Genomic DNA, 55711 nt, shown 5'->3' with positions numbered 1-55711 from the left:
GCGGAACGGGTCTCGTCGGCAAGGAGGATCGGCGCAGGCTCATCGAGGAGCGCCTGACGAAACTGCTTCCGGATGTCCTGATCGTCCGTATTCTCGACTGCGATACCCGAAAGCGTCTTCAGCTTGCGCCGATTCACCGCGGACTGCTGCTGCCTGTACCGGCCGGACAGAGGATTATCACGAAGCACGTCTTCGAGCGCCGCCCGGAACGGCAGGAGCAAGCCATCCTCAAGCATCATGCCGAGGCACAGCTCGAAGCGCGGCACGGGCGCCTTCAACAGGACAAACGGCGCTGCGGGACGCAGCGCCTCGATCAGCGTCTGTATATCAGGCAGACTGGCGCCGACGGCGCGGGCAACGAGCAGCGCAACGGCCGCACGGACGGGATTTGGCGGCGGCAGATGCTCGCGAAGAAGCGCAGTGACATAGGGAAAGTCGATATCCAGCGTGCCAGCGCTTCGGCTACCCGCTGTGCTGACCCTTTGGACTTTCCTTCGCCTGCCCTTCGGCTGATCCTCCGATGCGCCCACGGTTCGGCATTCGAACGTCACAACTCCGTCGACCGCATCCTCATCCGGCACGATAAAGGTGATGGGTTCGTCGGCGCGTTGACGAGGAGCGCGGCCCACGCCCATCATCCGCGCGACGGTCGCGCGATCCCGATCGGGATTGCCGGTCAGCAAATGCCAGGCCTGATCGGTCACCTTCCAGATCGTCCCTTTCCGCTCCTCCCCCTCGATGAAGGCGGACGTCAGCAATCCCGCATCGCCCGCCCGCTCATAGAGCGTCAGCACGGCGCGGCGGCGAAGGCGCTTCAGGAGATAGCGCGTCATCCGATCCGTCAGCGTGTCCATCATACAGTCTCCTTCACGAGGGACGCACAGAACAGGCGGTTTCCGGAAAGCCAGTCGCGGATCATGCGGCAGGTCGGGTCACCCTGATTGCAGAGATCGATCAGCCAGACGCGCAACTGCGGCGGCAGGCTATCGAGACGAACGCCCTTGCGGCGGGCAAACCGGATCGAGGCGCGCACGACCGCGGCGACATGTGCAGCGCAGTCCTCAGACAGGGCGCTGTGCTCACCGGCAGATTCGACCGCAGCGGTGAACGCGGCCGCCCGCTCCTGCAAAGACGGCGCCGTCATCACCGGCAGGGTTCGCGTGATCGGGAAGGGAATGACATTGGAAGCGGGTTGCGTCATGGCAGACGTCTCCTCATCGCCTGTCCGAAGGACCAGGCGTCAAAACAGTTTCAGCAAGGGAAGAAGGTGTGGTCCGGGCAGCTACGGGCTGGCGGCCCGCGGCGCGCGCGCAAAGCCTATCGCGACGGGAAGCCGCGGCCGGCCCCGAGTCTCTGTTCCGCAGACGTCGTCGCCATCGCAATGAAGCGTCGACGCTTTCCGGGCATTGCCGGCAGAAGTAACCTGCCGACAGCTGGCCAGCGCCGCCGACCAGTTCTCCTCGACCCGGCGCTGGAAAAGCTCGCGCAGATGCGCCATGGCCTCGCCGGCTCCGGTAACCTCAAGAAGATGATCGAGATGCGAGAGCGGCCAGACACCGCCGTCGATATCGGCGCGCTGGTTTTCCGCATTGAGGACGACCACCCGGACCTCTTTCGCCCGCAGCCTGCGATGCTCTTTATAGAGCAAATCGGGAACGACCAGTGCCGCCGCCAGCATCCTGCTTTTCAGTTCGGCGATGCGAGACAACTCGTACGAGCCGAGGCTTCTCTTCACGTCGACCAGATGCGCGACCTCGGTCCTGCGGTTCAGGATCAGTAGATCAGGCGTGTAAGTCTTGCGCCCGCCGCTATCGGCATCGAGACTGAGCGAGCGGTACAATGCCGGATCGTTCATCTCGACGAGTTCGCTGGCGGCCTTCGTGACCGGCAGGCGCAGGTTCTGCGTCAGCACGACGAGATCGGGATTGCGGCCGGCAACCAAGGCGATGCCGCGCTCCAGCAGCTTGCCCTCGGCGGCCGGCACGGCGCGTAGCACGGCGGTCACCTCGATCATGCCCGCATCGAGCGCCCGACTAAGGGCATCGCGCGACAGACCCGTCGCGACGATCTCGTCGACGAGAGCCTCAAGGGACGGCAGCAGGACCGCGAGATCGGCCGTGTGGGGATAGATTGGCGTCGGCACGCCATTATCTGTGTTCAGGTCCATCATATCTCTCCTGTCGAAGGATCGGGATCACCAGCCCTGCGAACGGCGGACACAGGTCCACGGATGCGGAAACGATTTCCGCATCGGACTTCGCAGAACGGACGATCGGTTGCGATCAGCCGCGGCCGCGCGACATCGACACGGAGCGGCGGTTCTCGACAGGAGAACGGGGAGAAGAAGCTTCCACCCGGGAAGCGAAGCATTTAAGGGTCGACATAGCCGGTAGCCTTTCAACAGAAGGTTTCTGGTCAGGCCCTCGGCGGATGCGCCAACATCCTCGGGGGCCGCTAAGTGTCTTCAGAGGTTTCAGTTTCCACAGACCAGACTGGCATAGCCCGGAGATTCCCTTCCGGCAAGCCGGCGGAACACATCCGGAACAGATAGAGCTCCGGTATGGTTAATGCCGAACGCGGGTCGCCTTCGGAACGCTAGAGCATGCCCCTAGCGCATCCTTCTCGCACCCTCGTGAGAGAAGACCGGCCAGGCGGCGCGACCACACCTCGTCTGCCGACATTCGATCAGACCAGACCAAGAGCCCGATTGAAATAATCACCGATCGCCTGCAAATCCTTCGCCCGCTGAGCCTCCACCTTGCTCGCCGGCCGTTTCTTCGCTTTCGCTGGAGACTTACTGCGAGGTTCGCCATCTTATTCCAATTTTTCTCCGTTTACGCGATACTGCACTCGGAAACTTCAATCCTTTTGGTTCGGAAACCATACGCTGCGACACCAATGGTTCGGCAGGAATTCGAGCCTGTCAATAGCAAAACAATTGTCAACATTGACTTTTTTCGCCTCCCCTTCCAAACGGCCGGCAGTCCAGAAATTAGCGGCACTCTCATACCCTGAAAATAAAGGATTTGGCCTCGCTCCTTCGATATAATATAAAAATAGTCATAATAGGGGTTGTGCTTGGTGATTTTTGCAGTTCTCATTTTCTTATAGCAACAAGTACGGAGTAGCTACGAGATGATACTAAAGACACCAGACTTCCCGGCGCAATTCGAGAAGGCATGCGAGAGCAGCAAGAAGCGGAAGATCGAATATCAGGGCAAGCTCCTCGCTCCGGGCGAGGATGCGGCGATCATTGTCACGCCGGACGCTCTCAGTATCCTTCTCGATGGAAAGCCCGCGCCGGCCGGTCATCCGCTGATGGCGTTGGCGACCAGGCACGAGGAGAAAATCCGAAGCGAAATGGCTGGCGACCTCAGCCTCTTCTGCCGCAAGATCGCCATTGTCGGCCGGTGGAGCGGCGACGGCCAGGACAAGAGTGTGTTCGAGCCCTATCTCCTTAACAGGACCGAGCATGACGGCTCCACGCAAAGCCGTCAGTATGAATATCAGATTTTTCCGCGCGACGACGCTTGGCCGAAGGTCCATTGCGTCGTGAATCTCAACCGGACGATGAGCGGGACGCTCGCACGCCGAACGCTTGTCTCTTTCAGCGAGGCGATCACGACATATCCCCATCTGCACGAGATGCTGATCGGGCTGTTCAACCTGCCGCTCGGTGTCGTGTGGTGTCCGCCGCAAGTTCCCGAGTTTCCGATCCTTGTCGCGGAGTGGAACCGCTTTACGGGCTGGAAGGACAGGAAGGCGCGCAAGCGGGAGCCCGCATGACCAGTCTGCGTGTTCTCGACCCGTTCAGTGGAATTGGCGGTTTCAGTCTCGGGCTGGAGCGCACGGGCGGGTTCAGGACCGTCGCCTTCTGCGGGATCGCAGAATTCCAACGCCGCATTCTATCAAAGCATTGGCCGGAAGCGCCCATCTATCATGACGTTCGAACGCTCAACGCCGACATTCTCAAACACGACGGCATCGCGGTCGACGTCATCTGCGCCGGCTTTCCCTGCCAGGACGTCAGCATCGCCGGTCGCGGCGAAGGCATTGACGGATCAAGGACGGGGCTCTGGCGGGAGGTCATCCGCCTTGCGGAAGAACTCGCTCCACGACTCGTCATTCTGGAAAACATCTCCCAAATTCGCTCTCGCGGACTGGAACGCCTGCTCTCTGCACTCGATGCGATCGGGTATGATGGCCAGAATACGCGCCATCGGCAACGCCGTCGTGCCGTTCATCCCTCAGATGATCGGCAATGCAATCCTTCTCGCGACCGGCTATCCGGCAACAACGAACCCGGACAACCATGGAAGACATGGAATATGATCATCGAGCATCATCATAACGAATATTGCGACGAGGATGTCGTCTACATCTGGATTGACGAGGCCCTGCCGCCCGGTTTCGAGCTTCGTCTTCTCATAGAACTTCTTGCCTTGGCGGGCCCGCGCCGGTTCGGTTCGAGAGATGCTTCAGGGCGAAGGGACGAAAGCGCTTACGCCCTCATAGAGGAGGAGCTGCAAAGGGCGGCATACAAACATGGAGGAGAAATAAGTTCCGATAAGGGCTACAGGCTCGACTATGTGGACGGCTACCGCATCAAAGTGGAATATCTGCCGTTCGGGCGGACCATTCTTGAAGACAGCTGCCACATTCGTCGACGCAATCCCGGAATGCCGCGGGTCTCCTCAGCAGACTTCGAAGGCATGTACGGCGATGGCGCGCTTGCTGGGGTGATAGAGCGGGCGCTTGCGGTTCAATAGATGCTGACACTGGATACACCCGACTTCCCGAACGCATTCGATGACGCGCTGAAGGCCAGGGCGAAAAGCAAGCTTTCCTATCGAGGCAAACTGCTGCTGCCGGGCGAGGATGCCGCAATCGTCGTAACGCCTGATACCCTGCATACCTTCCTGAACGGAGAACCTGTATCGGCGGAACACCCGCTGGCTATGAAGGCGGCGGCTTTCGAGGCGGAGATTCGGCGGTCGGCCGAACGCGATCTCATCCGCCATCGGCAGATCGTCGTCATCGGCCGGTGGCATGCCGGCGACCGCGACCCGAAGGATTTCGAGCCCTATGTCACCCGCAAGATCGGCCGCAACGGCACTATTCGAAGCTATCGATACCGCTACAGGATTTTCCCCTGCGACGGCCTGGGCTCGGGTGAGGGATACACCATGAGCTTCGACAACGGCGCGGATGGCGCATCGGCACACAAGGCCCTCGCCGCGTTCACCAGAAGGATCACCGCTCCTGAGGGCCTCAGCGAACGCGCCATTATCGCACTCGACCTGCCGAGGGGGGTTGTCTGGTGTCCGGCGACCGGCGCGAGTTTCCCGATCCTCGTCAGCGAGTGGACCGCGTCGGCCGCGGCGACGCAAGACGACACATCCGGGAAGCATACTGCTCCCACCGCATAAACCTGCCCCCAAACGCAAAAAGGCCCCGCACGATCGCGGGGGCCTTTGGATTTTGCAGGCGAGCACGGTATCAGGCTGCCCGACGCTCAACCTGTTCAACGGTGGCTTCTTCATCGACGTCTTCGACCTCGCCAGGCAACGGCTCGCCGTGGACGACGAAGCGCAGCAGCGGCACGACTTCATTCTGAAGCCAGGGAACGAAGTCGTCGCGGGCCGGCCAGGACTCGACCCCGCCCATACGGTGAAGCAGCATCTGGACCTCGCGCCAGACGGTCCCTTCCGGAAGCCTGGCCGGCCGCCAGTTGTCGCTTTTGATCATTTGAGGCTGGAGCGGCGCGGCGATGCTGTTGACGAGATCGTGCGCGTGCCGGCAGTCATGAACGATCTTGTCCTGAAGCGCGCCCTTCCGGACGGCGCGCCCGCGAGCAAGCGGCTCCAGCGCCTTCTCAACCTGATCGAGCACCGCCGACATCAGTTGGCCGAACTGAACGGCATCCCGATCGATCTTCCACTCCGCGACCTTGCGAAGACCGGCCGGACCTCCTGCATTGAGGATGGCAGCATCGCTCTTGCGCTTCGGCTTCGTGCCGAGCATCTCCCTGACGTCCTTGACCTTGATGCGCTCGCCGCTCTCCATCTGCGCGATGACCGCCTCGATCTGCGCGGGCTCGCCCTTGGCCAGCTCGAACATCACCGTCGGCAGAATCGCATGCTTCAGCAGAGCGTCCCGATAGTCCCCGAGCCGCTCATGGACCGAGATGTAGTTCCAGGCGGAACGGACGGTGTAGTCCGTGAAGACCTTGAGGCACCTGCCGAAGCCCCGTTCCGGGACGAGCGCCTTGATTTCGGCAAAGCAGGCGCCGAGCTCGAAGGCGTGATGGGTAGAATCCCGGTTCAGCGCAACGATCTTCTCCAACGCGCGCCGGAGCGCGTTGTCTTGTTCGCCGACGGTCGCCGAAGCCGCGGCAACTGGCTTTCCCTTCCCCTTCTTCTGATTGTGACCCTTCAACTTGATGACTGTACTCATATGTGATCCTTTCGGTTATCCAGCACGTTTGCTGTACCTCCATGATCGTTCCATGAGGTCCACCTGTCAAATCGACGACACACATAAGCTATTGATTACAAATATCTTTTACTGATTTTATTGGGTTTTCCGAAGTGCGGATTCGCTTCAAAATGCCAAAACTGCGACAAGTTGACGCACCACAAATGCATCCCCGTCGCACCCCTCAAAATGCAATCATTGATTGATTTTTCAATCGCCAGCAGTCACGATCCGGCAATTATTTCCGCGTCGGACGTCTTTCATCTCAACTGGCGCATCGAGACCCAAATTCGCCCGCAGAGCATCCGCTCCTGCCGCAAGACGATCACGAGTCCGACTTCTTCGACCGCCCGAGGCGTTTCTCGTGATTGACGACCTGCTTGATCAACCTGATTGGATGAGGCAACAGCTTGGCGCTCGGTACGGGAACTACGGACAGTGCCTGCGCCATAACCCTCAATCGTGCAGGATCTGTGTAGCGACCTTCGTTCACGTCATCGTTCGAATGACCGAGGATGTCTTTCCTTATTTCAGGCCGAATATCCCCCTGCTTCATTTCGTTGTTGCACCAATGTCGCAGGGAATGAAACACCTTCCCCTCCTCCTTGGCGTTTGACAGCGCAGCGGCACGCATTTTCTGCCAGTTGTCGTCGAAGACGTCTCCCATCGGCGTTGCACTATTCGCCGCTCGCAATTCCGGAAATAGCAGTTTGTGGCCAGAGCTACGCAGCGCGGCCACATATTCGAGAAAGCCCAATCGAACAAGTTCCGCGTGAATCGGGGTACGGCGCTTTGATTGGGGATTCTTCAACTTGCGAATCCAGTTGTTTTCGATGCGAAAACACGGCAATTCACCATCGTCGTCAATTTCACTAAGCAAAAGCCCGCAATTCTCCTCACGCCGCGCGCCGTTATAAACCGCCATAAGCGGCAACCAATAGGCCGCATCATGAAAAACAGTCTCACCGTTATCCAGTCGTTCGCTCTCGCTTGCCGAGCCGTTCCAGATAGGAAGACTAAATAAAGCCGAGAGTTCATCAGTGCTGAACCGGCCTCGCTCGTCGCGAACGTCTCCCTTCCTCTTCGATCGCAGTCCTGCAACACCTTCATAGTGACCGAAGGGGTAACCTGCATGCTTGCAGACGTCGACAATATTTCCCATCTGCGTCATGTGTCTGTTGATTGTGCTGGTGGAAAATCCTCTTTCATCGGCGGACAAATTCTCCGCGCGCTTCAGGATTTCAGCGACGCTACAATCGAAATCCTTCGGAGATTTCCCGTAGTGCTTCGGCATTTTGTAGAAAATACTCTTGAAATCGGCGATGTGCGACTGCCGCATTCTTCGAGGATCATCATGTCCCATGAATCGGACGAAAAGATTTGCAAGGGCGATATGCTGCTTGCAGGTCTTGTTGTTCCAGTCGCCCGATGCCAGCCACTCACCCGCTGCCCTTGTCACAAGTTCGACAAGGCCACGGCCTTCCGTATCGAACATCTCCTCTTCGAGGTCGGCACCGTCGGTATCATCTCCCTCAACTTCTTGTGTCGCGGCAGGCTGGGCGGCTGTAGTCCCGCCGGGTTGCCAGGCCACCGGACAGGCTATGGCCGGAGTCTGTGCAGCCAGCGGAAATTCCTCGGGGACCGGCCGTGCATAGGGCGCCGTCGCGGCTATCGCGGTCGGTAGCACGACCTGAGCGGACAGCGCGGCCTGCACAAGTGCAAGATCGTCTTCCCGCACCCCAGACCAACGCCGCTCCGTGTTAAGGAGCGCTGCCGCCATACCGCGCATGTAGATTGATTCTGCCTCCCGGAAATGACCGTCGACAAGTGGGATGTTGTACTGCTTCAAGATACCTTCGAGTTTCTGTCTGCCGGGGCGGGCGAAGCCGGATGTCCTGTGGAATTCAAGGCAATTCCTGACCTCGTCGATCATGCTGTTGTCCAGACCGGCCGCGTACAACGCGCGCTCCTCGATCGGACCGATGGCAGCATTCTCCCCTTGGGCCGCATAGAGCCGAATGGCCCATGCCGACACGGTCTCGCTTCTGCGGGATTTCTGGGCGTCACGGCCGGACGTTATGGCGTCGAGATAATGGCTGTGCTTCGTCGCAACCTGAATCAGTATCCTCTTGGCGTCTTCGGGAGAAATCATCTTGCTCTTCAAGGCTGGCAAAAGACAATCACTGGCGAGCGCAACCTCGGGCGCGATTCTCCTTGCCAGCTCCATCTCCTTGGTGTGCAGGCTCAATTCGAGCCGCATCCAAGCACGAGCACCGATTCCATTCGGTAAACGCCGCCGCCACCAGTAGACCGAACCGCGTTTGAAGACGTGTTGAATTGCCGTCATGCTGAACCCTCTCTGAAAGGGTGAGCAGGATCTTGTCCGCCTTCCCGTAAGACAGCTGTGTACGACAGTCGTGTAAGACAATCCTGTACGACAGTGCCCCGAATTCGATTCCCAGCTAACTCGGAAGTGCTGGAGAACCGGGATTTGACTTGAAATAAGGAAGTACTGGCTGGGGCGCCAGGATTCGAACCTGGGAATGCCGGTACCAAAAACCGGTGCCTTACCGCTTGGCGACGCCCCAACACGGCGGGAGCCTGATAGCAAAGCGGGAGGGCGCGGACAATGCTTAAGTTCCGATTTTGCGCGATTATTCTAAAGGGGCGAGCGGCGATTCCGGCGGGTTTGCCGCTTGGCAGGCCGGTGCTGCGGCGATAGGCTCCGGCGGAGAGATCATCCGCCCGGCTGCAAGCCAAAGCCTCTGCCGCCGTCTTCCCGAGGAGCCGCCATGTCCCAGTTCCGCGCCCGCCCGCCGGCCGTGCCCACCGTTCTTCTCGACGACGCGGTGGTGCGCGTCACGCGCTGGGATTTCGAGCCGGGCGCCGATACCGGCCATCATGTGCACGGGCTCGGCTATGTCGTGGTGCCGATGACGGATTGCGACTTCCTCATCGAGGAGGAGACCGGCGAGCGGCGCGTCCACACCAAGACCGGTGCCGTCTATCGCCGCGAGGCGGGCGTGGCGCACAATGTCGTCAATGGCGGCGACAAGCCGATGAGCTTCATCGAGATCGAATACAAGTGACGGGTAAAGCGAGCGACGGGAAGGACGACGCACCGCATTTCGACCTCGCCTTCAAGCCGGCCTATGGCGAGGCGGTGTCGGTCGCACCGCGTGTGCAGCGCCTCACCGTCAACAATCCCAGCCCCTTCACCTTCCATGGCACCAACAGCTATATCGTCGGCGACCGCTCGGTGGCGGTGATCGATCCCGGACCGGAGGACGAGGCGCATTTCCGCGCGCTGATGCAGGCGCTTGCCGGCCGCGAGGTGACGCATATCGCCGTCAGCCACACGCACCGCGACCACTCTCCCCTCGCCCGGCGGCTGAAGGCGGAAACGGGGGCGCTCATCGTCGCCGAAGGGCCGCACCGCGCCGCCCGGCCGCTCCATGCCGGCGAGCGTAATCCCTTCGCCGAAAGCGCGGACACGGATTTTTCGCCGGACATCGCGCTCGGCCACGGCGAGACCGTCGAGGGCGACGGCTGGGCGCTGACGGCGCTGCTGACCCCCGGCCACACGGCCAATCACGCCGCCTTCGCACTCGACGGGCCGGACGGCATCGTCTTTTCCGCCGATCATGTCATGGCCTGGGCGACGACCATCGTCGCCCCGCCGGACGGCGCGATGGCGGACTACATGGCCTCCCTGGAGCGGCTGCTGGAACGGGACGACCGCATCTATTTTCCCGGCCATGGCGGGCCGGTGACGGAGCCGGCCTCCTTCCTTCGCGGGCTGCGCACCCACCGGCGCATGCGCGAGCGGGCGGTGCGCGAACGCATCCGCGCCGGCGACCGACTGATCGCCGACATGGTGAAGGTCATCTACCGCGAGACCGATCCGCGACTGCACGGGGCGGCGGCGCTTTCGGTGCTGGCGCATCTGGAGGATCTCGTCGCGCGCGGCGAGGTGGTGACGGAGGGACCGCCTTCGCTGAAGGGGCTCTATTTCCCCGCTCCCGGCCTTTGAACATGCGTCACAAGGCAGGCGCTAGTCGCCGGCGATGCCCAGCAATTCGGCATCGAGCGCCTTGAGGTAGCCTTCCACCAGATCCGCCCCGATGCCGAGGTCGTGCGGGCCGTAGCGGGAGGCAGCGCGCATGTCGACCAGCGTCGTCTCCGCTTCCTCGCGCAGGCGGATCACCACATCGAAGCGGAAGCCGAAGACGGGCGAGCGCCACTCCCCCTGCAGGAGCACGTCGCCAGCGCCGCCGATATGCGGCTTGATGGGCGTTTCCAGCGGGCGGGCTTCGGGGATGGGCACTTCGCCGAGGGCGTCAGAGCTTTGCGCCGCCTTGCTCGGATCGACCACCAGGTCCTCGAGATCGGCGAGAATATTGTCGAGCCCGTCTTCCGCGGTGATGGTGATGCCATAGGCGGCTGCGACCTTGCGCACGCCCTGATAGACGCGATCGAGCGCGCCTTCGTAGCGCCGGCCGGAAAGGGCGGGATAGGCTTCGAGCTGGATTTCACGGTCACGCGGCGTCACGGCGCCGGCCCGCGGCAGCCAGTCCTGTTCGGCGGACGGCACGGCGAGCCATGGCGGAGGCGCGGCGGTATCGGTCGTCACGTCGAAGAGCGCCGGCTTGTAGAAATAGGAATAGCCGGCCGCGCCCGCGACGCCGAGCGGCAGCAGCGAAAAAAGCAGCGCGACGAGCGATGCCTTGCCGCCCCGCGCGCCGACCTGCCAGAGGCGCGCAAGGCCGAATGCGGCCAGCAGCACGGCGACCGCCGCCATGGCGCAGGCAAAGCCGGCGAGCGCCAGGAAATGCGGCGTGGTGAGCGGGCCGAAGCGATGCGACAGCACGACGGCGACGAAGAGCATGCAGGAAAACAGCGCCAGACGCCGGGCCCAGTGCGCCGCGAGGGAAACGGGCCGTTCATACTGGATCGTGATCGCCATGGCCTCACCGGATGCTCGCGGCGCCGCTGCCGCGCTCTTTTCCTAGCGCAACAGGGCGCGGTTTTCCACCGCTCCGCTGCGGCATCGTGGCTGTGACTTTCCGGCCTCGCGCGGCAAATATCCTTGCGTGCCGCAAATTTGCCACGCTCGTTAACGAGTTTTCACGAACGGGGGAATTTCATTCGATGCAGTTCCGGCGGCAGGACCGCTTCGCTGGAATTGCGCTAGGAGCCTGACGATGTTGCCGACGCAGACAGCCGCCGACACACCTGTCGCCACCAATGCTGGCGAGCCCGCCCTCCCCCTGGAGCTTCTGGAACTGGAACTTTCGCTCGACGGCTTTGCCGGCGATGCGGAAACCTTCACCGAGGCCGTGCGCAGCGCCGCCGGCCAGGTGGGCGGGGATTTCCTCTTCGAGCTGCCCGCCTCCGGCCTTGCGGAGGATTGCCTGCGGATTGCGGCGCTACGCGTGCCGAAGGGAGACGCAGGATCGCTCGAAGTGGTGTTCGCCCTGCTCGATGCGGAAGGCGCCGCGATCCGGGTCGAGAGCCCTGACGATTCGACGCAGGACCTCAAGCGCTTCGCCGACGCCTTCATCGACGTGCTCGAACGCATCTGAGGGCTTGCCGCAGCGCCCGGGCAAGCCTATCTCCATGGGGTCAACAGACCGCCGGAGGCCGCATGTCCACGATGTTTCCAAAGCTCGCCGCCCTTGCGGCCATCGCCGTCGTCATCGCCGGCTGCCAGACGGCGGAGGAAATGCGCGCGGCCGATGAGGATCGCTGCGTCTCCTACGGCTTCCGCCCCCGCACGGATGCCTTTGCGGAATGCCTGCAACGCATCGACCTCGACCGGCGTTATGCGCTGCGGCAGGCGAGCCGCGACGCGCTCTACATGCCGCCGCCCGTCATCATCGTGCGCGACCACCGGCACCGCTAAGGCGAGCGCCTTCGCGCTTCCGCCGTTCAGGCCTTGCTGCCCTTGAACGCTGCCTGCGCCGCCGCCAGCCGCGCGATCGGCACGCGGAAGGGCGAGCAGGAGACGTAATCCAGCCCCGCATCCTCGCAGAAATGGATCGAAGCCGGGTCGCCGCCATGCTCGCCGCAGATGCCGAGCTTGAGGTCGTTGCGCGTGCGCCGGCCGCGCTCGGCGGCGATGCGGATGAGTTCCCCCACGCCGTCGAAATCGAGCTGGACGAACGGGTCCTGCTCGACGATGCCCTTCTGGATATAGGTCGACAGGAACGCCGAGGCGTCGTCGCGCGAGATGCCGAAGGTCGTCTGCGTCAGGTCGTTGGTGCCGAAGGAGAAGAATTCGGCCGATTCGGCGATGACATGGGCGCGAAGGGCCGCGCGCGGCAGCTCGATCATCGTGCCGGTGAGATAGGTGATCGGCACGCCGCTCTCAGTGATCACCGCCTTCGCCACCGCCTCGATGCGGGCCTTCACATAGTCCAGTTCCGCCTTGAGGCCGACGAGCGGCACCATGATCTCCGGCTCGACGGCAGCGCCCGTCTTCTTCGCCGCTTCCGCAGCGGCCTCGAAGATGGCGCGGGCCTGCATCTCGGCGATCTCGGGATAGGAGATGGCAAGACGGCAGCCGCGATGGCCGAGCATGGGGTTGAATTCGTGCAGCGTATCGACGCGTCGGCGCAGCACGGCCTCGTCGATGGCGAGGGCGGCGGCGACCTCGGCGATCTCCTCGTCGCTCTTCGGCAGGAATTCGTGCAGCGGCGGGTCGAGCAGGCGGATCGTCACCGGCAGGCCGTGCATGATCTCGAAGAGCTCGGCGAAGTCCGAGCGCTGCATGGGCAGCAGCTTGGCCAGCGCGGCCCTGCGGCCGGCCTCGTCCTCGGCAAGGATCATCTCGCGCATCACATTGATGCGGCTTCCTTCGAAGAACATGTGCTCGGTGCGGCAAAGGCCGATGCCCTCGGCGCCGAAAGAGCGGGCCGCGCGGGCATCCGCCGGCGTCTCGGCATTGGTGCGCACCTTCATGCGGCGCGTGCGGTCCGCCCATTCCATGATGCGGCCGAAATCGCCGGAAAGCTCCGGCTGCAGCATCGGGATCTCGCCCTTCAGGATCTGGCCGGAGGAGCCGTCGATGGTGATGATGTCGCCCTTCCGAAGCGTCACGCCGTGGGCGATCAGCAGTTCGTTGCGCAGGTCGACGCGCAGCGTGCCCGCGCCGGAAACGCAGGGCGTGCCCATGCCGCGGGCCACCACCGCCGCGTGGCTGGTCATGCCGCCGCGCGTGGTGAGGATACCTTCGGCGGCATGCATGCCGTGAATGTCTTCCGGGCTGGTCTCGATGCGCACGAGAATGACCTTGCGGCCCTCGTCATCCGCCTTCACGGCCTCTTCGGAGGTAAAGACGATCTCGCCTGTCGCCGCGCCCGGCGAGGCCGGCAGGCCGGAGCCGATGACGTCGCGCCGCGCGCGCGGATCGATGGTCGGATGCAGGAGCTGGTCGAGCGAGGCGGGATCGATGCGCGAGACGGCCTCGCCCTCGCTGATCAGCCCTTCCGTCGCCATGTCGACGGCGATCTTCAGCGCGGCCTTGGCCGTGCGCTTGCCCGAACGGGTCTGGAGCATCCAGAGTTTTCCCCGCTCGATGGTGAATTCGAGGTCCTGCATGTCGCGGTAATGCCGCTCCAGCCGCTCGCAGATGCCGCGGAATTCGGCGAAGGCCTCCGGCATCAGCTTTTCGAGCGAGGGCCGGTCGGAGCCGGAGGCAAGGCGCGCCTCCTCGGTGATGTTCTGCGGCGTGCGGATGCCGGCGACGACATCCTCGCCCTGCGCATTGACGAGGAATTCGCCGTAGAGCTTGTTCTCGCCGGTCGAAGGATTGCGCGTGAAGGCGACGCCGGTGGCCGAGGAATTGCCGAGATTGCCGAAGACCATGGCCTGGACGTTGACGGCGGTGCCCCAGACGGCGGGGATGTTGTGCAGCGTGCGGTAGGTGACGGCGCGGGCGTTCATCCAGCTTGCGAAGACGGCGCCGATGGCGCCCCAGAGCTGGACTTCCGGGTCCTGTGGGAATTCCTCGCCGAGTTCCTCCGCGATGATCTCCTTGTAGCGGGCGATGACATGCTGCCACTCGACGGCGGAGAGCTCCGTATCCTGCTCATGACCGAGCCGGCCCTTCTCGTCTTCGAGGATTTCTTCGAAGACCTCGTGGTCGAGGCCCATGACGACATCGCCATACATCTGGATGAAGCGGCGGTAGCTGTCCCAGGCAAAGCGCGCGTCGCCCGCATCGTGGCCGAGCGCCTCGACCGTGCGGTCGTTGAGGCCGAGGTTCAGCACCGTGTCCATCATGCCGGGCATGGAGGCGCGGGCGCCGGAGCGCACGGAAAGCAGCAGCGGCTTCGCCGTGTCGCCGAAGGCGCGGCCGGTGATCGCCTCCATATGGCGAAGCCCCTCGCGGACCTGATCCTTCAGGCTGGCGGGCAGCGAGCGGCCGTTCTCGTAATAATGATTGCAGGCGGCGGTGACGATGGTGAGCCCCGGCGGCACCGGCAGGCCGAGATTGCACATTTCAGCAAGGTTCGCGCCCTTACCGCCCAGCAGATTGCGGTCGCCCGCGCTGCCTTCGGCACGGCCTCCCCCGAAGGTATAGACCCACTTCTCCATCGACGCCTCCCAAATGCGTCCCCGCAATCTACAGGAACTGCATCCCTTTGAAAACGCGGTAGGATGGGAAATTTGCTGCATTGCATCAATTTTGCAACGGCAATGCAACATCACGAGAGGAGGCTATGGCCGTGCCCGTCGGGCACGGCGGCAATCGGCGGCTCAGTTCCCCTCGATGGAAAGCCCCTTGTCGTCCAGCCGGATTTCCACGCCGTCCGGCTTCTTTTCCTGCTGCCAGGCATAATAGGAAAACCCGGCCACCACGACGATGAGGGCGCCGATGATCATGTAAAGTGCGTTTCTGCTCACGTGTGATCCCCAATTGCATAGTCCCGCCGCAACGTGCGGGCGGCGGTCAACGCATTGGAAAGGCTTTTGTTCCCGGCGATCAGGAGGCTTCGCGAAGCTGCTCGGCCGTCTGCAGGTCCACAGAGACCAGCTGCGACACGCCCTGCTCGGCCATGGTGACGCCGAAGAGGCGGTTCATGCGGGCCATGGTGATGGGGTTGTGGGTGATGATGACGAAGCGGGTCTCGGTGGAGGCCGCCATCTCGTCCATCAGGTTGCAGTAGCGCTCGACATTGTGGTCGTCGAGTGGTGCATCCACTTCGTCCAGCACGCAGATCGGCGCGGGATTGGTGAGGAAGACGGCGAAGATCAGCGCCATGGCCGTCAGCGCCTGCTCGCCGCCGGAAAGCAGCGTCATGGTCTGCGGCTTCTTGCCCGGCGGGCGAGCGAGGATTTCGAGGCCGGCATCGAGCGGGTCGTCGCTCTCGATCAGTTGCAGCTCCGCCGTACCGCCGCCGAAGAGGTGGGTGAAGAGGCGCTGGAACTGCACGTTGACGACATCGAAGGCGGCGAGCAGGCGCTCGCGGCCCTCGCGGTTGAGGCTCTGGATCGCCGAGCGCAGCTTGCGCACCGCCTCGATGATATCCTCGCGCTCGGCAACGAGCGCGTCGAGCTTTTCGGTGAGGTCCTTCTGCTCTTCCTCGGCGCGCAGGTTCACCGCGCCGAGGCGCTCGCGCTCCATCTTCAGCCGGTCCAGCTCCCGTTCGCGTTCGCGCGGATCGGGCAGCGGGGCATCGGCCGGATGGCCGGTGAGGCGCAGGGCCTCGTGCGGCGCGCAGGACAGCGCCTCGCGAATGCGCGCCTCGCCCTCGACGCGGCGCTCGCGGGCGGAGACGAGACGTTCTTCCGAGCGGCCACGCGCCTCGCGGGCTTCGGCAAGCTGCGAAAGGGCCGTCGCGGCCATGCGGTCGGCCTCGCGCTGGTGGTTCTCGGCCTCCTGGAGGGCGTCGGCGGCTTCGCGGCGGGCGGCCTCGGCATTGGTGAGGCCGGTCAGGAGCTCGCGGCGCTTCTCCTCGATCTCGTCGGGGGCCTCGATGAGCTCTTCCATCTCCTCGCGCGCCTCGCCTTCGCGCTCGCGCAGGGTGGCGATATGGCTTTGCGCATTGGCGGCGCGGCTCTTCCACGTCTCGCGCTCGGCCGAGATGGCCATCAGCCGGCGGCGGCGGTCGGCCATCTCGCGGGCGAGGCCGTCATGGGCGGCGCGGGCTTCGGCCAGCGTCGCCCGGTCGGTCGCGACATCCATCGTGTGGGTGCGCAGGCGCAGATCGAGATCGGCGAGGTCCGGTGCGTCTTCCAGCGCGGCGCGGGCATCCTCCAGGCTTTCCGCGGCCTCCTCCACCTGCGCCTCGATCTGGGCGCGCGTTTCCGAGAGCACGGCGCGGCGGCGGATGAGGTCGCCGGAGGCGCGCTCGGCCGCTTCCAGCGCCTCGCGGGCCTCGGCCAGCGTGCGGGCAGCGCCCCGCTGCGCCTCGCGCGCCGCCTGCTGGCGCTGCGTCTCGGCGCGGATCGTCTCGGCCGCGCGGGCTAGATCGGCTTCCGCTTCGGCGAGCGCCGCGCGGGCGTCCTCTGCCTCGGTCTCCAGTTCGGCGAGGCGGTTCTTCTGCTCGAGGCGGAGGGCGGCGGCGCTCGGCGCATCCGCGCCGGTGACGTGGCCGTCCCAGCGGAAGACCGCGCCGTCGCGCGTAACGAGCCGCTGGCCCGGCTTCAGCTTCGGCAGCAGGGACAGCGCCAGCTCCACGCTGGCGGCAAGGCCGATCTGGGTAAGCCGGCGGTGCAGGACTTTTGGCGCACGGACATGGGCGATCAGCGCCGGGACGCCATCTGGCAGGGCCGGATCGCCGACGGGGTCTCCCGACAGCCGCCAGTGAACGGGCGCATCCACATCCGCAGGCGAATCGAGATCGTCGCCAAGCGCGGCACCGAGCGCGGTCTCATAACCGCGGTCGACATCGACCTCCTCCACGACCGGCGCGAAGGAGCCACCGGCGGCACCGGCTTCCAGCATACGGCGGATGGTGCGGGCTTCCGTCTCGATCCCGGCAAGCCGGGCGCGGGCGGCATCGACCGGACCGCGCAGGGCGGATTCGTTGAAACGGGCTTCTTCCAGGGCCTCTTCGACAGCGACGAGCATGTCGCCGGCCGCCTCCAGCGCCTCTTCGGCGGACTGCACGGCGACGCGGCGCTCTTCCGGATCGGGAAGCCCCGCAATGCGGGCGTCCATCTCCTCCAGTTCGCGCGCCTGCGCGTCGAACTGCTGGCCGAGCCGGAGATGGCGTTCGGAAAGGTCGCGGATCGCCTTTTCGAGCTGGTTGCGCACGGCCTGCGCCTCCGCCCGCTCGGCGGTGACGGCGGCAAGGGCGGCTTCGCTTTCGGCAAGCTTCGCGGCGGCCTCGTCCATCGTCTCGCGGGCCGCTTCGGCGCGTTCGTCGGCCTCGGCGAGGATCTCGCCGATCTCCTCCTCCTCGGCCGTCAGCCGTTCCAGCACGGCGGCATTATCGGCCACCATGCGCTCCTCGCGGGAAATATCCTCGGCGAGCTGGGCGAGGCGGCGGGTGAGTTCGTCGCGGCGGCGGAGCAGCCGGGCGGAATCCTCTTCGAGCTGCGCGCGGGCGATCTGCAGGCGCTGGAGGACGGCGGCGAGCTTGGCCTCGTTCTCGCGCAGTTCCGGCAGCTTCAGGCTGGCGACGGCCTGGTCCTTGGCCGCCTGCATCTGCGCATTGGCGCGCTCGGCGACGAGCGAGGTCGCCTGGTTGAGCTGGCTTTCCGCCTCGCCCTCGGCCTCCTTGGCCTGAGCCCAGCGGATATGCAAGAGCATCGCCTCGTGGCGGCGGATATCGGCCGAAAGCGCCTTGAAGCGGCTCGCCTGCCGCGACTGGCGCTTCAGGCTCTCGATCTGGCTTTCCAGCTGCGAGGTGACATCGTCGAGCCGCTCCAGATTGGTCTCGGCGGCACGCAGGCGCAGCTCCGCCTCGTGCCGGCGGGAATGAAGGCCCGAAATGCCGGCCGCCTCTTCGAGAAGCTGGCGGCGGGCCTGGGGCTTGGCCTGGATCAATTCGCCGATACGGCCCTGCCCCACCATGGAGGGCGAGCGGGCGCCGGTGGAGGCGTCGGCGAAGAGGAGCTGCACATCCTTGGCGCGCGCCTCCTTGCCGTTGATGCGGTAGACCGAGCCGTTCTCGCGCTCGATGCGGCGCGTCACCTGGATCTCGTCCTCGTTGTTGAAGGCGGCGGGCGCGGTGCGGTCGGAATTGTCGAGATAGAGGCCGACTTCTGCGGTGTTCCTCGCCGGGCGGTTGCCGGAGCCGGAGAAGATGACGTCGTCCATGCCAGACGCGCGCATGTTCTTGTAGGAGTTTTCCCCCATCACCCAGCGCAGCGCCTCGACGAGGTTCGACTTGCCGCAGCCGTTCGGCCCGACGACGCCGGTCAGGCCCCGCTCGATGACGAATTCGGTGGGCTCGACGAAGGACTTGAAGCCGAGGAGGCGGAGCTTGGTGAATTTCATGCGGCACCGGCAAGGGCGGGAAACCCTTCCTTCGCACGGCGAAGGATGCCCCTCACCTGCCTGCCGGCATCCTCTCCCCGTAAACGGGGCGAGGAACGATGGACGCGCCGTTTTCCTCCTTCTCCCCGCGGCCAAGGAGAAGGTCCCGGCAGGAGGATGAGGGGCAACGCCGCCGCAAAATAAAAAGCGGGCGCACGGCTCCCGCCGTCGCCCGCCGAAAATCCGGTCGAAGGATCAGAGCATGCTGTCGATGAGGGCCGACATGGTGTCAACCGACATGTCCCCCGCGTAGCGCTTGCCGTTGATCAGGAACGTCGGCGTCGCGGCGACCCCGAATTCCTTGGCGGCACGTTCCCGTACCGCGTTCACATCATCCAGAAGTTTCTGGTTCGTCAAGCAGGCCTGGAAGCTCTCCTGTGTAAAACCGGCGAGCTTGGACATCTGCAGCAGCGCTTCGCGGCCATCCTGCGCGGCGGCCCAGGTTTCCTGCTGCTTCATCAGCATGGAAAGCATCGGGAAATACTGCGCAGCCTCGGTGAGCTTCGTCGTGTCCTGCGGGTTGCAGCGCGCCAGCATGAAGGCGGCCGCGGCACGCGGGTCGAACGGGAATTCGCGCACGATGAAACGGACCTTGCCGCTGTCGACATATTTCGTCTTGATCGCGTCGAAGGTCTTGTTGTGGAAGTCCGCGCAGTGCGGGCAGGTCGTCGACATGTATTCGACGATGGTGACGGGCGCATTCGCCTCGCCGAGCGCCATGTCCGGCAGGGCGCCGGGCTTCAGCACCTCGGCCATGTCCACGCTGCCCTCGGAAGACGGGACGTCCACGGCAGCGGCGGGCGCTGCCGCCGTTTCGGTCGTTGCCGCCGTAGTCTCGTTCGACGTGCCCGAGGCGGTCGCCGGCGTCGAGCTTGCGGTCTCGCCCGTCGTCTGGCTGGTCTCGGGAGCCTTGGCGGTCTCCTTCTTCTCGTCGGAGCAGGCGGCCAGCGTCACGGCGAGCGCCGCAACGGCGGCGCCGGTCAGAAGACGCTTCATCAGGCTCATTTCGGAAAGGGACATGGTCTCTCCTGTCGGAAGGGATGTAAAATTCTTTCGCTCTCCCGTTATACCTGCTTTCGGGCGCGAACAAGCGGTGTGAAGGCCAGTAACTTCAAAGAATTGTGACCGTTCGATGATCAGCGGCGCCGGCCGAGCACGGCGGTGCCGAGGCGCTTCAGCGCCGCCTTCAGCGCCTCGCCCTCGATGCCCTCGACCAGTTCGTCGAGATGGCGGGCCGCAGCGCCGGTCAGCGGACGCGGCCGGGGACGATGGCGCGGATGCAACGCCACCGGTTTCTGCACGATCCTCACCTGACTGACGGCGGGAAAGCCGAAGAAGCCGTTGATGCGCTGGATGATCTCGCCCTGCTGGTGGCTGAGGAAGAGCGCGCGCGCGCCCTCGCAGGCGATGGTCAGCACGCCCGGCTGGTGACCACCGCCCTCGCCCGCCATTTCCGAGGCGCGGCGCGGCCAGGCGATGCGCTCGGGCCGCGTGCATTCGGCGAACTCGGCGCCGGCGATCTCCTCCCACGAGCCGAGCAGCATCGTGTTGATGCCGGCGCGCTTTGCCAGCACGGGATCGATGAGGTCGTTGGCGACCTCGCTGATCTGGACGACACCGCGTCTCGACTGGCGTGCGGGCATTTTCGCGTTCACGGCCTACCCCTTGCGGGAAAATATTCCTGTTCTCGCCCGCAGGATGCCTTGAACATCGCGGACCACTCGGCCAGTTATAGAGCAATTCCAGCAGAAATGTGCAGCGGTTTTGCGCGCGCCGCCCTGTCAGGCTATAGAAGCGCCCCGATCCCGTTTCAGGCAGACCATGACCCAATCCCACCGGACCGCGGCGCCCGCCGACCTGCTTCTCGCCTGGTACGACCGGCACCACCGCGATCTGCCGTGGCGCGTCAGCCCGCCGATGGCGGCGCGGGGGATTGCGCCCGATCCCTACCGCATCTGGCTTTCCGAGGTCATGCTGCAGCAGACCACCGTGCAGGCGGTCAAATCCTATTTCGCGCTCTTCACCGCGCGCTGGCCAACCGTGACGGAACTCGCGAAGGCCGACAACGAGGACGTGATGAAGTCCTGGGCCGGCCTCGGCTATTACGCCCGCGCCCGCAACCTCAAGAAATGCGCCGAAGCCGTCGCCTTCGAGCATGGCGGGGTCTTTCCCGACACGGAAGAGGGATTGAAGGCCCTGCCCGGCATCGGCGACTATACGGCGGCGGCCATCGCCGCCATCGCCTTCAACCGGAAGAGCGCGGTGCTCGACGGCAATGTCGAGCGCGTCGTCTCGCGCCTTCACGCCATCGAGACGCCGCTTCCGGCGGCAAAGCCGGAAATGCGCGCGCTGGTGGCCGAAATGACGCCGGAGGACCGGCCGGGCGACTTCGCCCAGGCGATGATGGACCTCGGCGCGACGATCTGCACGCCGCGCCGCCCTGCCTGCGCGCTCTGTCCGTTCAACTCGGACTGCCGGGTGCTGGGGCGCGATGACCCCGAGCTCTATCCGCGCAAGGCGGCGAAGAAGGAAAAGCCCGTCCGGCTCGGCGCGGCCTTTGTTGCCGAGGACGAGACCGGCGCCGTCTTCCTGCGCAAGCGGGGGGAAAGCGGCCTTCTCGGCGGCATGACGGAAGTGCCGGGCAGCGCCTGGACGGCGCGGATCGACGGGGAGACCGATATCTCCGCCGCGCCCTTTTCGGCGGACTGGCAGGCCTGCGGCACCGTCGTCCATGTCTTCACGCATTTCGAACTGCGCCTCAGCGTCTACCGCTCCGTGGTTCCGCGGGATGCGCAGGCGGGCGCGGGATGGTGGCAGCCGAAGGAAACGCTCGACGGCGAGGCGCTGCCGACCGTCATGAAGAAGGCCATCACGCAAGCCATACCGGACGCATTTCAAAAAAAGAGGAAAGCATGAGCAGCATCGAAATCCGCCACATCGTCTTCGACATCGGCCGGGTGCTGATCCACTACGATCCGCATATCCCCTTCGCGCGGCTGATCCCCGACGAAGCGGAGCGCAACTGGTTCTTCGCCAATGTCTGTACGCATGACTGGAACCTGGAGCAGGACCGCGGGCGCCGGTGGGAGGATGCCGAGGCGCTGCTGATCGAGGCGCATCCCGAGCGCGTCGAGCAGATCCGCGCCTTCCGCAAGCACTGGCACGAGATGGTCTCGCCCGCCTATGTGGAGAGCGTTGCGATCCTGGAGACGCTGATCTCACAGGGACGCGACGTCACCATGCTGACCAATTTCGCCGCCGACACCTTCAAGGAGGCGCGCAGGATGTACCCCTTCCTCGACAAGCCGCGCGGCGTCACCGTCTCGGGCGAGATCGGACTCATCAAGCCGGATCTTGCGATCTACGAGAAGCACAGCCGCGACTTCGGCCTTTCGCCCGCCCATACGCTCTTCATCGACGATGCACCGGCCAATGTCGAGGGCGCGCGCATGGCGGGCTGGAACGCCGTGCTGTTCACCGGTGCTGAAAAGCTGAAGAGCGACCTTGCCGCGCACGGCATCGCGCTCTGATCCGGCCACATCCGGCCCGAAACCGAAACGCCCGGAGCCGCAAGGCTCCGGGCGTTTTCGCATTTCCGGGACTGAAGGTACAAAAACCGGAAAAGCGATATCCGGCCGGTTGATCGGCCTCGGCTTTCGCAACGATTTCCGTTGCTTGGCCTGATGTGTTTGCCGGATCACAGTAAGCGGGCGATGGTTAACATCGTTTGAACGCGGCACCGTAAATGTGCGCGCAGGAGGAAAGTACAACGCTTTTGTCGGCAGCCCGGATGAGGGCTGCAGCGCCGGCCACAAAAGCCACAGCCCCCGGTGCAGGGAACACCGGAGGCCGCAGCTGGAGAAAGGGTCGAAGGGTCGTCAGCCGGCTATTCGAGGCCGGCCATGCCGGAGCGCACGACAGCGCGCAGCGCGTCGATCGGCTTCAGCTCCGCGCCGTCGGCATAGTGCCAGAAGGTCCAGCCGTTGCAGGCGTCGAGCCCCTGCACCTTGGCGCCGACGCGGTGGATGGAGCCGGCATCGTTGCCAGAGGCGAGCGTGCCGTCGGCGCGCACGATGGCGCTGTGGCGGCGGCGGGCATCCGTCAGCACCGTGCCGGGCTGGAGAAGGCCGCTTTCGAGGAGCGTGTTGAAAGCGACGCGCGGTTCGGCCTTCTTGCCGCTCATCACGGAAAGGGTGCCGGAGCCGAGCGGCTCGACCGCGTCAATGCGCGCGCGGGCCGCATCGATATAGCTCTGCTCGCGCTCGATGCCGACGAAATGACGGCCGAGGCGCTTGGCGACGGCGCCGGTCGTGCCGGAACCGAAGAACGGGTCGAGCACCACGTCGCCGGGCTTGGAGGAGGCCATGAGGATGCGGGCGAGCAGCGCTTCGGGCTTCTGCGTCGGATGCACCTTCTTGCCGTCCGCGTCCTTCAGGCGTTCGCCGCCGTTGCAGATCGGGAACAGCCAATCGGAGCGCATCTGCACGTCGTCGTTGGCGGCCTTCATGGCGTCGTAGTTGAAGGTGTAGCCCTTGGCCTTCGGATCGCGGGTCGCCCAGATCATCGTCTCATGCGCGTTCTGGAAGCGGCGGCCCTTGAAGTTGGGCATCGGGTTGGTCTTGCGCCAGACGATGTCGTTGAGGATCCAGAAATTGAGGTCCTGCAACGTGGCGCCGACGCGGAAGATGTTGTGGTAGGAGCCGATGACCCAGATCGTGCCCGAGGGCTTCAGCACGCGGCGGCAGGCGAGCAGCCAGGCGCGGGTGAAGGCGTCGTAGGCCTCGAAGGAGGCGAACTGATCCCACTCGTCGTCGCAGGCGTCGACCAGCGACTGGTCGGGACGGTGCAGCGCGCCGCCGAGCTGGAGGTTGTACGGCGGATCGGCGAAGATGACGTCGACGGACTGGTCCGGCAGCGCTTCGAGCGCGGCAACGCAGTCGCCCTTGATGATCGTGTCGAGCCAGCCGCTCTTGCGGGGCGAACGGGAGACGTCTGCAAGCGAAAGAACAGATGGCATTTTTTACTCGCTGATACGCTAACTCGGAACGGAACTTGATGGTGCTTATGGTTACCGAAGATGGTTACCAAAGACTGAAGGGTTTGGAGAAAAAGCGAAAACCGTTTCGCAAGGGGACCGCGGCGCCGAATTCAAGAGACCGCGAATAGACGCCCCTTCCCGCACGTTTCCCTGACAATGCCGCCGCCTGGCCGAGGGGATCGGCCGGTTTTTCCGGCAAACGAGGAGGACGACCGTGCGATTGAGAGCCGTTTTCATGCTTCTGGCGGGGCTGCTTGCCGCCAGCGGGACGCTTGCCGCCGACAAGACGATGATCGTGCTCGATGCCTCCGGCTCCATGTGGGGCCAGATCGGCGGGCGCAGCAAGATCGAGATCGCCCGCGAGACGCTCGGCTCGGTGCTGAAGTCCGTGCCGACGGGCACAGAGCTTGGCCTGATGGTCTACGGCCATCGTGAAAAAGGCTCTTGCAGCGATATCGAGCTGGCCGTGCCGCCGGCCGCAGGCACCGAAAACGCCATCACCGCCTTCGTCAACGGCCTCAACCCGAAGGGCAAGACGCCGCTCACGCAGTCCGTCGAACAGGCCGCCGACATCCTCAAATATACCGAGGAGAAGGCGACGGTGGTTCTAGTGACGGACGGGCTGGAGACCTGCGAGGCCGATCCCTGCGCCCTCGCCTCCGCGCTCGAAAGCAAGGGCGTCGACTTCACCACCCATGTCGTGGGCTTCGGCCTGACGGAGGAGGAAGGCAAGCAGGTCGCCTGCCTTGCGGAAAATACCGGCGGCAAATATTTCCAGGCATCGGATGCCGGCCAGCTCGTCGCCGCGCTGACGGAGACGGTAGCGGAAGCGCCGATGTCCAAGCCCGAGCCGGAAGTGGTCGAGACCACGCCGGAGCCGGCCGTCGAATTCAACACCGCGGCCGACAGCGTGCTTTCGGAAGGTGGGCCGTCGCTCGGCGACAATGATGACGTCCACTGGCTGATCTACAATGCCGGTGCCGACGGCAAGCCGGCCGGCGACTATATCGACAGCCAGTACAAGGGCGCCTATTCCGGCAGCTACCCGCCGGGCAGATACATCGCCGTCGTGACACTGCAGAGCGCGATCGAACGGCAGGTTCCCTTCGAGGTGAAGGCCGGCGAGGTGGCAAAGCCCTTCGTGAACTTCGATTCCGGGCATATGACCGTCACCGCGCGGCGCACGCCGACTGACGCCGAGCCCGACTCGAACGGCGCGATCCAGGTCTCCTTCGGCAGCTACTCCAGCACCTATTACGGCACGGCGAAATTCTATGCTCCGGCCGGCGAGGTGAAGCTGCAGGGCACCATCGGCCCCTCCAAGGTGGAGGAAACCATCGCGGTGAAGGCCGGCGAGGAGATCGCGCGCGACCTCGTCATCGGCGCGGGCATCGTCCTCAACAAGGCGGTCTATGCGGAAGGCGGGCCGGAGGTCGATTCCGGCAATGTCTTCTTCGAGATCGTGGCGCCGGAAAAGGCGATCGACGGCAGCCGCAAGAGCGTCGCCTACGGCTACGGCACCGGCACGAAGCTCGACATTCCGGCCGGCGACCATGTGCTGACGGCCAAGCTCGGCTCGGCGACGGGGGAAATCCCCTTCACCGTCAAGGCCGGCGAGATGAAGGAAGTCGTCGTCAACATCAATGCCGGGGTTCTGGCGATCACCGCGCCGGGGGCCAATTCCATCGAGATCCTCAGCGCCGCGAAGGACATCCAGGGCAACCGCAAGTCCGTGTCGATCAATTACGGCGCGGAATGGCAGGACACGGTGCCGCCCGGGGACTACATCGTCGCGGTGAAATACGAGGGCGACGTCGCGCCCAAGGAAGCGAAGGCGACCGTCAAGGCCGGCGAGCGGGCCGAGGTGACGGTGCAGTGATCCGAAAGACGATGCGGCCCGCCATATGCGGACCGCATCGTCCTCATGCCGCGTGGAAGGCGCGGCTGTCCTCCGGCGCCTCGTTCCGGTCGTTGAGGCCGTAGTCGCGCACGACGCTGGCAATGCGCAGCCGATAGGCGTCGAAGACACCGCCCCGGCCGAGCGACTGGGCAGCGCGATGTTCCTCGGTGGTGCGCCACGCCTTCACCGCCGCCTCGTCGCGCCAGAAGGAGAGCGAAAGCAGCCGTGTCGGATCGGTGAGGCTGCGAAAGCGCTCGATGGAAATGAAGCCCTCGATGCCGTCGAGCAGCGGGCGGAGGTCGCGCGCCGTGTCGAGATAGAGGTCCATGCGGCCGGGCGCGGGCACGACCTCGAAGATGACCGCGATCATGGCGTCACCCTCGGCGCATGGGGCAGCGACGCGTTCCTGAGAAAGATGCGGTCCTCCTTCAGGATGAAGCGCTCCCTGCGGGAGAATTCATAGTTCTCCCGGCCGAGCGGATCGGCGGCAAGCCGGGCGCGATAGGCCTCATAGGCCGCAAGGCTCTCGATATTGTAGACGCCGTAGGCCGTGGTCGCCGAGCCCTCGTGCGGGGCGAAGTAGCCGATGAGATCGGCCCCGCAGCGCGGGATCACCTGGCCCCAGTTGCGGGAGTATTCGGCGAAGGCATCCTTCTTGAAGGGGTCGATCTCGTAGCGAATGAAGCAGGTGATCATCTTCGTCTCCTTGATTGCGATGATCCCTTTTCCCACATTGCCCGACGCCAATGCTTCGGCTATCATCGAAGTATGAAAGAAGGACCGGACATTTCCCAGATCGGCGCACTGATCGGCGATCCCGCGCGCGCCAACATGCTGACCGCGCTGATGGGCGGGCAGGCGCTGACGGCAACCGAGCTTGCCGGCGCGGCGGGCGTCACGCTGCAGACGGCCAGCTCCCACCTTGCCAAGCTGGAAGCCGGCGGGCTCGTCGCCCAGCGCAAGCAGGGGCGGCACCGCTATTTCGCGCTTGCTGACGACGAGGTGGGGCTGCTGCTCGAAAGCATCATGGGTTTTGCGGCGAACCGCGGCCTGCTGCGCACCCGCCCCGGCCCGAAGGATCCGGCGCTGCGCCGGGCGCGGGTCTGCTACAACCACCTTGCCGGCGATTTCGGCGTGCGCATGCTGGACCGGATGGTGGCCGACGGCGACGTCACGCTCGACGGCGACGATGCCGAGCTGACGGCTTCCGGCGAAGCGCGCGTGGCGGCGCTTGGCATCGACGTCCCCACCCTCAGGGCGCAACGCCGCCCGGTCTGCCGCACCTGCCTCGACTGGAGCGAACGCCGCTCGCATCTCGCCGGCTCGCTCGGCGAGGCCCTGCTCGCCCGCTTCATCGCCGATGGCTGGGCGAAGCGTGAGAAGGACAGCCGCGCCATCCGCTTCACGGCAGAAGGCGAGCGGAAGTTCACGGCATTGTTTCCGTGAGGGCTGGCGAATGCCCCTCATCCGCCTGCCGGCACCTTCGCCCGCAGGCGGGGAGAAGGAAGTCATGGCAACGTTCTGCCCAAAGAGGGAAAGCGGTGCGGCAATGCCCTTCTCCCCGCTTGCGGGGAGAAGGTCGCGGCAGCGGGATGAGGGGCAGCCGCTCCCGGCCGCCACGCATGGCTCCCTCCCCGAATCGGCAATTGTCCCACGCCCCCCTTTCGTGTAGGGAAACCGCGGCCTCACGGGCGCCCTGCGCCCCTTCGTTCTTCCGTAATTCCGGATGCAGCCCTCCCGGACTTGCCCCTATGAAAGACAGCAGCTCATGAACGGTTTCGATCTCATCATCTTCGATTGCGACGGGGTTCTCGTCGATTCGGAAATCATCGCGGCGGAAGTGGAATCGGCGCTGCTGACGGATGCGGGCTACCCGATCGGCGTCGAGGAAATGGGCGAGCGCTTTGCCGGCATGACCTGGCACAACATCCTGCTCACCGTCGAGCGCGAAGCCTCCATCCCTCTCTCGGCCACCCTGCTCGACAAGTCGGAAAAGCTGCTCGACCTGCGCCTCGCGCAGGAGGTGAAGGCCATCGACGGCGTCAAGTCGATGCTCTCGCGCATCCCCAGGCCCTATTGCATCTGTTCGAATTCGGCCTCGCACCGCCTCGACATGATGCTCTCGAAGGTCGGGCTTCGGGAGGTCTTCGGCCCCTATGTCTATTCGGCCAAGGATCTCGGCGCCGACCGCGTGAAGCCGAAGCCGGATATCTTCCTGCACGGCGCAAAGCAGTTCGGCGCGAATCCGGCGCGCACGCTGGTCATCGAGGATTCGGTTCACGGCATTGCGGGAGCCCGCGCCGCCGGCATGCGCGTCGTCGGCTTCACCGGCGCCTCGCACACCTACCCTTCCCATGCCGACCGCCTGACGGAAGCCGGCGCGGAAACCGTCATCTCGCGCATGAGCGAGCTGCCGGACGTCATCGCCGCGCTCGCCGAATGGCAGGAAGCGATCTGAGCCTTCCGATCATCTCAAAAGAAAAGGCCGCGGGACGATGTTCCGCGGCCTTTTCTTTTGAGATGTGCAGAAGCGGTTACTTCTTCCGCTTCTTCGCCGATCCCTCTTCAAAGCCGACATAGGCCTTGGTGAAGCTGCCGGAGCCGCCGGGGATCGCGACATTGCTCTGGGTGAAGATGAACTGGGCCGCGCTACCATCGGCCGGAATCGTGACCGGGAACTGCACGAGCTGGGAATAATGCGAGGTCTCGCCGTCCATGACCGCGACGCGGATCGGCAGCGTTACCGTACCGCCGGCACCGGCCGGGCCGACGACGATGCGGCCTTGCACCATGATCGTCATGACGAGCTGGTTCTCGTTCAGCACGCACTGGCGCGTCGTGTCGCCGAGCGTCACCTGGTAGGCAAGGTTCTGCGGATCGTCCTTGGCGCCCTTGCCGTAGCGCTGCAGGACGGCGGTGCCGTCGCGCAGGAAGACCTGCGGGCACGAGCCCTGGATCACCGCGACCTGCGTCTGCTGCTGCGTGGCAGCCTGCACGCCCGACGGATCGCTCGTCACGCCGAGATCTGCTGGCTTGTCGGTCTGGTTGCAGCCGGCGACGACGGCGAGAAGGGAGATGCCGAGAAAACGGCGGATGGTCATTCCAAACACGATACGTTCTACCCCTGCGATCAGGCCCCGCCCCCGGCGTCCAAGCCTTTCGGAACTCGTTTTACGGGCCTTTTCACGACCCTAGGCGATGGTCTATAGCAGCGACGCGGCGAAAAATCGATTGTCGAATGAAACCGCCCTCAGAAATTCGGAGAGGCCCGCCTCGCTTCATCGGGACGGGCCGGACGCAACGGCATTTGCAAATCCAAGGACGTGCGACGTGGATTATGTTTCGACCCGGGGCGAGGCCCCTTCCCTCGGTTTCTCCGATGCGCTTCTGGCGGGCCTTGCCCGTGATGGCGGCCTCTACGTGCCCCGCGAATGGCCGTCCTTCTCGAAGAAGGACATCCGGGCGCTGCGCGGCAAGTCCTATCAGGAAATCGCCTTCACAGTGCTTCTTCCCTTCGTCGAGGGCGACATTCCTGCCGAAAAGTTCCGGGCGATGATCGACGAGGCCTATGCCACCTTCCGCCACCCGGCGGTCGTGCCGCTCGTCCAGACCGGGCCGAATTCCTTCGTCATGGAACTCTTCCACGGCACGACGCTCGCCTTCAAGGACGTGGCGATGCAGCTTCTCGCCCGCCTGATGGACCATGCGCTGGCCGCCCGCGGCGAGCGCGCCACCATCGTCGGCGCCACCTCGGGCGATACCGGGGGCGCCGCCATCGACGCCTTTGCCGGTCGCGAGCGCACCGATATCTTCATCCTTTTCCCCGAAGGCAAGGTCTCGCCGGTGCAGCAGCGCCAGATGACCACCTCGAAGGACAAGAACGTCCACGCGCTCGCCGTCAAGGGCAATTTCGACGACTGCCAGAACCTCGTGAAAGCGATGTTCAACGACACGAAGTTCCGCGACGGCGTGAAGCTCTCGGGCGTCAACTCGATCAACTGGGCGCGCATCATGGCCCAGATCGTCTATTACTTCACGACGGCCGTCGCGCTCGGCGGGCCGGACCGGAAGATCTCCTTCACCGTGCCGACCGGCAATTTCGGCGATATCTTCGCCGGTTACGCCGCCAAGCGCATGGGCCTTCCCATCGACAAGCTGGTGATCGCGACGAACGAGAACGACATTCTCGCCCGCACGCTGAAGACCGGCCGCTACGAGATGAAGGACGTCAAGGCGACCACATCGCCCTCCATGGACATCCAGATCTCGTCGAATTTCGAACGGCTGCTGTTCGAAGCCCACGACCGTGACGCCGGCGCCGTGCGCCGCGCCATGGCGAGCCTCAAGCAGTCCGGCGCCTTCGAGATCGGCGATCACGCGCTGAAGACGATCCGCAAGAAGTTCCGCGCCGGCCGCGCCTCGGAAAAGCAGGTAGCGCAGACGATCAAGGACACGCTGGCTGCGACCGGATACCTGCTCGACCCGCATTCGGCCATCGGCGTCTTCGTCGCCGCCAAGCACGAGAAGCCGAACGCGCCGATGGTGACGCTCGCCACCGCGCATCCCGCGAAATTCCCCGCCGCAGTAAAATCGGCATGCGGTATTGACCCGGCGCTTCCGACGTGGCTTGCTGACCTCATGCAAAGGGAGGAGCGGTTCGACGTCCTCGAAGCGGAACTCGATGCGGTGGAAGCCTTCATCGGGAAGCATACGCGGGTTCGGGGATAGAATCGCAGAAAGTGCGTATGATGAAAGTTGAGTGCACCCGGCTTGCGTCCGGGTTGACCGTGGTGACCGAAAACATGCCGCATCTGGAGAGCGTCGCTCTCGGCGTGTGGATCAAGTCGGGGTCACGCAACGAAACCACGGACGAGCACGGCATCGCCCACCTTCTGGAACACATGGCCTTCAAAGGCACGGAGCGCCGCTCCGCCCGCCAGATCGCCGAGGAAATCGAGAATGTCGGCGGCGAGGTCAACGCCGCCACCTCGACGGAAACCACCTCCTACTATGCCCGCGTGCTCAAGGACCATGTCCCGCTCGCGGTCGACATCCTCGCCGACATCCTGACGGAATCCGTCTTCGACGAGGAAGAGTTGCGCCGCGAGAAGCACGTCATCCTCCAGGAAATCGGCGCGGCGAACGACACGCCGGACGACGTGGTCTTCGACAAGTTCTCCGAGGTCGCCTATCGCGACCAGATCATCGGCCGCGCCATCCTCGGCACGCCGGACACGGTACTGTCCTTCTCGCCCGGCGAGATCCGCTCCTATCTCGACCGCAACTACACGACGGACCGCATGTTCGTGGTGGCGGCCGGCGCGGTGAACCATGACGAATTCGTGCGCCAGGTCGAGGACCGTTTCTCCTCGCTGCCGACCGCGCCGAAAATCTCCCCGGTCTTCGAACCGGCCCGCTATACCGGTGGCGATATCCGCGAGACGCGCGACCTCATGGACGCGCAGGTGCTGCTCGGCTTCGAGGGCAAGGCCTACCACGCCCGCGACTTCTACTGTTCGCAGATTCTCGCCAACATCCTCGGCGGCGGCATGTCCTCGCGCCTCTTCCAGGAAGTGCGCGAGCATCGCGGCCTCTGCTACTCGATCTACGCCTTCCACTGGGGCTTTTCCGATACCGGCATCTTCGGCATCCATGCCGCGACCGGCGGCGAGAACCTGCCCGAGCTGATGCCCGTCATCTTCGACGAATTGAAGAAGTCGTCCGAGACGATCGACCAGCAGGAAATCGAGCGCGCCCGCGCGCAGATCCGCGCCCAGCTCCTGATGGGCCAGGAAAGCCCGGCCGCCCGCGCCGGCCAGATCGCCCGCCAGATGATGCTCTACGGCCGCCCGATCCCGAACGAGGAGCTGATGGAGCGCCTCGCCGGCATCACCATTGAGCGCCTGACGGACCTTGCCGGACGCCTGTTCTTCGACACGGTGCCGACGATCTCGGCCATCGGCCCGCTGGAACACCTGGTCCCGGCCGGCGACATCACGCGCTCGCTCTCGCGCGGGACCATCGACCGCGCGGCGAGCTGAAGCCGCGCCTTTTCCGATATCCTTGGGAGCCCGCAAGCGGGCAAAATAAAACCCGCCTTGCGGCGGGTTGCCTGATCGGGACCCTGGGAGGAGAGAGGTCCCGATGAATGGGGCGGGATGACCGGACTGGCGCTGCCGGATCTGGCGCGCCGATGTCATCCCTCATGGCGCGGGGCGTTGGCCCCAGGCCGTATCAGCCGAAAACGACCATGCCCTTGACGGCAGCCTGGATGTTCGAGCGGGAGATGCCGAGGTCCTGCAGGGCGCGGTCGTCGAGGGCGCCGAGTTCACGGACGGCGCGGCGGTCAGCGGCATTCTTCTTGAGCTTTGCGAAGATGTTCATCGTTCAATTCCTTTGTGTTTCCCTTGCGTTGATCAATAGATAAGCGACCTCCTGCCTAAAGAAAATGCATATGCTCACACCGCTGACATGCGGCTTTTGCATAGCACCGAAGCAGGCCCGAATCGGCCCGGCGACGCGAACGAAAAAGGGGTGTCGCCGGCGCCATAGGACTGCCCCGTTTCATTTGACGCCGGCGAGGCTCTCGGCATAGTCTTTGTGAGAAAGGGGCCGCCACGAGGACGGCGCGCGGAGGACTGAATGGCACGGTCGGTTTTTCGGTTTCTGTCGCGCCAGCCCGACACCGTGGAACTTGCCGGCGAACGGCACCTGCTTCGCCTCCCCCGTTTCCAGGATTACAGGCAATGGTATGCGTTGCGCTCCCAGAGTCGGCGCTTCCTCGAACCCTGGGAGCCGACATGGCGGAGCGACGACCTGACGGAAGGCGCCTTCCGCGCCCGCGTCCTTCGTAATGAACAGGAATTTTCGTCGGGACAGGCCGTCCCCCTCTTCGTCTTCACGCGCGAGGAGAAGACGCTGCTCGGCGGCCTCACCGTCGGCTATATCCGGCGCGGAGCTGCGCAATGCTGCATGATCGGCTACTGGATGGGCGAGCGCCATGCCGGCCAGGGCCACATGTTCGGTGCACTCAACCTCGCCATACCCTATATCTTTTCGAGCCTTCAGTTGCACCGTATCGAGGCAGCCTGTATTCCAGACAATACAAGAAGCATACGTCTCCTTGAAAAGGCCGGCTTTCAGCGGGAAGGCTACCTTCGGGAGTATCTGAAGATAAACGGGGAGTGGCGCGACCACGTGATGTTCTCGCTTCTGGCCGCCGACAGGCGGCCCCAGGCGGCACCGGGCGCGGCAGGACTGGGCAGTACCTAAGGACAATGCACTTTCAATGACGTCTTCCTTCGTGCCGCAAGCGCTGCGTGCCAGCCGGTTGCTCGCTTTCATCCTTCTGGTGCCGATCCTCCTTGCGGGGATGCTGCCGGGGCGCGCCTATGCCGTCGAGCCGGTAAAAATCTCCCGTGACGACACCGCGCTCGACCTCACCGCCACCACCGAGATCTATACCGGCCGGGGCGAGGCCTTCCAGGTTTCCACAGCGCCCGGCACCGATGGCATCGTGCGGCGCATCGAGGTGCGGGCCACCTCCGACGAGCACCAGGGCGACTGGGCGGTCTTCGCGCTCGCCAACGTTTCCGACGAGCAGATCGACCGCGTGATCGTCGCCCCGCATTTCCGCCTCGTGCAGTCCAAGCTGTTCTGGCCGGACCTCGGCTCCAAGCGCATCATCTCGATCACCCCGAGCGAAGGCTTCGCGCTCGACCGCGAGCCGAGCGAGGAGGCGGACGTCTTCTCCATCACGCTCAACCCCGGCACGGTCGTCACCTTCGTCGCGGAGCTCGCGACACCCGACCTGCCGCAGATCTATCTCTGGGAACCGGACGCCTACAAGGACACGGTCAACGCCTTCACGCTCTATCGCGGCATCGTGCTCGGCATCGCGGGCCTGCTCGCCGTGTTCCTCACCATCCTCTTCGTGGTGAAGGGCACCTCCATGCTGCCGGCGACGGCGGCGCTCGCCTGGGCTGTGCTCGGCTATATCTGCGTGGACTTCGGCTTCCTTTCCAAGCTCATCTCGATCACGGCGGGCGACGAGCGGATATGGCGCGCGGGAACGGAGGTGTTTCTCGCGGCGGGCCTTGTCGTCTTCCTCTTCACCTATCTCAACCTCAACCGATGGCACGCGCATCTCGCCTATGCGACGCTCGCCTGGATCCTCGGCCTCGGCCTGCTCTTCGGCGTCGCGATCTACGATCCGCCGATCGCCTCGGGCATCGCCCGCCTCTCCTTCGCGCTGACAGCGACGGTCGGCATCGTGCTCATCGCCTATCTCGGCTTCAACCGCTATGACCGGGCGATCCTGCTCGTACCCGCCTGGGCGCTGATCCTCGTCTGGCTGTTCGGCGCCTGGCTGACGGTAACGGGCCAGCTCAACAACGACATCATCCAGCCAGCGCTCGGCGGCGGCCTCGTCCTCATCGTGCTCCTCATCGGCTTCACGGTGATGCAGCACGCCTTTGCCGGCGGCGCCTACAGCCAGGGCCTGTTCTCCGATCTCGAGCGCCAGTCGCTGGCGCTGACGGGCTCGGGCGACACGGTCTGGGACTGGGACGTGGCGCGCGACCGCGTCGTCACCATTCCCGACATCTCCATCCAGCTCGGCCTTGCCCCCGGCGTCATGCACGGCCCGGCCCGCAACTGGCTGCCGCGCCTCCACCCCGACGACCGCGACCGCTTCCGCGCCACGCTCGACGTGCTGCTGGAGCACCGCAAGGGCCGGCTCAACCACCAGTTCCGCGTGCGCGCCGAGGATGGCCACTACCACTGGCTCTCGATCCGCGCCCGCCCCGTGCTTGGCGCCAACGGAGAGATCATCCGCTGCGTCGGCACGATCATCGACATCACCGAGCAGCGCAACTCGATCGACCGGCTCTTGCAGGACGCCCTGCACGACAACCTGACGGGCCTGCCGAACCGCCAGGTCTTCCTCGACCGCCTGCAATCGATCCTGTCGCTGACCGCCAGCTCCGAGACCGTGCGCCCGACGGTGCTGACTATCGACATCGACCGCTACAAGCAGGTCAACGACGCGCTCGGCATCGCCGCAGGCGACAATATCCTCATCGCGCTGACCCGGCGCCTGCGCCGGCTCCTCAAGCCGCAGGATACGCTGGCCCGGCTTGCCGGCGACCAGTTCGGCCTGATCCTCATGTCGGAGCGGGATCCCGCCAAGGTGGCGGATTTCGCCGATGCGGTCAGCAAGGCGATCATGGTGCCGATCAATTTCGGCGGCCGCGAGATCATCCTGACGGCCTCCATCGGCCTCGTCTCCTGGGTCGACCAGCAGGAGGATGCGGCCGGCCTGCTCAACGATGCCGAGCTTGCCATGTACCGGGCCAAGAAGGCCGGCGGCAACCGCGTCGAGCCCTTCCGCCCCGCCTTCCGCACCTTCGGCGCCGACCGCCTTCAGATCGAGACGGACCTGCGCCGCGCCATCGAGCGCAAGGAGCTTTCCCTCGTCTACCAGCCGATCGTCCGGCTCAAGGATGCGGAGATCGCCGGCTTCGAGGCGCTGATGCGCTGGGACCATCCCAAGCGCGGCAATATCTCGCCGGCCGAGTTCATTCCCATCGCGGAGGCGTCGGACCTCATCAACCAGCTCGGCCTCTTCGCCTTCGACAAGGCCGCGAGCGACCTGATGGACTGGCAGCTCCAGACCGGCGAGCTTCCGGTCTTCGTCTCGGTCAACCTGTCGAGCGCGCAGCTTCTCAACAACGAGCTTTACAACGACGTGCGCGCGGCGCTCGCCCGCACCCGCTGCGAGCCGCAGAAGATCAAGCTGGAGCTCACCGAATCCGTCGTGATGGAAAATCCGGAACAGGCCCGGCTGATCCTCAACAAGCTGCGCGATGTCGGCCTCGGCCTTGCGCTCGACGATTTCGGCACGGGCCATTCCTCGCTCTCCTATCTCACCCGCTTCCCCTTCGACACGATCAAGATCGACAAGGCGCTGGTGCGCGACGGTTCCGACAAACGCACCGTGCTGCTGCGCTCTGTCATCTCGATGGCGCGGGAACTGGAAATGCAGGTGGTCGCGGAAGGAATCGAGTCGGAAGAGGACGCCATCGAGCTCGGCAACATGGGCTGCGAGTTCGGCCAGAGCTACATCTTCGGCCCGCCGATCGGCTACGACTCGGTGCTGCGTCTCCTGAAGGAACGCTTTCCGCTGATGAAGCGGGCGTGAGAGGCAGTAGGCAATAGGCAGTAGAAACTACCTACTGCCTATTGGCTATTGCCTACTGCCCTGACCAGCCGATTGATGAAATCCAGCTTCTCCACCACCGGCGGCGAGAGCACGAAGGGGTAGCTGTCGGGCTGGCCCATGGAGCGCTGGATGGCGTTCATCGCGACGCTGAGCGGAACCCAGGATTCGACGAGCCGGCTGGCATTCGGCGCCCTATAGGGATCGAAGGTGACTTCCGCTTCCAGTTCCTCATGCCCCTTCGGATCGGTGTTGAGGCCGAAGGCGCGGGCGGTTTCCAGCGTATCGACGATATGGAAGAAATGCGCCCAGCATTCGGCGAAATCCTCGGCCGGGTGGCAGCTTGCATAGGTGCTGATGAACCGCTCCTGCCAGTCCGCAGGCGGCCCCTCGTCGTAGTTGCGCTGGAGGGCGGCGGCGTAATCTTCGCGCTCGTCGCCGAAGAGATTGCGCGCCTCTTCCAGCGTCGCCTCGTCGCGGACGAGCTGCGTCCAGTAGAAATGCCCGACCTCATGGCGGAAATGGCCGAGCAGCGAGCGATAGGGCTCGCCCATGGCGACGCGCACGCTCTCGCGCACCACATCGTCCGCCTCGGCGGCGCGCAGGCTGATCAAACCATCCTCGTGGCCGGTCATGGCGGCCGCGACGACATTGCCGTTCGCATCCAGTTCGTCGGCAAGGAAATCGAAGACGAGTCCGCCGGCAGGATCCTCCTCGCGGGTCGGATGCGGCAGCTTCCAGCGCAGGATCGAATAGAACAGATGCCGTTGCGCCGCGCCGATGCGCCGCCAGCGCTCCAGCCCGACGGGATCGGTGGTGGGCACGATGCGATTGTGCCGGCAGGCCTCGCAGAAGGCATGCGCACCATCAGCCGGGACGATCCAGTTGCAGACATCATGGACGGCATTCGTGCAGTAGCGATAGAGGCCATCGCCCGACGCGATCTTCCAGACGCCCTCGCCTTCCGGAACCAGGGCATGCAGCGTCACGTCCGCGGCAAGGAAGCCGAGCGGCGAGCCGCAGCGCATGCAGAGGCGGTTGTCGAAATGGATCGTCTGGCCGCAGGTCCCGCAGGTGAAGAGTTTCATGGCGTCCCGGATCGTTCGGTGCATTCGGCAGGATACCCGCACCGGCCCTTGCCGGTGCGGGTATCCCTGTTCGAAAAGGACTGGACGGCCTTGGCCATCCGGACAGGATCAGAGCCGGTCGACGGCGCTCTTGACCGCGTCCTTGGCTTTGCCGACGGCCTTCTGGGTCTTGCCCTTGGCTTCCTGTGCGGCGCCTTCGGCGCGCATCTTCGGGCTGTCGGTCGCCTTGCCCGCGGCCTGCTTGGCCTTGCCGGCCAGTTCGTTGGCGGTGCCCTTGATCTTGTCGCTCGTGCTGCCCATCGTCATGCTCCCTGTGTCCGGTTGCAAGCGCCACTATCAGCGCGCCGGGAGAACGGCGTGCAACGCAGCAGGTTCCATCAGGGCGAAAAAATCGGAAGGCAGACCCTCAAGCGTGGCCCGCTTCCGTGGAGAGCATGGCGGGCGTAATACCCATCAGACCGAGCGCGCGCTCGTACTTGCTGTCGAGGTTCGTGTCGAAGATCAACTCTTCCTGCGCCGGGCAGCTCAGCCAGCCGTTGGCGCCGATCTCGTTCTCGATCTGCCCCGCGCCCCAGCCGGCATAGCCGAGCATCATCATGCCGCGCTGCGGGCCGCGGCCACGGGAAATGGCGCGCACGATGTCGAGCGTCGCGGTCAGGCAAATCTCGTCGCTGACCGGAATGCTGGATTCGGACATGTAGTCGTCCGAATGCAGCACGAAGCCGCGCCCGCTTTCCACCGGCCCGCCGCAGCGGATGGGAAAATCGAGCGTCGCGCCCGGCAGGCGGATCACTTCCTCCTCGCCGAGGAGATCGAGATGCAGGAGCACGTCGGAGAAGCTAAGCGGCTGCGGCCGGTTGATGACAAAGCCCATGGCGCCGTCTTCCGAATGGGCGCAGATATAGACCACGGTGCGGGCGAAATTGTCGTCGGCCATCCCCGGCATGGCGATCAGGAACTGACCGTCAAGGAAGCCGCGTTCTCGTGTCTTTTTCAGAACCGACATAGCCATAGTGCAGACAGCCTATCAATTCGCGGCCAAATGAAAAGCGTTCTTTTCGCCGGCCCGCCCGTCCGGCCTTACGTGAAATGCATGCCGGGCCGGCGCGCGATCAAGCTTTTATGATGGCCGCGCGAGGTTTTGTTGCTGGCAAGCGGCAAGAGCCGGCGCTAGATATGAGGCCATGAAACGCCTGCTGATCGCCGTCATCCCGCTGCTTTTCGCCGCCTCTTCCGCCGCCGCCGCGTCCTCTTCCTGGGTGGAGACGCCGGGCGGGGACGTGCGCCTCGTTGCCCTTCCCGCTTCCGCCGACGGCATGATGCGCGCCATGCTCGACATCCGCCTGCACGACGGCTGGAAGACCTATTGGCGCGATCCCGGCGGCAGCGGCATCCCCCCTTCGGTGGCAGTCACCGGGGCGACGCTGACATCGGTCGGCTTTCCCGCGCCGAAGCGGCTCGGCGATGCCGAGACCCACTACATCGGCTATGACAGGCCGGTGCGCCTGCCCCTGACGCTCGACAAGGCGGGGGGGCCGATCACCGCCACCGTCTTCATCGGCGTTTGCAAGGAGATCTGCATTCCCGTGCAGGCGGAACTGACGGTGGATGCGAGCGGCGAAAGCTTCGCCAACCCGCTCGAGGAAGCCGCCGTCACTGATGCCGAGGCGGCGCTGCCGGGCGGCGCGGGCAACGGCTTCAAGCCGCTCTCTGGCACGTGGGCGGCGGACGGCAAGAGCGTGACGGTGCGCTTCGAGGCGCCGGCGGACGGCCCTCTTCCCGACGTCTTCCTCTCGGGCTCATCGAGCTTCGAATTCGGCGCGGCGAGCCCCGCGCGGCTTGAGGGCGATGCCTATGTCGCCGAGGTGCCGGTGCTGCACAAGCCCAAGGTCTTCGATCTTGCGAAGGACCCTATCCGCCTGACGGTGCGCGCCGGCGAGAAGACGATGGAAAGCCCGCTTGCCATCGACTAGCGCTCCCCTATAGTTCCGCCGCAAGCCATTTTGCCACCAGACAGGAGAGACGCCGTGACCATTGCCGTTGGAGACAAGCTGCCCGACCTCAAGCTGAAGGAACGCACGCCGGACGGCCCCGCCGACATCTCGACGGACGAGCTGTTCAAGGGCAGGCGCGTCGTGCTCTTCGCCGTACCCGGCGCCTTCACGCCCACCTGCTCGCTGAACCACCTGCCGGGCTACCTGGAAAACCGCGACGCGATCCTTTCCAAGGGCGTGGACGACATCGCCGTCGTCGCCGTCAACGACCACCACGTCATGGGCGCCTGGGCGACCTCCACGGGCGGCGCGGGCAAGCTGCGCTTCCTCGCCGACTGGGACGCCGCCTTCACCAAGGCGCTCGGCATGGACATCGACCTTTCCGCCGGCACGCTGGGCGTGCGCTCCAAGCGCTATTCCATGCTCGTCGAGGACGGCGTGGTGAAGGCGCTCAATGTCGAGGAAAGCCCCGGCCAGGCGACGGTTTCCGGTGCGGCAGCGATGATCGAGCAGCTTTGATGAGGCAGTAGGCAGTAGGCAGTAGGCAGTAGGCAGTAGAGGGAACATTCCTTCCTTCTGTTTCCTACTGCCTATTTCCTAACTCCTACTGCCTTTGAACGGCGCCATGCCCTTACGCGCCAGCTCATCAGCGCGTTCGTTCTCCGGGTGACCGGCATGACCCTTGACCCAGTGCCATTCGACCTTGTGGCGCAGCCGCGCCTCGTCGAGCGCCTGCCAGAGGTCGCCGTTCTTCACGGGCTTCTTGTCGGCGGTCTTCCAGCCGTTCTTCTTCCAGCCGAAGATCCACTTCGAAATGCCGTCCATGACGTATTTCGAGTCCGTGTAGAGATCGACCTCGCACGGGCTCTTCAGCGCGGAAAGCGCGCTCATCGCCGCCATCAGCTCCATGCGGTTGTTCGTCGTCGCCGCCTCGCCGCCGGACATTTCCTTCTCGACCTCGCCATAGCGCAGCACCGCGCCCCAGCCGCCGGGGCCGGGATTGCCCGAGCAGGCGCCGTCCGTGAAGATATCGACATGTTTCATCGGGAAAGCCCGTATTCGCGGGCGTCAAGCACCTGGCGGTGAAAGCGCAGCCGGCGCAGGTATTCGAGCGGGTCCTTCTTGACGACCAGCGCGCCGGGCGGCGTCATCAGCCAGTCGTAGAGCCGCGTCAGGAAGAAGCGGATGGCCGAGCCGCGGGCCAGCAGCGGCAGGGCGGCCACCTCGGCGTCGGACAGCGGGCGCACGCTCTCGTAGCCTTCCAGCAGCGCCATGCCCTTGGTGAGGTTGAACGAACCATCCTTCTCGAAGCACCAGGCATTGAGGCAGGTGGCGACGTCATAGGCGAGAATGTCGTTGCAGGCGAAGTAGAAGTCGATCAGGCCGGAAAGCTCGTCGCCGATGAAGAAGACGTTGTCCTGGAAGAGGTCGGCATGGATGACGCCCGTCGGCAGGTCCTTCGGCCAGCGTGCTTCCAGGAGATCGAGTTCGCCAGGAATCTCGTCCCGCAGCCCCGTTTCCACCTCGTCCGCGCGGTCGGCGGACTTGTCCCAGAGCGGCCGCCAGCCATCGACGGAAAGCGCATTCCGCCGGGTGAGCTCGAAGCCCTCGCCGGCAAGGTGCATCTGCGCCAGCGCGCGGCCGACCTCCCGGCAATGCTTGGCCGCCGGCTTGCGCAGCCACATGCCTTCGAGGAAGGAGATGACGGCGGCGGGGCGGCCTGAAAGCTCGCCGAGCAACGCGCCATCGCTACGCGGCAGGGGCAGCGGGCAGGACAGGCCCCTTTCCGCCAGATGGTGCATCAGGCCGAGGAAGAACGGCAGGTCGCCCGGATCGACGCGCTTCTCGTAGAGCGTCAGGATGAGGGCGCCCTTCGTGGTGTGCAGCAGGAAGTTGGAATTCTCAACGCCCTCAGCGATGCCCTTGTAGGAGAGCAGCGTGCCTGCGTCATAGGCGGCGAGGAAACGGGAGAGATCGTCTTCGGTGATATCAGTATAGACGGCCACGGCGGGTCTCAGGCTTGATGGGTGGGGTCGATCGGATAAGTGGTCGGTGCGGCGCGCTGCCCCTCACCTGCCTGCCGGCATCCTCTCCCCGCAAGCGGGGCGAGGAGCGATGGGCTCACAGGTTCCCTTCCAACCGCAAAGTGGGAAGAAGGGAACGGAAGACGGCCCGGATTTCCCCTTCTCCCCGCTTGCGGGGAGAAGGTCCCGGCAGGGGGATGAGGGGTGCAAGAGTGGTTCACAGTCTCACTCGCCATTGACAAACGCCATGTCGGCCGAGGTCAGCTCGATGCTGCGCAGTTCACGGTTCACGAGGAAGTGCTCGTTCTCCTCGACCGTGTCGGCGAGTTCCACCACCGCGTTGTAACGCGCGCGAAAGGCCTCGATGATCTCGTTGACGATGACCTCCGGGGCGGAAGCGCCGGCCGAGAGACCGACGGTGCGGATGTCGCCGATAGTCTCCCAGTCGATCTCGGAGGCGCGCTGGACGAGCACGGATTTCGCCGCCCCGGCTCTCAGCGCCACTTCGACGAGGCGCTTGGAATTGGAGGAGTTCGGCGCGCCGACAATGAGGAAGAGGTCGCAGCCGGGCGCAGCCTGCTTGACGGCCTCCTGCCGGTTGGTGGTGGCATAGCAGATGGAATCGGCGGCGGGGGCCGTGAGGTTCGGGAAGCGCTCATGCAGGCGCTTGATGACGCCGGCCGTGTCGTCCACCGAGAGCGTCGTCTGGGTGACGAAGCCGAGATTGTCGGGGTCCGGCGGCACGTATCTGTCGGCGTCCTCCACGGTCTCGACCAGCGAGACGGAGCCCTCCGGCAATTGCCCCATCGTGCCGATGACCTCCGGGTGGCCGGCATGGCCGATCAACACGACATGGCGGCCGAGGCGCTGGTGGCGCATCGCCTGCTTGTGGACCTTGGAGACGAGCGGGCAGGTCGCGTCGAGATAGAAGAGGTTGCGCGCCTCGGCATCGGCGGGGACCGATTTCGGCACGCCATGGGCGGAAAAGACGACGGGCTGCTGGCGGTGCTCTTCCGGAATCTCGTCGAGTTCCTCGACGAAGATCGCGCCCTTGGCTTCCAGCCCCTCCACGACATAGCGGTTGTGCACGATCTCGTGGCGCACATAGACCGGTGCGCCATAGGCCTTCAGCGCCAGCACGACGATCTGGATGGCGCGGTCGACGCCCGCGCAGAAGCCGCGCGGGCCGCACAGCCTGATGGTCAAGTCCGGTCGGTTTTCAATCATGCTCATCGGTTATCCGGAAATGGGACGGGGCCTTGCGCCCATATAGGCCGTCCCAGGCCGCCGCGCCAAGGGAAAACAGCTTCAGGCGGCACTTTCAGGGCGCCGGATCGCCCTTCCGGCGAAACAGGGCATAGAGCGCCACGCCCACCAGCGCTGCGGCCAGACCGTACCAGGTGACGGCATATTGCAGGTGGTTGTTCGGCAGGTCGAACTGGGTGACGCCGCCGATCGGCAGGCCCTTCGGGTTCGGCGCATCGCCCGCATCGACGAAGAAGGGCACCAGCCTGTCCGCGGCAATGCCGGTGCTCGATGCCATGGCATCGAGGTCCTTCCAGTAGAAGATGTTCTTGGCAATATCATTGTCCGGCACGATGGAGGACGGCTTTTCGGCAAGGCGGGCACGGGCAAGGCCGGTGACGGTCTGCTCGCCGGTAAGCTGGCCCTGCTTGCGCATTTCCGGCTCCTTCGCCTCGTAGGGCACGAAACCGCGGTTGACGAAGAGGAAGCGGCCGTCGGCAAGCTGCAGCGGCGTATAGATGTAATAGCCCGTCTGGCCATGCCAGGTGGCGAAGAAATGGCGCTCCCGGTTGTTGGCGAAGACGCCGGAGACGGTGACCGGACGGTATTCGATATCCTCGCCCCTTGCCGCCATCGCCTCGATATCGGCAAGCGGCACGGGGGCGGCAACGCGGCGCTCGGCGATATCGGCGAGCAGCGCTTCCTTCCAGTAAAGCCGCTGGACCTGCCAGGTACCGAGCGAAAGCAGGATGGCGAGCGCGACGAAGAAGGCGATCCATGTCACGACCGTCTTGGCCCTGCCCATGCGCGGCGCGCGGCCTGCCGGCACCTCAGCCACGGTCGATCTCGCCCGGCCGCGCATTGTTGCGGTATTGCAGGGTGATCAGCAGGCCCTTGAGGATGCGCGTCAGCCAGAGGCCGAGGCCGATGACGAGCGGGATCCAGAGCAGGAAATGCACCCAGAGCGGCGGGTTGTAGTTGACCTCCATCCAGAGCGCAGCGCCCACCACGACGAAGCCGACGATGAGCAGCACGAAGACGACCGGGCCGTCGCCCGAGTCGGCGAAGGAATAGTCGAGCCCGCAATTGGTGCAGGCCGGCCGGACCTTCAGCAGCCCGTCGAAGAGCTTGCCCTCGCCACAGCGCGGGCAGCGGCCACGCGCCCCGGCGCTGAAGGGATCGATGGGCGGATAGAGTGCCTTGTCTTCGTCCATGGTGAAATTCCGTTTCGTAGACCGATCGCGTGAAGGCCGGCACCACCTATAATCGCCACCACCCGCCCCGTCCAATCGAAAGCCCGCGACAAAGGTGCCTGAAAGAGAAACGGCCGCATCGCTGCGGCCGTTCGTGTCGTTGCGTTTCGTCAGCTCAGCCGTGGGCGAGCGGGGCGCCCCAGCCACCCCAGATGTAGATGGAGAAGAACAGGAAGAGCCAGACGACGTCGACGAAGTGCCAGTACCAGGCGGCCGCCTCGAAGCCGAAGTGCTGCTTCGGCGTGAAGTCGCCGCGCATGGCGCGGATGAGGCAGACGATCAGGAAGATCGTGCCGACCAGGACGTGGAAGCCGTGGAAGCCGGTCGCCATGAAGAAGGTCGCGCCGTAGATCGAGTCCTTGAAGGCGAAGGGCGCGTGGGCATATTCGTAGGCCTGCACGGCAGAGAACAGCACGCCGAGGGCGACCGTCAGCGCAAGGCCGTTGACGAGACCCTTGCGGTCGTTGTGCAGCAGCGCATGGTGCGCCCAGGTCACGCAGGTGCCCGACAGCAGCAGGATGATGGTGTTGTAGAGCGGCAGGTGCCAGGGATCGAGGACCTCGATGCCCTTCGGCGGCCAGACGCCGCCGGTATAGGCGGTGCGGGCGGCCTGGATCGGCTCGCCGGGGAAGAGGCTGGCGTCGAAGAAGACCCAGAACCAGGCGACGAAGAACATCACTTCCGAAGCGATGAACATGATCATGCCGTAGCGCAGGTGCAGCGAGACGACGCGGGTATGGTGGCCCTCATGCGCTTCCTTCACCGTGTCCGCCCACCAGCCGTACATGGTGTAGAGCGTGATCAGCAAGCCGATGAAGAAGACCCACGGCGTGGCGAGGTCCATGCCGAACATGTGGAAGGCGCCGCCCGACAGGTAACGCATGTAGGCGATGCCGCCGAAAGCCATGACGAAGGCGCCGATGGAGGCGAGCAGCGGCCACGGGCTCGGGTCGATGATGTGGTAGTCGTGTTTCTTCTGATGCGCATCGGCCATGTGACTTATCCCCGAATGTATCGCGTTCCGTTCCCGGCATAGCCGGAAACGCATATATTTCAAAGCTTGTTCGCGTTGTCCGCCTTCACGTCCACAGCCGAAACCACCGGTTTCGACGCCTCTCGCGGATAGAAGGTATAGGACAGCGTGATCGTGTGGACGCCCTTCGTCTCAACCGGACCGACGATCTCGGGATCGACGAAGAAGACGACGGGCATTTCCATTTCCTCTCCCGGCTTCAGCGTCGTCTCGGTGAAGCAGAAGCACTGGACCTTGTTGAAGTAGGCGCCGGTCGCCTCTGGCGTGACGTTGAACGTCGCCTGGCCGGTCGTCGCCTTGGAGCTGTTGTTGCGGGCCTTGTAGAGAATCTGCACGGTCTCGCCGATCCTGATCTCGACCTCGCGCTGCACCGGCTCGAAGGTCCAGGGCAGGCCCGGGCCGACATTGGCGTCGAAGCGCACCTTGATCTTCTTGTCGAGGATGACGTCGGACGCCTGCTCGACGCGCTGCGTCGTGCCGCCGTAGCCCGTCACCTTGCAGAACATCTCGTAGAGTGGCACGGCGGCATAGGCCGCACCGACCATGCCGATGACGAAGGAACAGCAGATGGCGACGATGGCGCCATTGCCCAGCCTGCTCTTTTCGGTCTTCTTCATCTCGCTCATGCTCAGCCCACCATTCCGCCGCCGAATTTCACCAGCGTGACGATGTAGAACAGCACGACGAGGCCCAGGAGCACCGCGCCGAGCGCGATGTTACGGCCGCGACGGGCCTTCTTCTGGCTTTCCGTGAGAGTTACCGTTTCCATTACAATACCCATCCGAACGAGGCGATCAGGTGGTCGAGCATCAGCCCGGAGAAGACCGCGAACAAGTAGACGATGGAGAAGGCGAAGAGCTTCTTGGCCGGAACCATCGCGCGGTCGCCCTCCGGCATGCGCAACACGCCGACAGAATACCATACGAAGCCGAGGCCGAGGGCTGCGGCAAAGAGACCATAGCCGAGGCTCGCGAAACCGAGGACGCTCGGCACGACCGCGATGGCGGCGGTCAGCACCGCATAGACGAGAATCTGGACCTTCGTGGTGGCCTCGCCGGCAACATTCGGCAGCATCGGCACGCCGACGGCGTCGTAGTCGCGCATCTTGAACAGCGCAAGCGCCCAGAAATGCGCCGGAGTCCACAGGAAAGTGATGAGGAAGAGGACGACGCTCTCGATGGAGACGCCGCCGGTGACACAGGCCCAGCCGATCATCGGCGGAAAGGCGCCGGCCGCGCCGCCGATGACGATGTTCTGCGGCGTCGAGCGCTTCAGCCACATCGTGTAGATGACGGCGTAGAAGAAGATGGTGAAGGCGAGCAGGCCCGCCGAAAGCCAGTTGACCACGAGGCCGAGAATGGCGACCGAGAAGGCCGAGAGCGTCAGGCCGAAGGCGAGCGCCTCTTCCGGGCGGATACGGCCCGAGGGAATGGGACGCTTGGCGGTGCGGGTCATGACCGCATCGATATCCGCGTCGTACCACATGTTGAGGGCACCGGAAGCACCGGCGCCCACGGCAATACAGAGGATCGCTATCGCGCCGATGAACGGATTGATCGTGCCGGGCGCAACCACGAGGCCGGCAAGAGCGGTGAAGACGACCAGCGACATGACGCGCGGCTTCAGCAGTTCGAAGAAATCGCGCGGGGACGCTTCGGAGAGGTAGACCTCGCCGCCGCCCGGGATCGTTTCGTGATGCTCGATGACCGCCATGTTCTTTCCGTCTCGTTCCGTTGTCCGCAAGAGCGCTGGCCTGCCGGCCCTCCCTCTCTGTCGTCATCCTCGGGCTTGACCTGAGGATCCACCCCCACGGCAGGCCGGAGAGGTGGCATGGATCCCCGGGTCAAGCCCGAGGATGACGGAGTGTGGGGTGCCGGTTGCTGCCAAACGACCCGCCGATCTCCGTCGGCATTCGCATGTTCTGCCAGTCTTGAGGCCGCCGTCGCCGGCGGCCTCGATCTTGCAAGACCTTACTTGATCTTCGGGAGCTGTTCCCACTGGTGGAAGGGCGGCGGCGAAGAGAGCTGCCATTCCAGCGTGTTGGCACCCTCGCCCCACGGATTGTCGCCGGCGACGCGCTTCTTGGCGAAGGCTTCGAAGACACCGAAGAGGAAGATCAGGACGCCGACGCCTGCGATATACGAGCCGTAGGACGACACCGCGTTCCAGCCGGCGAAGGCATCCGGGTAGTCGATGTAGCGGCGCGGCATGCCGGCAAGGCCGAGGAAGTGCTGCGGGAAGAAGATCAGGTTCACGCCGATGAACATGACCCAGAAGTGCAGCTTGCCGATGAACTCGGAATACATGTAGCCGGTCATCTTCGGGAACCAGTAGTACCAGGCCGCGAAGATGGCGAAGACGGCGCCGAGCGACAGGACGTAGTGGAAGTGGGCAACCACATAGTAGGTGTCGTGCAGGGCGCGGTCGAGGCCGGCGTTTGCAAGCTGGACGCCCGTGACGCCGCCGACGGTGAACAGGAAGATGAAGCCGATCGCCCAGACCATCGGGGTCGTGAAGCGGATCGAGCCGCCCCACATCGTCGCGATCCACGAGAAGATCTTCACGCCCGTCGGAACCGCGATGACCATCGTGGCGAAGACGAAGTAGCGCTGCGTGTCGAGCGACATGCCGACCGTGTACATGTGGTGCGCCCACACGATGAAGCCGACGGCGCCGATGGCGACCATGGCATAGGCCATGCCGAGGTAACCGAAGATCGGCTTGCGCGAGAAGGTGGACACGATGTGGCTGACAATGCCGAAGCCGGGCAGGATCAGGATGTACACTTCCGGGTGACCGAAGAACCAGAACAGGTGCTGGAAGAGGATCGGGTCACCGCCGTTTTCCGGCGCGAAGAAGGCCGTGCCGAAGTTGCGGTCCGTCAGCAGCATGGTGATGCCGCCTGCCAGAACCGGCAGCGAGAGCAGAAGCAGGAAGGCGGTGATCAGAACCGACCAGGCGAAGAGCGGCATCTTGTGCAGCGTCATGCCCGGAGCGCGCATGTTGAGGATCGTCGTGATGAAGTTGATCGCGCCGAGGATCGAGGACGCGCCGGCGATGTGCAGGCCGAGGATCACGAAGTCCATGGCCGGCCCGGGCTGGCCCGTTGTCGAGAATGGCGGATAGACCGTCCAGCCACCGCCGGAACCGTAGGCACCGGCCGGGCCTTCGACGAACATCGAGAGCAGCACCAGCAGGAAGGCCGGGACGATCAGCCAGAACGAGATGTTGTTCATGCGCGGGAACGCCATGTCCGGCGCGCCGATCATGATCGGAACCATCCAGTTGGCGAAGCCGCCGATCAGCGCCGGCATGACCATGAAGAAGATCATGATGAGCGCGTGCGCGGTCGTGAAGACGTTGAACATGTGCTTGCCGCCATCGATGGCAGCATCGCCCTCGAAGCCGTAGACCATCTGCGCCAGACCGTGGAAGATCTGGATGCCCGGCTCCTGCAGTTCCATGCGCATGAAGATCGACAGCGTGCCGCCGATGAGGCCGGCGATGATCGCGAAGATCAGGTAGAGGGTGCCGATGTCCTTGTGGTTGGTCGACAGGAACCAACGCTGGAAGAAGCTAAGCGGCTTGTGTTCGTGGTGATCGTGGTGATCGCCGTGGGCAGCGGATGTTCCGGCCATGGTCTCAACTCCCTAGAATTACTGCGCGGCGTTTTCGGCGACGGTGACGGACTTGGCCGCACCATCGACAGACGCCATCAGGGCCTTGTTTGCATCGCCGACATTCGTCGCGGCGGCGGCAAGCCAGGTATCGAACTTTTCCTGCGAGACGACGCGGATGGCGATCGGCATGAACGCGTGGTCCTTGCCGCAGAGCTCGGAACACTGGCCGTAGAACAGGCCTTCACGATCGGCCTTGAACCAGGTCTCGTTGAGACGGCCCGGAACGGCGTCGATCTTGATACCGAAGGACGGCATGGCGAAGGCATGGATCACGTCGGCGGCGGTGACGAGAAGACGGACATGCTTGCCGACCGGGACGACGAGCTCGTTGTCGACGGTCAGGAGGCGCGGATAGACCGCCTTGTCTTCCTTGCCGGCGGCGGCGCGGTCGGCGTCGGCCATCAGCAGGCTGTCGAAGGAAAGCGGATTGTCGCCCGTCTGGTACTCGTAGCCCCAGTACCACTGATAGCCGGTGGCCTTGATGGTCATTTCCGGCTCTTCCGTCGGAGCGAGCTGCTTGGTCAGAAGCTGGAAGGAAGGAACGGCGAGGAACAGGAGAACGATGACCGGACCGAGCGTCCAGACAACTTCGATCGCCGTGTTGTGGCTGGTCTTGGACGGGACGGGATTCGCGCTTTCGCGGAATTTCACGACGATGAGGACGAGGAGAAACAGAACGAACAGGGTGATCGGGACGATGAACCAGAGTGTGTACTGCTCGAACCAGCGAACCTCTTCCATGATCGAGGTCGCGGCGGGCTGAAGACCCTTCTGCCACGGCATCGGCTGGTCAGCGAAGGCGGTCGAAGCAAAGAGCAGACAGCCGATGGCGGCCAGAACTGCAAAAGCTTTGTTTTTCACAACGTATCTCCCCAAGGCGTTTGATTGGGATCAAACAGACGCGCAGAATCCCTGCTATACTGAGTGCTTAAAATCATAGTTTCATGCTCGCCGCAACAGCCATGGGGGACACCCCGTGCGGCATTTTTGCGCAAAAGCAAAAGCCCAGGGCGACTCCCCACAGTTTCTTCATAATTCCCTATAGCATGAAAGGTTTGGCCGCGGCGAGCCGAAGCGCCCTGCCCGCCTGCCGCGCACCGCAGTCCACGCGGGTTATATATAAAGTATCGTCGTCCCGCCTGTTCGCCGTCCAATTTCCGCCTTCAATCAATCGGAAATGAGCGGCCGGGGCTTTTCATTTCCCCGCCGCCTATTCAAAGATACCGCGATTGATTCGAGATTCCGAGGTTTTCATGGGTTTTGCTTCCCTTTCCCGGCTGTCCCGGGCGGCACTTGGAGCTGCCGTTCTGGGGCTCGGCGCCGCAGCGCTCCCGTCCCTTGCGGCGGCCCAGCAGCCCGGCACGGTGAAATCGAACCATGGCGCCTGGTCGATCGTCTGCGATCAGCCGGCCGGCGCCTCCGGTGAACAATGCGCCCTGATGCAGAACGTGCTTGCCGAGGACCGGCCCGAGCTCGGCCTCTCGGTCGTCGTGCTCAAGACCGCTGACCGCAAGGCGAAAATCCTGCGCGTGCTCGCCCCGCTCGGCGTCCTGCTGCCGAACGGCCTCGGCCTCAATGTCGACGGCAAGGATATCGGCCGCGCCTATTTCGTGCGCTGCTTCTCCGACGGCTGCTATGCCGAAGTCGTGCTGGAGGACGAGCTCCTGAAGACCTTCCGCTCCGGCGCGACGGCCACCTTCATCGTCTTCCAGTCGCCGGAAGAGGGCATCGGCATCCCCGTCGACCTCAAGGGTTTCGGCGAAGGCTACGACGCGCTGCCGTAAGAGGCGCACCGGCGGGCTTGCCGCCCGCCGCCGGGGAACTTACATGAACCCCGTATTCAAGAGCCTGCGGAGCCGCCCATGAACACCGACCTTCTTTCCCTCTTCGATGCCGACGAGGCGTCCGTTCAGGCGGTGCTGCGGGAGACGCTGAAAGGAGCGGACGACGGCGAACTGTTCCTCGAACATGCGCAGGCCGAATCGCTCTCCTTCGATAATGGCCGCCTGAAGGGCGGCAGCTTCAACACGGACCAGGGATTTGGCCTGCGCGCCGTCGCGGGCGAGGCGGTCGGTTATGCCCATTCGGGCGAGATGACGCTTTCGGCGCTGAAGCGCGCGGCGGATGCGGCCGGCGCAGTGACGCGCGGCTTTTCCGGCGACTATGCCGACGCGCCCGTCGGCACCAATCGCCGGCTCTATACGGAAGACAATCCGATCGGTTCGCCGACCTTCGAGCAGAAGGTGGCGCTTCTGACCGAGATCGACGCCTATCTGCGCGGCAAGGACCCGAAGGTGCGGCAGGTGACGGCCTCCATCGCCGCGAGTTGGCAGGTCGTCAATATCCTGCGCGCCGACGGCCACCGCGTCACGGACGTCCGCCCGATGACCCGCGTCAACATTTCCGTCGTCGTCGGCGAGGGTGACCGGCAGGAGACAGGCGGCTACGGCATCGGCGGGCGCACGACCTTCGACGCCTTCCTCACCGGCGAAAGCTGGCGCGCGGGCGCCGACGAGGCGCTGCGCCAGGCGCTCGTCAATCTCGAGGCCGTCGAGGCGCCGGCGGGCACGATGGACGTTGTGCTTTCCAACGGCTGGCCGGGCGTCATGCTGCACGAGGCCGTCGGCCACGGGCTGGAGGGCGACTTCAACCGCAAGAAGACCTCGGCTTTTGCCGGGCTGATGGGCGAGCAGGTCGCCGCAAAGGGCGTCACCGTCGTCGACGACGGCACCATCGACAACCGCCGCGGCTCGATCACCATCGACGACGAGGGCACGCCCTCGGCCTATAACGTGCTGATCGAGGACGGCAGGCTGGTCGGCTACATGCAGGACCGGCAGAACGCCCGCCTGATGGGCATGAAGGCGACCGGCAACGGCCGCCGCCAGGGCTATGCCTACCGCCCGATGCCGCGCATGACGAACACCTACATGCTCTCCGGCGACAGGACGCCGGAGGAGATCATCGCCTCGGTGAAGAACGGCCTCTATGCCGTCTCCTTCGGCGGCGGGCAGGTGGACATCACTTCGGGCAAGTTCGTCTTCGGCTGCACCGAGGCCTATCTCATCGAGAACGGCAAGGTGACGGCGCCGGTCAAGGGCGCCATGCTGATCGGCAACGGGCCGGACGCCATGCGCCGCGTCTCGATGATCGGCAACGACACGAAGCTCGACACCGGCATCGGCAATTGCGGCAAGGCCGGTCAGTGGGTGCCGGTCGGCGTCGGCCAGCCGCATCTCAGGATGGACCAGATCACCGTCGGCGGCACGAAGGCCTGATTTTCAGGCTTCGATGCGCCGCAGCAGCCAGTCGCGGAAGGCGCGCGCCTCCGGCGAGAGGCGCTTGAAGCTGCGCGCCACCAGCCAGTAGGCGCCGTGGCGGATCGACAGGTCGAAGGGCTGGACGAGGCGGCCGGCGGCGATGTCTTCGGCGGCCAGGAAACTGTCGACCAGCGCGACACCGTGGCCGCGCAGCACCGCCTGCAGCACCAGATTGCCTTCCGCGAAAATCTGCGCGCGGCCGAGCGCTACATCGGGCAGGCCGGCGGCGGCAAACCAGCGCTCCCAGACGCTGCGGTTCTCCTCGTGCAGCAGGGTATGGGCGAGCAGGTCGGCCGGTGTCCTTATCGCTGGACCCCCGGCAAGAAGGCCCGGCGCGATCACCGGTACGAGTTCCACGTCGATCAGGTGGTCGGCCTCGGTGCGCGGCCAGACCTTCGCATCCAGTCCATGCCGCACGGCGATCTCCGCCTCGTGGGCGCGGAAATCGATGAGCCGCATGTCGGAATCGACCGCCACGTCGATCTCCGGATGGCCCCCGCGGAAATCGTCGAGATGCGGCACCAGCCAGCAGGCGGCGAAGGACGGCTCGGCGCTGATTTCCACCAGCCCGCCGCCGCGCCGGCCGCGGACCTCCGACAGGCTGGCGTCGATGGCGTCGAAGGAGCGCGACAGGACGGCAAGCAGCGCCTGCCCCGCCGGCGTCAGGCGCACGGCGCGGTGGCGGCGCTCGAAGAGCGGCCTGCCGAGATCGGCCTCCAGCTCCTTGACCTGCCGGCTGACGGCGGCCTGCGAGACCGCGAGCTCGTCGGCGGCAAGCGTGAAGCTGCCGAGCCGGCCCGCCGCCTCGAAGCTCCTCAGCGCCGTCAGCGGCAGCCGTCCACGTTTCATCGCATAACCTCAAGTCATCTGAATTCGACGATAAACTCGTTTGAGGACAGGTGGCAAGCGGGCGGACAATCCATGCGGAAAACAGGCATGGAGGAATAAAACATGCTCGCCGATCTCACGACCGTCTTCCTGGAGGTGATCCGCATCCTCACCTTCCAGTCCGGCCGGCCCGCGCCGCCCCGTCACAGGAAAGCCGTTGTTAACCACTCGGATACCGACCGGATGCGATAACCACGGCGGAAAACAGCAAGGGAAGACGAAGACGACATGCCGATCCGCAGCGTCATGCGACAGGGACTGAAGCGCGCCGTGATCACCGGCGGGCTGGAGTTCGCGCATCTGGCGGAGCGCGTCGGGCTGATGGCGTCCGCCCGCGGCATGGGCGCGATCTTCACCCTGCACCATGTGCGGCCGAAAGCGCCGCAGACCTTCGATCCCAATGCGCATCTGGAGATCACGCCGGAATTCCTGGAGGCCGCCATCGAGCATCTTCGGGACGAAGGCTACCAGTTCGTCGCGCTTGCCGACATGGCCGCGCGCCTTGCCATCGCGCGCGCCGGCGAACGCTTTGCCGCCTTCACGCTCGATGACGGCTACCGTAACAATGCGGTCCACGCCCAGCCGGTGTTCACCCGGCACAAGGTACCCTTCACCGTCTTCGTCGCGCCCGGCCTTTCCTGCAAGACGCACGGCATCTGGTGGGAGACGGTGACGGAACTGCTGCGCGCCGTGCCGCATCTGGAATTCGACTTCGGCTCCGGCCCCGTCACCATGCCGCTCGCCACGCCCTTCCAGAAGCAGGCGGCCTATGCCCGTTTCGCGCGGTTCGTCCATGGCGGAGCCGACGAGGCCGCGGCCATCGAGCGGCTCGACACGGTGGCGAAGGCCCATGGCATCGATCCGCTGATGATCACGGAACGGCTCGTCATGCGCGAGCCGGAACTGAAGAGCCTCGTAGTCAACCCCCTCGCCTCGATCGGCGCGCACACCGTCAGCCACCGCGCGCTGTCGCGCCTTGGCGAGGACGAGGCCCGCCGCGAGATGGACCAGTCGGCCGAGCGCATCGCCGCGATCACCGGCCAGCGCCCGGAAACCTTCGCCTATCCCTATGGCGACCGCGCCGCGGCATCGCCGCGCGAATACCGCCTCGCCAAGGAGCTCGGCTTCCGCGCCGCCGTGACGACCGAGCCCGGCACGCTCTCCGCGCGTTCCTTCGACATGCCGACCGCCCTTCCCCGCATCTCGCTGAACGGGCTTTACCAGAAGCCGAAATATGTCGGCGCGCTCGCTTCGGGCATCCCGTTCAGGCTGATGCGGCGGTAGGCTTCGAGCAATTGCCCCTCATCCCCCTGCCGGGACCTTCTCCCCGCAGGCGGGGAGAAGGGGCAGAACGGCGCGCCCATCGCTCCTCGCCCCGTTTACGGGGAGAGGATGCCGGCAGGCAGGTGAGGGGCGCCCCTTCCCCCATGCCATTTCATTCACGGATACATCCGCACCTTCGTCCACCCCTTCCCATCTTCCGTGTGGCGGAATTCCACGCGGTCGTGCAGGCGGAAGGGACGGTCGTGCCAGAACTCGATGGAGACGGGTTTCAGGCGGAAGCCGGACCAGTGGGATGGGCGGGGAATGTCGCCGATCGCATAGCGCGCGGTATATTCCGCGACCGCCTTTTCCAGCGCGAAGCGGCTTTCGAGCGGCCGCGACTGCTTGGAGGCCCAGGCGCCGATGCGGCTGCCGCGCGGGCGCGAGGCATAGTATTCGTCGGCCTCCGCATCCGACACGATCTCGATATCGCCGCGCACGCGCACCTGCCGGCGCAGCGATTTCCAGTGGAAGCACATGGCAGCCTTGCGGGCACCCAGGATCTCCACGCCCTTGCGGCTCTCGAAATTCGTGTAGAACACGAAGCCCCGCTCGTCGAAGCCCTTGAGCAGGACCATGCGCACATTCGGCAGGCCCGTCTCGTCGACGGTGGCGAGCGCCAGCGCGTTGGCGTCGTTCGGCTCGCTCTTGCCGGCTTCCGCCAGCCACGCGCCGAACAGGGCATAGGGTTCGTTTTGCTCGGTGAAGTCACCGCTTGTTAACGCATTATCGCTCATATTTGAATCAATGCCGATCTATCTAGCTGTATGAGGCAGTCTGGAGTGAAAGACATAACAAAGACGCGACCGGAGACAAAGCCAAACTGGACGCGCAGCCTCGGGCTCGCCGCCGTCATGATGTCCGGCGTGGCGCTTTCGGGCTGCATGAGCGGTCTTGACCTGTTCTCCTCGGACAGCAACGTCGACAAGACGGTGCGCACCAACACTGTGCCCAACGGCAACGCGGAACGGCTGACCGATGAGATCACCGTGCGCAATGCCGTGTCCTCGGCCGACCTCCTGCGCACCGGCGGCAATCCCATTCCCTGGGCGAACTCCGCCTCGGGCAGCGCGGGCGTCATCAGCAGCATCGCGGAAAACCAGGACAGGGCGGGCCGTCCCTGCCGCGACTTCGTGACGACCAAGCACTCCTACCAGGGCATCGCCAGCTTCACCGGCCGCACCTGCATGGGCAATACCGGCGAATGGCTGCTGCTCGCCTTCGACCGCCAGGGCTGACCCGGTTCGGGGCGTATTTGCACTTTCTCAACCCTGATCCGTAACAGCCGATTAGGACGTTTCTCGCTATCTTGGACTGTAAACGGAAACGGGTGGAAGTAATGCGTGATCCCTATTCGGTCCTCGGCGTGAAGCGAAATGCGGGCCAGGAGGAAATCAAGGCCGCCTGGCGCTCGCTGGCGAAGGCCGTGCATCCCGACCAGAATCACGACGACCCGCTCGCGACCGTGCGATTCACCGAGGCCGGCCGCGCCTACGATCTCCTGCGCGACCCGGAAAAGCGCAGCCGCTACGACCGCCAGCAGCGCGAGGCCGAGCTTCGCCGCATGGAGCAGATGCGCCGCCGAGAGGCCGAGCGCAAGGGCAAGGTCGAAGCCCCGCGCATGTCCGAGGACGCGGAAGACATGATCGCCCGCATCTTCGGCGTCGATTCCCGCGGCCAGCAGGCTGAGCCGAGACCGCAGGCCCGTCCCCAGCCGCAGGCGCAATCCGCCTCGC

General features: G+C 64.7%; 56 protein-coding genes and 1 tRNA gene (2 of these 57 cut by a window edge). 24 read left to right on the top strand and 33 right to left on the bottom strand.

From position 1 onward, the window contains the following. From DSD28_RS01355 to DSD28_RS01345, 3 genes are all read right to left on the bottom strand, one after another. On the bottom strand, positions 1-857 hold the start of the coding sequence (locus DSD28_RS01355; protein ID WP_162911174.1) for an ATP-binding protein. Its footprint begins 1174 nt before the window's first position; only the first 857 of its 2031 coding nucleotides appear in the window; it begins with the start codon at positions 855-857; its stop codon lies beyond the left edge, outside the window. Continuing rightward, positions 854-1201, bottom strand: a complete 348-nt coding sequence (locus DSD28_RS01350; protein ID WP_119254555.1) for a hypothetical protein — start codon at positions 1199-1201, stop codon at positions 854-856. The genes DSD28_RS01355 and DSD28_RS01350 overlap by 4 nt, the downstream gene beginning before the upstream one ends. An 81-nt stretch (positions 1202-1282) precedes the next feature. Further along, on the bottom strand, positions 1283-2170 hold the full coding sequence (locus DSD28_RS01345; RefSeq protein WP_162911173.1) for a hypothetical protein: 888 nt from the start codon (positions 2168-2170) through the stop codon (positions 1283-1285). Positions 2171-3135: 965 nt separating this feature from the next. Here DSD28_RS01345 and DSD28_RS01340 point away from each other — a divergent pair. The 3 genes from DSD28_RS01340 to DSD28_RS01330 are packed head-to-tail and all read left to right on the top strand — an operon-like array spanning position 3136 to position 5429. Then, positions 3136-3786 carry a hypothetical protein gene (locus tag DSD28_RS01340; RefSeq protein WP_119254553.1) on the top strand — a complete coding sequence of 217 codons (651 nt, stop codon included), beginning with the start codon at positions 3136-3138 and terminating at the stop codon, positions 3784-3786. Beyond that, positions 3783-4769, top strand: a complete 987-nt coding sequence (locus DSD28_RS01335; protein WP_119254552.1) for a DNA cytosine methyltransferase — start codon at positions 3783-3785, stop codon at positions 4767-4769. The genes DSD28_RS01340 and DSD28_RS01335 overlap by 4 nt, the downstream gene beginning before the upstream one ends. Next, entirely contained in the window at positions 4770-5429 is a 660-nt protein-coding gene (locus DSD28_RS01330) for a hypothetical protein (RefSeq protein WP_119254551.1), read from the top strand. It abuts the gene before it with no gap. A gap of 70 nt (positions 5430-5499) precedes the next feature. Here DSD28_RS01330 and DSD28_RS01325 read toward each other — a convergent pair whose 3' ends face one another. From DSD28_RS01325 to DSD28_RS01315, 3 genes are all read right to left on the bottom strand, one after another. Next, on the bottom strand, positions 5500-6456 hold the full coding sequence (locus DSD28_RS01325; protein ID WP_119254550.1) for a hypothetical protein: 957 nt from the start codon (positions 6454-6456) through the stop codon (positions 5500-5502). 346 nt (positions 6457-6802) lie between these two features. Continuing rightward, entirely contained in the window at positions 6803-8824 is a 2022-nt protein-coding gene (locus tag DSD28_RS01320; RefSeq protein WP_162911172.1) for a site-specific integrase, read from the bottom strand. A 166-nt stretch (positions 8825-8990) separates the two neighbouring features. After that, positions 8991-9065 (bottom strand) — tRNA-Gln (locus tag DSD28_RS01315). A 204-nt stretch (positions 9066-9269) separates the two neighbouring features. On the opposite strand from DSD28_RS01315, the gene DSD28_RS01310 reads away from it, so the two are divergent. Then, a complete protein-coding gene (locus tag DSD28_RS01310; RefSeq protein ID WP_119254548.1) occupies positions 9270-9566 on the top strand; it encodes a cupin domain-containing protein in 297 nt (98 codons plus the stop codon). Then, positions 9563-10510 carry an MBL fold metallo-hydrolase gene (locus DSD28_RS01305; protein ID WP_119254547.1) on the top strand — a complete coding sequence of 316 codons (948 nt, stop codon included), beginning with the start codon at positions 9563-9565 and terminating at the stop codon, positions 10508-10510. The genes DSD28_RS01310 and DSD28_RS01305 overlap by 4 nt, the downstream gene beginning before the upstream one ends. A 21-nt stretch (positions 10511-10531) precedes the next feature. On the opposite strand, the gene DSD28_RS01300 is transcribed toward DSD28_RS01305, so the two are convergent. Beyond that, positions 10532-11437 (bottom strand): DUF1499 domain-containing protein, encoded by a 906-nt coding sequence (locus tag DSD28_RS01300; RefSeq protein WP_119254951.1) that lies wholly within the window; start codon positions 11435-11437, stop codon positions 10532-10534. A 244-nt stretch (positions 11438-11681) separates the two neighbouring features. Between DSD28_RS01300 and DSD28_RS01295 the strand changes: the two genes are divergently transcribed. Both DSD28_RS01295 and DSD28_RS01290 read left to right on the top strand, forming a co-directional pair. Continuing rightward, complete coding sequence (locus DSD28_RS01295) at positions 11682-12062, top strand: hypothetical protein (RefSeq protein ID WP_119254546.1); 381 nt, start codon at positions 11682-11684, stop codon at positions 12060-12062. A gap of 62 nt (positions 12063-12124) precedes the next feature. Beyond that, a complete protein-coding gene (locus tag DSD28_RS01290; RefSeq protein ID WP_245424701.1) occupies positions 12125-12382 on the top strand; it encodes a hypothetical protein in 258 nt (85 codons plus the stop codon). A 26-nt stretch (positions 12383-12408) separates the two neighbouring features. Here the strand turns inward: DSD28_RS01290 and ppdK are convergent, their stop codons facing one another. The 5 genes from ppdK to DSD28_RS01270 form a co-directional block, all read right to left on the bottom strand. Next, on the bottom strand, positions 12409-15078 hold the full coding sequence (gene ppdK, locus DSD28_RS01285; protein WP_119254545.1) for a pyruvate, phosphate dikinase: 2670 nt from the start codon (positions 15076-15078) through the stop codon (positions 12409-12411). Positions 15079-15240: 162 nt separating this feature from the next. Further along, positions 15241-15387 (bottom strand): hypothetical protein, encoded by a 147-nt coding sequence (locus tag DSD28_RS25720; protein ID WP_162911171.1) that lies wholly within the window; start codon positions 15385-15387, stop codon positions 15241-15243. Positions 15388-15466: 79 nt separating this feature from the next. Beyond that, a complete protein-coding gene (locus DSD28_RS01280) occupies positions 15467-18931 on the bottom strand; it encodes a chromosome segregation SMC family protein (RefSeq protein WP_119254544.1) in 3465 nt (1154 codons plus the stop codon). 234 nt (positions 18932-19165) lie between these two features. Further along, positions 19166-19990, bottom strand: coding sequence for a DsbA family protein (locus DSD28_RS01275; RefSeq protein WP_119254543.1), 825 nt, complete (start codon positions 19988-19990; stop codon positions 19166-19168). Between the two features lie 116 nt (positions 19991-20106). Continuing rightward, the gene (locus DSD28_RS01270) at positions 20107-20613 is read right to left on the bottom strand and encodes a DUF721 domain-containing protein (RefSeq protein WP_119254542.1); all 507 of its coding nucleotides are present in this window, start codon (positions 20611-20613) and stop codon (positions 20107-20109) included. A gap of 178 nt (positions 20614-20791) precedes the next feature. Here DSD28_RS01270 and mutY point away from each other — a divergent pair, with 178 nt between their 5' ends. Continuing rightward, positions 20792-21886, top strand: coding sequence for an A/G-specific adenine glycosylase (gene mutY / locus DSD28_RS01265; protein WP_119254541.1), 1095 nt, complete (start codon positions 20792-20794; stop codon positions 21884-21886). After that, positions 21883-22500 carry an HAD family hydrolase gene (locus DSD28_RS01260; protein WP_119254540.1) on the top strand — a complete coding sequence of 206 codons (618 nt, stop codon included), beginning with the start codon at positions 21883-21885 and terminating at the stop codon, positions 22498-22500. The genes mutY and DSD28_RS01260 overlap by 4 nt, the downstream gene beginning before the upstream one ends. Before the next feature lie 356 nt (positions 22501-22856). Here the strand turns inward: DSD28_RS01260 and DSD28_RS01255 are convergent, their stop codons facing one another. Further along, positions 22857-23987 carry a site-specific DNA-methyltransferase gene (locus DSD28_RS01255; protein ID WP_119254539.1) on the bottom strand — a complete coding sequence of 377 codons (1131 nt, stop codon included), beginning with the start codon at positions 23985-23987 and terminating at the stop codon, positions 22857-22859. A 235-nt stretch (positions 23988-24222) separates the two neighbouring features. On the opposite strand from DSD28_RS01255, the gene DSD28_RS01250 reads away from it, so the two are divergent. Beyond that, on the top strand, positions 24223-25887 hold the full coding sequence (locus DSD28_RS01250; RefSeq protein ID WP_245424700.1) for a vWA domain-containing protein: 1665 nt from the start codon (positions 24223-24225) through the stop codon (positions 25885-25887). Positions 25888-25930: 43 nt separating this feature from the next. Here the strand turns inward: DSD28_RS01250 and DSD28_RS01245 are convergent, their stop codons facing one another. Together DSD28_RS01245 and DSD28_RS01240 are read right to left on the bottom strand one after the other, a co-directional pair. Beyond that, positions 25931-26278 (bottom strand): antibiotic biosynthesis monooxygenase family protein, encoded by a 348-nt coding sequence (locus DSD28_RS01245; protein ID WP_119254537.1) that lies wholly within the window; start codon positions 26276-26278, stop codon positions 25931-25933. Next, positions 26275-26604: an NIPSNAP family protein gene (locus DSD28_RS01240; protein ID WP_119254949.1), complete on the bottom strand. Its 330-nt coding sequence runs from the start codon at positions 26602-26604 to the stop codon at positions 26275-26277. The genes DSD28_RS01245 and DSD28_RS01240 overlap by 4 nt, the downstream gene beginning before the upstream one ends. Before the next feature lie 72 nt (positions 26605-26676). Between DSD28_RS01240 and DSD28_RS01235 the strand changes: the two genes are divergently transcribed. Continuing rightward, positions 26677-27354 carry an ArsR/SmtB family transcription factor gene (locus tag DSD28_RS01235; RefSeq protein WP_119254536.1) on the top strand — a complete coding sequence of 226 codons (678 nt, stop codon included), beginning with the start codon at positions 26677-26679 and terminating at the stop codon, positions 27352-27354. Positions 27355-27676: 322 nt separating this feature from the next. Beyond that, a complete protein-coding gene (locus DSD28_RS01230; protein ID WP_119254535.1) occupies positions 27677-28366 on the top strand; it encodes an HAD family hydrolase in 690 nt (229 codons plus the stop codon). 76 nt (positions 28367-28442) lie between these two features. Here DSD28_RS01230 and DSD28_RS01225 read toward each other — a convergent pair whose 3' ends face one another. Then, positions 28443-29009: a hypothetical protein gene (locus tag DSD28_RS01225; RefSeq protein ID WP_119254534.1), complete on the bottom strand. Its 567-nt coding sequence runs from the start codon at positions 29007-29009 to the stop codon at positions 28443-28445. 229 nt (positions 29010-29238) lie between these two features. Here DSD28_RS01225 and thrC point away from each other — a divergent pair, with 229 nt between their 5' ends. Together thrC and DSD28_RS01215 are read left to right on the top strand one after the other, a co-directional pair. Continuing rightward, positions 29239-30636 carry a threonine synthase gene (gene thrC, locus DSD28_RS01220; RefSeq protein WP_162911170.1) on the top strand — a complete coding sequence of 466 codons (1398 nt, stop codon included), beginning with the start codon at positions 29239-29241 and terminating at the stop codon, positions 30634-30636. Positions 30637-30653: 17 nt separating this feature from the next. Further along, positions 30654-31949 (top strand): M16 family metallopeptidase, encoded by a 1296-nt coding sequence (locus tag DSD28_RS01215; protein ID WP_119254532.1) that lies wholly within the window; start codon positions 30654-30656, stop codon positions 31947-31949. Positions 31950-32142: 193 nt separating this feature from the next. Here the strand turns inward: DSD28_RS01215 and DSD28_RS01210 are convergent, their stop codons facing one another. Next, positions 32143-32292, bottom strand: a complete 150-nt coding sequence (locus DSD28_RS01210) for a DUF1127 domain-containing protein (protein ID WP_119254531.1) — start codon at positions 32290-32292, stop codon at positions 32143-32145. Between the two features lie 258 nt (positions 32293-32550). Here DSD28_RS01210 and DSD28_RS01205 point away from each other — a divergent pair, with 258 nt between their 5' ends. Next, positions 32551-33180 (top strand): GNAT family N-acetyltransferase, encoded by a 630-nt coding sequence (locus tag DSD28_RS01205; protein WP_119254530.1) that lies wholly within the window; start codon positions 32551-32553, stop codon positions 33178-33180. Positions 33181-33196: 16 nt separating this feature from the next. Then, positions 33197-36109, top strand: a complete 2913-nt coding sequence (locus tag DSD28_RS01200; protein WP_119254529.1) for an EAL domain-containing protein — start codon at positions 33197-33199, stop codon at positions 36107-36109. A 38-nt stretch (positions 36110-36147) separates the two neighbouring features. Here DSD28_RS01200 and DSD28_RS01195 read toward each other — a convergent pair whose 3' ends face one another. From DSD28_RS01195 to DSD28_RS01185, 3 genes are all read right to left on the bottom strand, one after another. Further along, on the bottom strand, positions 36148-37215 hold the full coding sequence (locus DSD28_RS01195) for a zinc-binding metallopeptidase family protein (RefSeq protein ID WP_119254948.1): 1068 nt from the start codon (positions 37213-37215) through the stop codon (positions 36148-36150). Between the two features lie 108 nt (positions 37216-37323). Next, positions 37324-37515, bottom strand: a complete 192-nt coding sequence (locus tag DSD28_RS01190; protein ID WP_119254528.1) for a CsbD family protein — start codon at positions 37513-37515, stop codon at positions 37324-37326. A 106-nt stretch (positions 37516-37621) separates the two neighbouring features. Continuing rightward, positions 37622-38227, bottom strand: coding sequence for a YqgE/AlgH family protein (locus tag DSD28_RS01185; RefSeq protein ID WP_119254527.1), 606 nt, complete (start codon positions 38225-38227; stop codon positions 37622-37624). A 172-nt stretch (positions 38228-38399) separates the two neighbouring features. On the opposite strand from DSD28_RS01185, the gene DSD28_RS01180 reads away from it, so the two are divergent. Both DSD28_RS01180 and DSD28_RS01175 read left to right on the top strand, forming a co-directional pair. Further along, positions 38400-39188 carry a protein-disulfide reductase DsbD domain-containing protein gene (locus tag DSD28_RS01180; RefSeq protein ID WP_119254526.1) on the top strand — a complete coding sequence of 263 codons (789 nt, stop codon included), beginning with the start codon at positions 38400-38402 and terminating at the stop codon, positions 39186-39188. 54 nt (positions 39189-39242) lie between these two features. Further along, the gene (locus DSD28_RS01175) at positions 39243-39728 is read left to right on the top strand and encodes a peroxiredoxin (RefSeq protein ID WP_119254525.1); all 486 of its coding nucleotides are present in this window, start codon (positions 39243-39245) and stop codon (positions 39726-39728) included. A 78-nt stretch (positions 39729-39806) separates the two neighbouring features. On the opposite strand, the gene rnhA is transcribed toward DSD28_RS01175, so the two are convergent. From rnhA to coxB, 11 genes are all read right to left on the bottom strand, one after another. Further along, positions 39807-40253 (bottom strand): ribonuclease HI, encoded by a 447-nt coding sequence (gene rnhA, locus DSD28_RS01170; RefSeq protein WP_119254524.1) that lies wholly within the window; start codon positions 40251-40253, stop codon positions 39807-39809. After that, a complete protein-coding gene (locus DSD28_RS01165; RefSeq protein ID WP_119254523.1) occupies positions 40250-41215 on the bottom strand; it encodes a homoserine kinase in 966 nt (321 codons plus the stop codon). The genes rnhA and DSD28_RS01165 overlap by 4 nt, the downstream gene beginning before the upstream one ends. Positions 41216-41458: 243 nt before the next feature. After that, on the bottom strand, positions 41459-42466 hold the full coding sequence (gene ispH / locus DSD28_RS01160; protein ID WP_119254522.1) for a 4-hydroxy-3-methylbut-2-enyl diphosphate reductase: 1008 nt from the start codon (positions 42464-42466) through the stop codon (positions 41459-41461). An 88-nt stretch (positions 42467-42554) separates the two neighbouring features. Next, entirely contained in the window at positions 42555-43283 is a 729-nt protein-coding gene (locus DSD28_RS01155; protein ID WP_245424723.1) for an SURF1 family protein, read from the bottom strand. 25 nt (positions 43284-43308) lie between these two features. Further along, entirely contained in the window at positions 43309-43692 is a 384-nt protein-coding gene (locus DSD28_RS01150) for a DUF983 domain-containing protein (RefSeq protein ID WP_119254520.1), read from the bottom strand. Between the two features lie 154 nt (positions 43693-43846). After that, on the bottom strand, positions 43847-44725 hold the full coding sequence (locus tag DSD28_RS01145; protein ID WP_119254519.1) for a cytochrome c oxidase subunit 3: 879 nt from the start codon (positions 44723-44725) through the stop codon (positions 43847-43849). Between the two features lie 59 nt (positions 44726-44784). Then, the gene (locus tag DSD28_RS01140; protein WP_119254518.1) at positions 44785-45390 is read right to left on the bottom strand and encodes a cytochrome c oxidase assembly protein; all 606 of its coding nucleotides are present in this window, start codon (positions 45388-45390) and stop codon (positions 44785-44787) included. Positions 45391-45392: 2 nt separating this feature from the next. Beyond that, positions 45393-45533, bottom strand: a complete 141-nt coding sequence (locus DSD28_RS01135) for a hypothetical protein (protein ID WP_119254517.1) — start codon at positions 45531-45533, stop codon at positions 45393-45395. Beyond that, positions 45533-46477, bottom strand: a complete 945-nt coding sequence (locus DSD28_RS01130) for a heme o synthase (protein ID WP_119254516.1) — start codon at positions 46475-46477, stop codon at positions 45533-45535. The genes DSD28_RS01135 and DSD28_RS01130 overlap by 1 nt, the downstream gene beginning before the upstream one ends. 257 nt (positions 46478-46734) lie before the next feature. After that, positions 46735-48402 carry a cytochrome c oxidase subunit I gene (gene ctaD / locus DSD28_RS01125; protein ID WP_119254515.1) on the bottom strand — a complete coding sequence of 556 codons (1668 nt, stop codon included), beginning with the start codon at positions 48400-48402 and terminating at the stop codon, positions 46735-46737. Between the two features lie 18 nt (positions 48403-48420). Next, positions 48421-49305: a cytochrome c oxidase subunit II gene (coxB, locus tag DSD28_RS01120; RefSeq protein ID WP_119254514.1), complete on the bottom strand. Its 885-nt coding sequence runs from the start codon at positions 49303-49305 to the stop codon at positions 48421-48423. 392 nt (positions 49306-49697) lie between these two features. Here coxB and DSD28_RS01115 point away from each other — a divergent pair, with 392 nt between their 5' ends. Further along, on the top strand, positions 49698-50228 hold the full coding sequence (locus DSD28_RS01115) for an invasion associated locus B family protein (protein ID WP_119254513.1): 531 nt from the start codon (positions 49698-49700) through the stop codon (positions 50226-50228). Between the two features lie 78 nt (positions 50229-50306). After that, positions 50307-51722 (top strand): metalloprotease TldD, encoded by a 1416-nt coding sequence (gene tldD / locus DSD28_RS01110; protein WP_119254512.1) that lies wholly within the window; start codon positions 50307-50309, stop codon positions 51720-51722. Positions 51723-51725: 3 nt separating this feature from the next. Here the strand turns inward: tldD and DSD28_RS01105 are convergent, their stop codons facing one another. Next, entirely contained in the window at positions 51726-52613 is an 888-nt protein-coding gene (locus DSD28_RS01105; RefSeq protein WP_119254511.1) for a LysR substrate-binding domain-containing protein, read from the bottom strand. A gap of 102 nt (positions 52614-52715) precedes the next feature. Here DSD28_RS01105 and DSD28_RS26350 point away from each other — a divergent pair, with 102 nt between their 5' ends. Together DSD28_RS26350 and DSD28_RS01100 are read left to right on the top strand one after the other, a co-directional pair. Then, positions 52716-52844: a hypothetical protein gene (locus DSD28_RS26350; protein ID WP_281048082.1), complete on the top strand. Its 129-nt coding sequence runs from the start codon at positions 52716-52718 to the stop codon at positions 52842-52844. A 36-nt stretch (positions 52845-52880) separates the two neighbouring features. Further along, a complete protein-coding gene (locus tag DSD28_RS01100; protein WP_119254510.1) occupies positions 52881-53936 on the top strand; it encodes a polysaccharide deacetylase family protein in 1056 nt (351 codons plus the stop codon). A gap of 155 nt (positions 53937-54091) precedes the next feature. Here the strand turns inward: DSD28_RS01100 and pdxH are convergent, their stop codons facing one another. After that, complete coding sequence (gene pdxH, locus DSD28_RS01095; protein ID WP_119254509.1) at positions 54092-54712, bottom strand: pyridoxamine 5'-phosphate oxidase; 621 nt, start codon at positions 54710-54712, stop codon at positions 54092-54094. A 45-nt stretch (positions 54713-54757) separates the two neighbouring features. Between pdxH and DSD28_RS01090 the strand changes: the two genes are divergently transcribed. Next, entirely contained in the window at positions 54758-55213 is a 456-nt protein-coding gene (locus DSD28_RS01090) for an RT0821/Lpp0805 family surface protein (RefSeq protein WP_245424699.1), read from the top strand. Between the two features lie 101 nt (positions 55214-55314). Beyond that, a protein-coding gene (locus tag DSD28_RS01085) for a DnaJ C-terminal domain-containing protein (protein WP_119254507.1) crosses the window boundary here: on the top strand, positions 55315-55711 show its 5' end (the start). The gene runs 662 nt beyond the window's last position; the window shows 397 of its 1059 coding nt (coding positions 1-397); it begins with the start codon at positions 55315-55317; its stop codon lies off the right edge, out of view.

Source organism: Shinella zoogloeoides (assembly GCF_003574625.1).
GTDB lineage: Bacteria > Pseudomonadota > Alphaproteobacteria > Rhizobiales > Rhizobiaceae > Shinella > Shinella zoogloeoides_A.
Note: the sequence above shows the minus strand (reverse complement) of the source record. Positions and strands in the feature narration are given on the sequence as shown.

Excerpts from the sequence above, each read along its gene's own strand:
- DSD28_RS01350 (WP_119254555.1), bottom strand. The coding sequence starts at position 1,201 with ATGACGCAACCCGCTTCCAATGTCATTCCCTTCCCGATCACGCGAACC.
- DSD28_RS01345 (WP_162911173.1), bottom strand. The coding sequence starts at position 2,170 with ATGATGGACCTGAACACAGATAATGGCGTGCCGACGCCAATCTATCCC.
- DSD28_RS01340 (WP_119254553.1), top strand. The coding sequence starts at position 3,136 with ATGATACTAAAGACACCAGACTTCCCGGCGCAATTCGAGAAGGCATGC.
- DSD28_RS01335 (WP_119254552.1), top strand. The coding sequence starts at position 3,783 with ATGACCAGTCTGCGTGTTCTCGACCCGTTCAGTGGAATTGGCGGTTTC.
- DSD28_RS01330 (WP_119254551.1), top strand. The coding sequence starts at position 4,770 with ATGCTGACACTGGATACACCCGACTTCCCGAACGCATTCGATGACGCG.
- DSD28_RS01325 (WP_119254550.1), bottom strand. The coding sequence starts at position 6,456 with ATGAGTACAGTCATCAAGTTGAAGGGTCACAATCAGAAGAAGGGGAAG.
- DSD28_RS01320 (WP_162911172.1), bottom strand. The coding sequence starts at position 8,824 with ATGACGGCAATTCAACACGTCTTCAAACGCGGTTCGGTCTACTGGTGG.
- DSD28_RS01310 (WP_119254548.1), top strand. The coding sequence starts at position 9,270 with ATGTCCCAGTTCCGCGCCCGCCCGCCGGCCGTGCCCACCGTTCTTCTC.
- DSD28_RS01295 (WP_119254546.1), top strand. The coding sequence starts at position 11,682 with ATGTTGCCGACGCAGACAGCCGCCGACACACCTGTCGCCACCAATGCT.
- DSD28_RS01290 (WP_245424701.1), top strand. The coding sequence starts at position 12,125 with ATGTCCACGATGTTTCCAAAGCTCGCCGCCCTTGCGGCCATCGCCGTC.
- ppdK (WP_119254545.1), bottom strand. The coding sequence starts at position 15,078 with ATGGAGAAGTGGGTCTATACCTTCGGGGGAGGCCGTGCCGAAGGCAGC.
- DSD28_RS01280 (WP_119254544.1), bottom strand. The coding sequence starts at position 18,931 with ATGAAATTCACCAAGCTCCGCCTCCTCGGCTTCAAGTCCTTCGTCGAG.
- DSD28_RS01275 (WP_119254543.1), bottom strand. The coding sequence starts at position 19,990 with ATGTCCCTTTCCGAAATGAGCCTGATGAAGCGTCTTCTGACCGGCGCC.
- DSD28_RS01270 (WP_119254542.1), bottom strand. The coding sequence starts at position 20,613 with ATGCCCGCACGCCAGTCGAGACGCGGTGTCGTCCAGATCAGCGAGGTC.
- mutY (WP_119254541.1), top strand. The coding sequence starts at position 20,792 with ATGACCCAATCCCACCGGACCGCGGCGCCCGCCGACCTGCTTCTCGCC.
- DSD28_RS01260 (WP_119254540.1), top strand. The coding sequence starts at position 21,883 with ATGAGCAGCATCGAAATCCGCCACATCGTCTTCGACATCGGCCGGGTG.
- DSD28_RS01255 (WP_119254539.1), bottom strand. The coding sequence starts at position 23,987 with ATGCCATCTGTTCTTTCGCTTGCAGACGTCTCCCGTTCGCCCCGCAAG.
- DSD28_RS01245 (WP_119254537.1), bottom strand. The coding sequence starts at position 26,278 with ATGATCGCGGTCATCTTCGAGGTCGTGCCCGCGCCCGGCCGCATGGAC.
- DSD28_RS01240 (WP_119254949.1), bottom strand. The coding sequence starts at position 26,604 with ATGATCACCTGCTTCATTCGCTACGAGATCGACCCCTTCAAGAAGGAT.
- DSD28_RS01235 (WP_119254536.1), top strand. The coding sequence starts at position 26,677 with ATGAAAGAAGGACCGGACATTTCCCAGATCGGCGCACTGATCGGCGAT.
- DSD28_RS01230 (WP_119254535.1), top strand. The coding sequence starts at position 27,677 with ATGAACGGTTTCGATCTCATCATCTTCGATTGCGACGGGGTTCTCGTC.
- DSD28_RS01225 (WP_119254534.1), bottom strand. The coding sequence starts at position 29,009 with ATGACCATCCGCCGTTTTCTCGGCATCTCCCTTCTCGCCGTCGTCGCC.
- DSD28_RS01215 (WP_119254532.1), top strand. The coding sequence starts at position 30,654 with ATGATGAAAGTTGAGTGCACCCGGCTTGCGTCCGGGTTGACCGTGGTG.
- DSD28_RS01210 (WP_119254531.1), bottom strand. The coding sequence starts at position 32,292 with ATGAACATCTTCGCAAAGCTCAAGAAGAATGCCGCTGACCGCCGCGCC.
- DSD28_RS01205 (WP_119254530.1), top strand. The coding sequence starts at position 32,551 with ATGGCACGGTCGGTTTTTCGGTTTCTGTCGCGCCAGCCCGACACCGTG.
- DSD28_RS01200 (WP_119254529.1), top strand. The coding sequence starts at position 33,197 with ATGACGTCTTCCTTCGTGCCGCAAGCGCTGCGTGCCAGCCGGTTGCTC.
- DSD28_RS01195 (WP_119254948.1), bottom strand. The coding sequence starts at position 37,215 with ATGAAACTCTTCACCTGCGGGACCTGCGGCCAGACGATCCATTTCGAC.
- DSD28_RS01190 (WP_119254528.1), bottom strand. The coding sequence starts at position 37,515 with ATGGGCAGCACGAGCGACAAGATCAAGGGCACCGCCAACGAACTGGCC.
- DSD28_RS01185 (WP_119254527.1), bottom strand. The coding sequence starts at position 38,227 with ATGGCTATGTCGGTTCTGAAAAAGACACGAGAACGCGGCTTCCTTGAC.
- DSD28_RS01180 (WP_119254526.1), top strand. The coding sequence starts at position 38,400 with ATGAAACGCCTGCTGATCGCCGTCATCCCGCTGCTTTTCGCCGCCTCT.
- rnhA (WP_119254524.1), bottom strand. The coding sequence starts at position 40,253 with ATGAAACATGTCGATATCTTCACGGACGGCGCCTGCTCGGGCAATCCC.
- ispH (WP_119254522.1), bottom strand. The coding sequence starts at position 42,466 with ATGAGCATGATTGAAAACCGACCGGACTTGACCATCAGGCTGTGCGGC.
- DSD28_RS01155 (WP_245424723.1), bottom strand. The coding sequence starts at position 43,283 with ATGGGCAGGGCCAAGACGGTCGTGACATGGATCGCCTTCTTCGTCGCG.
- DSD28_RS01150 (WP_119254520.1), bottom strand. The coding sequence starts at position 43,692 with ATGGACGAAGACAAGGCACTCTATCCGCCCATCGATCCCTTCAGCGCC.
- DSD28_RS01145 (WP_119254519.1), bottom strand. The coding sequence starts at position 44,725 with ATGGCCGATGCGCATCAGAAGAAACACGACTACCACATCATCGACCCG.
- DSD28_RS01140 (WP_119254518.1), bottom strand. The coding sequence starts at position 45,390 with ATGAGCGAGATGAAGAAGACCGAAAAGAGCAGGCTGGGCAATGGCGCC.
- DSD28_RS01135 (WP_119254517.1), bottom strand. The coding sequence starts at position 45,533 with ATGGAAACGGTAACTCTCACGGAAAGCCAGAAGAAGGCCCGTCGCGGC.
- DSD28_RS01130 (WP_119254516.1), bottom strand. The coding sequence starts at position 46,477 with ATGGCGGTCATCGAGCATCACGAAACGATCCCGGGCGGCGGCGAGGTC.
- ctaD (WP_119254515.1), bottom strand. The coding sequence starts at position 48,402 with ATGGCCGGAACATCCGCTGCCCACGGCGATCACCACGATCACCACGAA.
- DSD28_RS01115 (WP_119254513.1), top strand. The coding sequence starts at position 49,698 with ATGGGTTTTGCTTCCCTTTCCCGGCTGTCCCGGGCGGCACTTGGAGCT.
- tldD (WP_119254512.1), top strand. The coding sequence starts at position 50,307 with ATGAACACCGACCTTCTTTCCCTCTTCGATGCCGACGAGGCGTCCGTT.
- DSD28_RS01105 (WP_119254511.1), bottom strand. The coding sequence starts at position 52,613 with ATGAAACGTGGACGGCTGCCGCTGACGGCGCTGAGGAGCTTCGAGGCG.
- DSD28_RS26350 (WP_281048082.1), top strand. The coding sequence starts at position 52,716 with ATGCTCGCCGATCTCACGACCGTCTTCCTGGAGGTGATCCGCATCCTC.
- DSD28_RS01100 (WP_119254510.1), top strand. The coding sequence starts at position 52,881 with ATGCCGATCCGCAGCGTCATGCGACAGGGACTGAAGCGCGCCGTGATC.
- pdxH (WP_119254509.1), bottom strand. The coding sequence starts at position 54,712 with ATGAGCGATAATGCGTTAACAAGCGGTGACTTCACCGAGCAAAACGAA.